This is a genomic window from Thiocystis minor, assembly GCF_016653465.1.
GTDB classification, from domain to species: Bacteria; Pseudomonadota; Gammaproteobacteria; order Chromatiales; family Chromatiaceae; genus Chromatium; species Chromatium minus.
This window is the reverse complement of sequence record NZ_NHSQ01000142.1, coordinates 1-57,671: the sequence shown is the minus strand read 5'-3', so window position 1 is coordinate 57,671 and position 57,671 is coordinate 1. Positions and strand designations below refer to the sequence as shown.

Here is a 57,671-nt window from a genome sequence, read left to right as displayed (position 1 = left end):
GAAAATATCGTAGAGATCCTTAGTCGAGACCTTCTGCTTTTTCGCGAAGATCCGAATCGGCGGCACCACGCCATCTTCCTCATACATGGCGCGTGCCTCGCGAATGAAGGCCATAACCTGTTCGGTTATCTCGAAGTCGTCGGTTCGCGCCAGTTCGGCGGCGATCTCCTCGCTCCAGTCGTCGCGGTTAAGCAGAAATCCTTCGTTGTCGAGCGGAACGCTGACGGTGGCGGTCATGATGGAATCCTCATTGAACGTTGATCGGGATAATTGATATTTTTGGTCAGTTTTTACAACGTGGAGACGAGGAATCGCGAATCAACCGGGGTTTAACCCGCCCGAATCGCCTCCAGCACGCCGTCCCAGAAGCGGATCCGCGCGCAGAGCGCCTCCTGCGCGGCCGTTTCGGCCTCCGCGATGCGCTCGGGATCCTCGCCGCAGAGGGTTTCGAGCAGCTTGAACGACAGCGGCCCATGAAAGTCCTCGTCCAGATGAATGTGCCGGTTGAGGTAATAATGGAAGGCGGGCGCCTGGGTCTCGCTGATTTGCATGTGTTCGAGGAATTTGCGGAACATCGCCGGGATCAGATTTTCGCGGCCGATCGCCAGGGCGGCGGCGACTTCGTGCGGCTTGTCCTCGCGGATGAAACAGAAGGTCGTCTCGCTAAAATAACGGGCGGGCAAGGGCACGGTCGGCGAGTAGAGCGCCTGGTCGATGCCCTGTTCCTCGACCAGCTTGAGGAAGCGCCAGGGCATCTCGCCGTCCGCGCCGATCTCGCTCATGGCCTGGCAGTAGGACTCGAAATGGCTGGCATAGCCGAGTTGGCCGCCGTCGAGCGGGATGGTGTCCGATTCTTCCTCCAGCACCAGTTGGTTGATGAAATAGCGCAGGCTGGGATCGCCTTTCGGGATCCAGGGCACCTGGACCGGGGCGATGGCGCGTTGCAGATACTTGATCAGCGACATGAAGTCCCAGACCGAGAAGACATGGTGATGCATGAAGATCCGCAGATCCTCGACGCGCGCGATGGCGCCGTAGATCGCATGTCCGTCGAGTTGCTCGCGCAGGGGTCGCAGATGGTCCAGGTTCAGAGATGCCATGGTTTTCGTCCTCGTGATTCAGTCTTTCAGCGAATGCTGAACCAATGATATACCCAACGAAGGTTCAGGGGATTGCGGGTTATTTCAGATCGAAACGGATCGGCACCCGCAGCGGCCAGGATTGGCGACCGAGCGAGGTTGGAATCGGCTTGAAACGACCGAGTCGGCGCAGGGCGTCCAGCGCGGCGCGGTCGAGTGCGGGCTGCCCGGAGCCTTGGGCGAGTTGGACCCGGTCGATGCGTCCATCCGCTCGGATCACGAAGGCGACCGTCGCGATACCGGTTTGCTCACGGCGCCGGGACTCCACCGGATAATTCTGATGGCGCGCGATGGCCTGTCGCAGGGCGGTCAGATAGTCCTGTTCCGACCGATCCCTGGCCGCCGTGGCGCTTTTCCCTCCCGATCCGGACGGTTGCACCGACTTTCCCGCGCCGGCGGCCGCTCCCGAGTCGGAACGCGGATTGCGAGTCGCGCCCGATCGCGTGGCGGCGGCGGTCATCGGCTCTGATTTTTTGGCCATTACTGGCGGTTTCACGGTCGGTTTCGGTTTCGGTTTCGGTTTCGATTTGGCGACCGGTTTAGGCTTGGACTTAACGGAGGCTTGGGGGCGTGACGGAGCCTTCGGCTTTGGTTCGAGCCTGGCTGTTGTTTCGACTGCCTGCACGCCTGACGCAAGAGGATCGCGCGATGCTCGGACAGCAAGGGGCGGAGTTGGCTCAGGCTCCACCCTCTCGTCCGGCGCCAGATCGGGCAGCGGGCGCTCGTCCTGGCTGACGTCCGGTTCCAGCGCTGGCTCGAAAGGTTGTTCCTGGATGGGAGCTGGATCGGATGGCGCAATCCCCGTTTCAGGCGTTTCTCGCGCGGCCGGCGCTGCCATCGGCTCGGCTGGATCGCCCTCTTTGCCGTCGCCAAACAGCGCGAGATCGAGAGTCACGACGCGCTCCGCCAACGCGGTCGATGCAGGCGCATCGACCCGCAGCAGGGCAGTGGCGATGGCCGCATGAATGCAGGCCGAGAACAGCAACCCGAGCCAGACGCAGCGCCGACAGCCCTTCATGATTTACGCGTGAGGATCGTGAGTCGATCGAGTTGGCGCGCCTTGAGCTGATCGACGACGGCAACAAAGCGGTCGAAACGCGTCGCGGCATCGACCCGGAGAATGATCGGGGTGGCGCGGTCCAGGGTCGCGAGTCGGGCGCCCATCGCCTCGATCGGGAGTGGGGCGGCATCGATAAAGAGCCCGCCCTCCGCATCGATAGCGATTTCGACGGCGGTCGGAACCTGCGCCCCGGTCTGGCTCGCGGACTCCGGCAGACGGATCTCCAGGCGCCCCTCGCGAATGAAGGTTGCCGTGGTCAGGACGATCGCGAGCAGCACCAGCATGATGTCGATGAACGGGATCACATTGATCTGATCCATGCGTTTCATGCGCGCCGCTCCTTACGCCAGCGGGCCTTGAGCACGTCCGTGCGCCGTAACAGCGCGTTATAGAAGACCAGCGAGGGGATGGCGACCACCAGCCCCAGCGCGGTGGCTTTGAGCGCCAGGGCCAGTCCGATCATCATGGTGCCGGTCTCGATGACGCCTGCCTGCCCGATGTCATGGAAGGCGAGCAGGATCCCGAGCACGGTTCCGAGCAGGCCCACATAGGGTGCATTGGCGCCAATGGTGGCGATCACGGTCAGATGACGGGTCAACATCAGGTCAAGGTCGTCCGGGTCATCGAAGGCGCGCAGATCCACGCGGGCGAAATAGAGATAGCGTTCGATGACAAACGTCATCATCACAAAGCTCATGAATCCAAGCAGACCCATGACACCGAGATCCAGATTGGTCCTCAAAAATTCCACGTTCGCAACTCCTGGACGGGCAGCCTATTCGTCAAATTGAGTGGCCCGGCATGCCCATCCGGGTAGAAAACCCGGTCAAGGCCATCGCGAGCCACGGGGCTTCAGGTTCCGCAGAAGGTCTGCTGCACGACCTCGTGCGGTGCAGGCGGCCGCGTATAAGATGCCATCTCTGGCCGTTCGTCCCAGGGGCTGGCAAGCACATCCAACAGCGCTTCCAGCGGCTCCAGGTCGCCCTCGACCGCGGCGTCGAGCGCCTCCTCGACGCGGTGATTTCTCGGAATGACCGCCGGGTTGACGTTCCGCATCCGGGCCGCCCGCGCGACCGGGCTGACCTCTTCGCGAGCGAGGCGCGCGCGCCAGCGCCGGAGCCAGACATCCGGGAGAGCGACTGCCCCGGGCCGAGCTCGAACAGGCACGTCCGTTCCCGCGACAGCGTCGCACAAGGCGCGAAAGGTATTGGTGAAGTCGGCGCCAGACTCGGCCATCGCCTGCAACAACGAACCGAGCAGATCCGCATCGTCCTCATGCGTCTCCATGCAGCCCAGTTTGGCCCGAAAGCACTCGCGATAGGCGCGTTCAAAGCGCTGGCCGAACGCATCGATCGCCGCTTGGGCTTCCTCGCGGGCGCTTTCCGCGTCCTCGGCGATCAGCGGCAACAGCGCCTGGGCGAGTTGGGCGAGATTCCACTGGGCAATGCCGGGCTGGTTGCCATAGGCATAGCGCCCCCGATAGTCGATCGAACTGTAGACCGTGGCTGGATGGTACGCGTCCATGAAGGCACAGGGGCCATAGTCGATCGTTTCGCCAACGATCGACATATTATCAGTATTCATCACACCGTGAATGAAGCCGACGCCAAGCCATTTCGCGACGAGATCCGCCTGACGCACGACCACCGCGTCGAGCAGCGCGCGGTATGGCCGCTCCGACTCCCGCGCCTCGGGGTAATGCCGCGCGATGACATAGTCGGCGAGGCACTTGAGCGCCTCGGTGTCCTGGCGCGCGGCGAAATATTCGAAGGTTCCCACCCGCACATGACTACGCGCCACGCGAGTCAGTACCGCCCCCGGCAGCGCGCTCTCGCGGTAGACCGGCTCGCCCGTCGTCACCGCCGCGAGCGAACGCGTCGTCGGGATACCGAATGCCTGCATGGCCTCGCTGACGATGTACTCCCGCAGGACGGGGCCAAGCCACGCCCGCCCATCGCCCGCGCGCGAAAAAGGCGTGCGCCCGGAACCCTTGAGCTGGATATCGAAGCGCTCGCCCGCCGGATCGACAATCTCACCCAGCAGGATCGCCCGACCGTCGCCGAGTTGCGGGACAAAATTCCCGAACTGGTGCCCGGCATAGGCCATGGCCAGCGGCTCAGCGCCCTCCGGGATCCGGTTGCCGGCGAGCACGGACAGACCCTCGGGCGATTGCAGCGCCTGCGGATTGAGCCCGAGCCGGGAGGCCAGCGAGAGGTTGAGCTTGACCATGTCCGGTCGCGCGACGGGAATCGGCGCAAGCCGGGCATAGAAGCGGTCCGGCAACCGTGCGTAGGTGTTATCAAAGGCGAATGTCATCGATGGGTAACCTGTCTGATCCCGCGCCGCGCCCAAGGGTTTCAACTCGAATCTGGTGACGAATGGAACGCAGTCCAAGAATCGCGGCGGAAATGTCGCGTCCGAACTCGCGTGTCTCGATTTCGCCCCCAGACACGGGAGATGTCTCAGCGGCGAATCAGCGCCAATCGGGAGCATGTCGGAAACGCCCGTCGAGACAGGGCATGCCCTGTCTCGACAACGCCATCCGCGCCCCGCCGCGTCAATGTCCCGTTCGCCCCGCTTCAACCCGCCAGCCGGTAATGCTCGCCCCCCGCGCGCTCGACCATGCCCAGTTCCTCCAGCGCGGCCAGGACTTCGACGATCAGGGGCGTGGTTTTGGCGGGGTTCGTGAAGCGGGCGGACAGGGCGTCGAGCGTCAGGGACTGGTCGCCGAGGGTGTGGCGCACGGCGGCGATCTGTTCACGCATGACGGTCGGCCAGGCGAGTTTGCGCGCTTTCGCGGCGGGTCGCGCGGCGGTGTCCGTGGCGGGGGGCAGGTCGACGGCGGTCTGTTCCGGCGCGCTCCGGGCGCTGGGGTTCTGGTAGGCGGGGCGCAGCCAGCGGATGTGGCCGCGCGCCTCCTCGGCGGCGCGCGCGGCGTTGAGTTCGACCAAACGGCGCAGCAGTTCCTCCTCGGCCTCGTTCTGGGCGTCCGGTTTGTCGGGCAGCGGCGTGGTCGCGCCAGGGCGGTCGACCAGCCGCTCGGCCAGAGCGTCCCAGCCGTAAGCGGCAAACACGGCACGATCAAGGTTGTCATGTAACTCGCGCAGCAGCGACACCAGCCCTTGGGCGTGGATGGTCTTGTCCTTCTCGGTCAGCGTCGCGCTGGCGCGCAGTTTCTCCAGCACGTTGTACATCCCGGTCAGGGTCAGCTCGGGATGGGCGGCCTGCTGGCGCTTGCGGTGGGCGTCGAGTTGTTCGGCCAAGTCGCGGATGGTTGCCTGTTGCTCGGGCGTGGGGTCGGGGAAGGGGAAGGTCTCGAAGCAGGTGGTTTTGACATAGACCGGATCGTTGCCGACACCGAGGCGGCTACCCGCTGCAAGCGCCCAGGCGATGTGCAGGCGGCTCGACAGGATGCCGAACACACAGGCGTCGTCAATCGCGATATTGACGAGCTTGTTATCGGGTGCGATAGCCGCGTCGAGAAACTGAAAGGTCCGGTGCTTGGCGGTCTCGACGGTCGCGATGTAGCGGCGCAAACCTTTGGAATACTCTCGCCACTCGGGACGTGGGCGACCATGAAGCCACCAGTTTTCACGAATAGCTTTGTCGCGGTTCTGATCGCGCTCCGGTTTGACCCGCTCCAGTACCCATTGATAGACCGCCGGGAAATGATTGCGCACTTCGTCGGCAGTCAATCCGAACAGATCGATGACCATCACACCACGGGGCGACTGGGCCAGATCTCGGCCATTGCGATAGGCGCGAATATGCCTTTCCAAACCAGTAACCGAGCCAAGACCGATTAGTTGAGCTTCTTGCTGCGAGACGATAAACCCCGCGCCAAAAAGCATAATGCCGCGACTGGTTAATTGAGAGTTGGCTTGTAAACTATCTGCCCCTGTAACGTTTGCGCCAATGCTCAAATCGGCAAACATCCGCCCCTGCCGTTCCTGCAATCTGACCTCGATTTCATCCTGATCGCCGCCAATCTCGTCGCGCACCTGAAGCAAACGCCCTTCCCGCTCGCCCGCCGCTCCCACTGTCATCGCAATTCGCACCTGCGCGCCATCCGCCGCGTCCACCCAGGGATGATCGGGAATAGCAAACACCAGCGACAGCGGATTGTTGGCCGCCAAATGTGGCTCGATCACCCGCCGATTGAAGGTCTGCCGGATCGAGTTGGTGGTGATGAAGCCAAAGCGTCTCACCTCGCCGGCGCGCACCCGCTCGGCGGCGATGTGCCACCAGTGCATGACAAAATCCGCCGACTCCGGCACCTCCGGCCAGGTGCGGCGGACCGCATCGACATAGCCATCGCCGAGCGCGCGGCGCATGGTGGACGCCCCGATAAACGGCGGATTCCCCACGATGTAATCGGCTTGCGGCCACGCGGCCTTGCGCGGATTGAGATAACGCACCTGCGCGACCTGGGCGGTCTCGTCCGGGATCTTCTCGCCCGTGATCGGGCTGGTCCTGTACGTGACGCCATCCCAGCGCGTCACCGGCTGGCCGCCGGCATCCGTGACCGCTTCCACCGCGTCATAGTCAATCAGGGCGTCGCGGCATTCGATGTTGTGGAAATCGCGCAAGACCGGCTCGGGCGGATTGACCTGGCCGTAGGTGCGGAAATGCCATTGCAGATAGCCGATCCAGAGCACCATCTCGGCGATGCGGGCGGCGCGCGGGTTGATCTCCAGGCCGAGAAACTGATGCGGCGCGACGGTCAGCCCTTCCAGATCGAAGGAGGCGGTTTTCATCAGACTGCCGAGCACTTCCAGCACCTCGCCTTCGAGACGCTTCATGTGTTCGAGGGTGACATAGAGAAAGTTGCCGCTCCCGCAGGCGGGGTCGAGCACGCGGATTTGGCATAACTGGTCGCGGAACTGGCGGATCTCGGCCACCGCTTCCTTGATCTTGCGCTGCTGCCGATAGGTCAGCGCGGCGGCCTGGACCTCGGCCCATTCGGCGCGCAGCGGCTCGATGACGGTGGGCAGAACCAGCCGCTCGACATAGGCGCGCGGGGTGTAGTGGGCGCCGAGCTTATGGCGCTCGCGGGGGTTGAGGGCGCGTTCCAGAAGGGTGCCGAAGATGGCCGGTTCGACAAAGCGCCAGTCGGCGCGGGCGGCCTGGAGCAGCAATTCGATCTGCGACGCGGTCAGCGCGATGACGTGGGCGTCGGCGAAGAGTCCGCCGTTGAAGCGCGGAACCTCGGTGTCGAGCGCGGGCGCGAAGCCGCCGGCGTTCATGGTCTGCCACAGGCTGTGCAGTTGGCGGCAAAACGAGTCGGGCTTGGTTTGCAGGCGTTCCAGCAGTTCGGTAAAGCTGCGCTCGGGCAGGAGTCCGACATCCTCGGCGAACATGGTGAAGAGACAGCGCATGAGAAACCCGGCGACCGCGTCGGGTGCCTGGCCGTCCGTTTCGAGCGATTTGGCCAGGGTGGCGAGCCGGTCGGCGATGGCGCGGGTGATCCTGCCGGCGTGGCGGGTGGGGTCGAGGCTGAGCGGATCGAGCCAGAGGGCACGCAACAGCTCGCGGGTCTCGGGTTCGCGCAGTTGTTCCAGGCGAATGGTGTGGCGGCGCGCGTCGGGGAAGGCGACATAGCGCCCGCCCGAACGACTGAACTCGGCGTAGAGCGTGAAGGATTTTCCAACATCGACGACGAGAATGAAGGGCGGACGGCCTTCTTCGGGCGGCAGGTCGCGCGCATAGTTCTCGGCCTGCTGACGCGCTTTGGCAATGGCGGTGTCCCAACCGCCGCTGCCGGTTTGCTTGCCGGTGTCCTTGCCTTCCAGGAGAAAACAGGCGCGCCGGTAACAGTCGACCGCGCGCGGTGTCTGGCCCCCATCGGCCAGGCGTTCGATCAGCTTGCGCTCGAAGACATAGGCGTTATCGCCGACTTGCGCGCCGGACGGGTCGGGCTGGGGCAAATCGAGCAGGGTGCAGAGTTCGGTCACGAACATCTGGAGATTGGCGCGCTCGTTGCCGCCGCGGCTGATGCCGCCTCCCCAACGTGCAATGAAGGCTTCGACGGCTTGCTCGGTCATGTTCGTTCTTCCTGAAACTTGCAAAGCGGGCGATGATCGTCGCGGTCGGTCGATGGCGGCGACGGAGAGAGCGGCGGCGGCATGGTTGAGTCTCGGCGGGCTATACTGATGACATCGATTGACGCGGCACGAGGGCCGAACGATGGAAACGATTTTTGACTACGATCCAACGCCGGAAGAGTTGCGGTCTCTGGCGGGGCCGTTTGGAAAGGAGCGATATCTGGAGAGAGTGACACCAGACGACGCGCTGGCGGGATTGAGTATGTTGTTCGCGATGCGCCGGGATGGCGCGCGCGCGGATGCCTACGCGCGCCGGATCGAGGACGACGATCTGCGCTTTGAGTTCTGTCACAATGATTTGATATCGTCCAGTAAAGCCGTGAATGCGGCATCATCGCGCACCGATAGGGCGTCCAGGGCGGCATGAATCATGGCCTTGCCAATCCCTGACCGCTTGGCAAGCTGTTTCGCCATCAGGTCGGTGGCTGACAAAAGATTTCCTTGCGCATTGATCGCCGCGAAATCACCCGCCACGCCGACTGGATCAAGCCCGCAGCGGCGAACAATTGCCCATAAGCGGCGCACGGTTCTCGAATAGGAATACCCGTTCTCAAGCACCCAAGCCTGATGACTGGCTGTTCCTCCAAGTCGCTCGAGGAAACGCGGATAGGTTAGCCGGGCGACGGCTTGATTCAGCGTTTCCGCAAATCGCCGAGTTGGATGTTGCGGCTCAAGCGTCTTGATGCCTGCGTTACCCGTCTGCCGGTTATGCCAGATTTCATGCCAGAGGGATTCCAGCGCGTATTCCTCTTCGCGCGTCATGCCGCGAGTTCCGCGCACGCCGCCAGACCGCCGAACAGATCGCGTCGCGAGTTGAACCTTGGTGCTCGACCTCGCGAAACCAAAAACCGCCCTTGCCATCGGTCGCCATGTAGAAGTCGTCATCCGGCCCACCCTCGCGCACAAAGGTAACGCCGCGCGGAAGATCGCCGGGTAGACGATGGGCATATTCGCGTAGCAGCACCTCCAGCGTCGACAGATCCTTGGCGGGGAAGCGTCGCGCCAGGCCACAAATCGGCCAAGCGCCAAGGGCGTCGTCGGCGTTGGTCTCGAAGGCCGTCATCAGGCGAGTCTCGACTCAGCGTTAAGAATCGACATCCCGCGCCCAGAGACGCAGCGCGACCAGCACGCCCGCAAACAGCGCCAGTCCGCCGCCGACCCAGAGACTCGACACCAGCGGGGCGCGCTCAAAGATCGCCGCCTGATAGAAGATGGTCGCGGTCAGAAAGGCGACCCCGGTGGTCCAGAAGCCGACGAAGACCGCCCAGGCCGTGCCCGCCTCGCGCACGATGGCCCCGATGGTCGCGACACAGGGAAAATACAGCAGCACGAACAGCAGATAGGCGAAGGCTCCCGCCTGGCCGTCGAAGCGCGCGGCCATGGCGCCGAAGGTACCGCTCTGCACGCCCTGTTGCGCGGCGGCGGTGTCGGCATCGCTCAGATCCCCGACATCGAGCCCGAGCGGATCGAGCAGACGCGCGCCAAGCGCCGATAGATTCTCGCCCACCGAGGCGCCCGCCCGGCCCAGATCGCGCCAGAGATCGAAGGGTTCGGGTTGCGGCGGCGCCTGTCCAGGGAGCAGTCGCGCGGTCGCGTCCTCGGTGGCCAGCCGGCCATAAAGCGAATCCAGCGTGCCGACGATGACCTCCTTGGCCAGCACGCCGGAGAAGACGCCCAGCACTGCCGGCCAGTTGTCCTCGCGGATGCCCATGGGCGCGAACAGCGGGGTGGCGGCACGGCTCGCGGCGGCCAGGATGGAGCGGTCGCTGTCCTGGTTGCCCAGACTCAGGTCGCTGCCGACAGTGTCGAGCACGTTGAGCACCAGCACCATCAGCACGATCACCTTGCCGGCCTCGCGCAGAAAGAGCTTCACCCTGTCCCAGGTGCGCAGCAGCACGCCCTTGACCGTGGGCAGATGATAGGGCGGAAGCTCCATCAGCAGACCCGCGCTCTCGCCTTTCAAAAGGGTATGCTTCATCGCCAGACCGGAGAGCAGGGCCACGGCGATGCCGGTCAGATAGAGCGCGAACACCAGATTCTGACCCGAGTGCGGGAAGAAGGCGGCGGCGAAGAGCGCATAGACCGGCAGGCGCGCGCCGCAGGACATGAAGGGATTCATCAGGATGGTCAGCTTGCGCTCGCGCTCGTTCTCCAGCGTGCGGGTCGCCATCACCGCCGGGACGTTGCAGCCGAAGCCCACGATCAACGGCACGAACGCCTTGCCCGGCAGCCCGATGGAGCGCATGAAGCGGTCCATCACAAAGGCCGCGCGCGCCATGTAGCCGCTGTCCTCCAGGATCGAGAGGACGATGTAGAGACTCGCGATGATCGGGACGAAGGTGCCCACGACCTGAAGACCGCCGCCGATGCCATCGGCCAGCACCAGGATCAGCCAGTCCGGCGCGTTCAGGTTCCCGAGCAGGGTGCCGAAACCATCCACGAACAACGCCTGGCCGGCGAGATCGAAGACATCGATGAAGGCCCCGCCGATGTTCATGGTGAACATAAACATGAGATAGATCATCAGCAGAAACAGCGGGATGCCGAAGCTTCGGCTCAAGACCACATGATCGATGCGGTCGGAGAGCGTGCGCCCGACCCGATGGCTCTGACGCGCCACCCGCTGGCACAGCATGTGGGCGTGACCGAAACGGGTATCGGCGATATGCAGGTCCGCGTCCTCGCCGGTGCGTTCGGCGATCTGATGGCGGCAGTCGGCCGCGCGCGCCAGCGCCTCGGCCCCGACCGCCTGCTCGGCGATCGGATCGGACTCCAGCAGCTTCAGGGCCAGCCAGCGCGCATTGGCCCGGTCGGAGACATCGGTCAGCAAGGGCAGCAGAGCGGTGACCGCCTCCTCGACACAGTCACCGTGCGCCAGCGCCAGACCCGCCGGCTCGCGTCCCTCGGCCACCGCCAGCAGACGCGCCTGCAACTCGGTCAACCCCTCCTTGGTGACCGCCACCACCGGCACCACCGGACATCCGAGCGCGGCGGACAACTGGCCGGCATCGATCCGCGTGCCGCGCTTGCGGGCCACGTCCATCATGTTGAGCGCCACCACGATCGGTACGCCCATCTCCAGCAACTGCACGCTCAGATAGAGATTGCGCTCCAGGTTGCCCGCATCCACGACATTGACAATGAGATCGGCCTCGCGACTGAGCAGATAATCGCGCGTGACCACCTCGTCGAGCGAGTTGGCATCCAGGGAATAGATCCCCGGCAGATCGATCACCCGCACCCGTCGGCCATCCAGTTCCAGCGCGCCTTCCTTGCGCTCCACCGTCACGCCCGGCCAGTTGCCCGTGGTCTGGCGGATGCCAGTGAGCGCATTGAAGAGCGCGGACTTGCCGCAGTTGGGATTGCCGCCCAGCGCCACGGTGAGCGGGCGCGGGGTCACCGACGAATCGGGGCGCTTGGAGACGATGCTCATCGTGTGGTTACTGTCCCGGTTGCGGGTCGATACGGTTCAGATCCGCCGCGCCATCGAGGGGAGCGGACAACGTCGTCGGATCGCCCTCCGGCTTGGTGGCGCCAAGCGCCACCCAGAGCTTGTCGGCGATCCCGGTGCCCACGGCAATCCGCGCCTCGCCGCTCGCCAGCACCAAACCCTGGCTGCGGTGCTGCACAATATGAAGCAGACTGCCCTGCCGCAATCCCAACGCCATCAGACGACGGGTCAGATGACGCCCACCGCGGATCTCGGCCAGACGCGCCGGGGTGTCATGAGGAAGTTCGGAGAGACGGATCAGGTCGGCGGGCTGCGGCATGGCTGAGTACGGGGACGATGGGCGATCGGGCGCCATTGACGAAAGTGGGGAGCATAACCCGAACCGGGCAGAGGATCTGTAGCCAATCGATTGCCTTTTGCCCGCAACCCGCGACAATAGCGCCGAACATCCTTGTCCCATCGCCCGGGAGTCCGCCCCATGAATCCAGAGAAGGTCGTCTTCGGCTTTTTCATCGTGCTTGCCCTGACCCTGAATTTCGGGTTTTTCGTCGGCGAGATCGACAACCCAGACCACCACCATGCCTGGGAGCTGTTCGCCGTCGTAGTGGTCAACCTGATCGCGACCATCCTCAAGTTCGGCGATCGTACCCAGATTGGCGCCGTGCTGATCGCCACCAGCCTGGTCGCCATGCTGCAACTGCTGGCCGCGACCCTGGTCTGGACCATCGCGGTCCATGTCACGGAAGCGGGCATGACTCCCTCGGTCATGGCCAGCATCGTCTCGCTCGCCGGCGGGGCCATGATCGCCAATGTGGTCTCCGTCATCCTGCTGATGATCGAGACCCTGATGCTGCGCCGCTGAACCGCGTCCGGCATGGATACGATCATCTTTCTCATCCTGCGGCGCATGCGCGCGCCGCTGCTGACCCTGATCGTCGTCTATGCGCTGGCGATGGCGGTGCTGGCGCTGATTCCGGCCCAGGACGCCGCTGGCCGCCCGACGACGACAAGCCTGTTTCATGCCTTCTATTTCGTCAGCTACATGTCGACGACGATCGGCTTCGGCGAACTGCCGAATGCCTTCACCGACGCCCAGCGCCTGTGGGTCTCCGTCTCGGTTTTTTTCACCGTCGCGGTGTGGATCTACGCCATCGGGACGCTGATCGCGCTGTTGCAGGACAGCGCCTTCCAGCGCGCCATCCTGGAGCGGCGTTTTCGCAATCGCGTGCGGCGCATGCACGCCCCCTTCTACCTGGTCTGCGGCTATGGCCAGACCGGCGGCGCGCTGGTGCGCGCCTTCACCGATCGTCATCGTCATGCAGTGGTCGTCGACATCGATCCTGATCGGATCAATCTGCTCCAGCTCGACAATCATCGCGAATATGTGCCCGCACTCTGCGCGGACGCGCGCAGCCCCAGTACGCTGGAGGCCGCTGGCCTGAAGCACCCGATGTGTCAGGGCGTGGTGGCGCTCACCAATGTCAACGAGGCGAATCTCAAGATCGCCATCGCGGCGAAACTGCTGCGGCCCAAGGTCAAGGTCATCTGCCGCGCCGATTCGCACGAGATCGAGGCCAACATGGCCTCCTTCGGCACCGATCATATCTATGACCCCTTCGACATCTTCGCGCTCTATATTGCCGTGGCCATCCAGGCGCCCTGCCTGACGCTCCTCCTCAACTGGCTGTCCGGGGCCGGGGACGAGGCGCTGACCGAGCCCTTGTATCCGCCGAACACGGGACACTGGATCATCTGCGGATACGGCCGTTTCGGTAAGGCGATGTACAAGTATCTCAAGGAGCAGGGATTGACGATCGCGGTCATCGAGGCCGCGCCGCACAAGACCGGCATTCCGGCGGAGGGCGTCGTCCATGGACGCGGCACCGAGGCGGTGACCCTGGAACAGGCGGAGATCGAACGGGCGGTGGGACTGGTGGCCGGGACCGATCACGACGCCGACAATCTCTCCATCGTCATGACCGCGCTGACCCTGAAACCCGACCTCTTCGTGATCGCCCGCGAAAATCATCTGGATAATCAGGAATTGTTCGATCGGGTCGGCGCACATGCGATCATGCACCCCAGCGCCATCATCGCGAACCGCATCCGGGTTCGGCTGGTCAATCCGTTGCTGGCGGATTTCTCCAACCTGGCGCGGTTTCAGGAGGAGACCTGGGCCTGCGAGCTGGTGAGCCGAATCGTTGCGCTGGCCGACGAGCGCATGCCCTATGTCTGGGAGTTCGGCATCAATGCAAAACAGACGCCGGCACTCTGCGAAGCCGAGGATCGCGGCTTGAGCGTCACCCTGGACACCCTGCTGCGCGACCCCCGCGAGCGCGCGAACCGACTGCCGGCGCTGCCCCTGCTATTGGTCCGCAACGAGGTATTTATTCTGCTGCCGGGACCGGAGGAACGGCTGGGCGAAGGCGACCGACTGCTCTTCTGCGGTCGCGAGGAGGCGCGCTGGCGCATGGACTGGCTGTTGCGGAACATCCATGCGCTGCGTTACGTTGCCACCGGCCAGAGCCAGCGCGAAGGGGGCGTCTGGCGCTGGATCGCCGCTTGGAAACGGTCGCGATGATGGCATATCCAACTATTGGCACTTGCCCTTCTGAGGAAAAGGCCCATGCATGCGTTGATGCAACGACTTACGCAAGACCACGCCCGGCAGACACAGCTTCTCGCGCTGTTCGATGGTCTGCTCGATCGCTTCCATGAAGGCGCCGAGCCCGATTACGACCTGATGAACGAGATGCTCGAATATCTCGACAGCTATGCCGACATCGTCCATCACCCGACCGAGGATCTGGTGTTTCAGCGTGCCCTCGACAAAGGCGTGACGCAGCCCGAACTGTTCGAACTGCTGATGCGCCAGCATCCCGGATTGAGCCAGGTCTGCAAGCGTTTTCGCCAGTCGCTCAACGGCATCCTCAACGAGGAAGTCCTGCTGCGCGAAGATGTCGAGGCGGATGGCCGCGAGCTGGTCGCCAGCCTGCGCACGCACATGATGATGGAGGATAGCGACGCCTATCCGCTTGCCCTGCAAAGGCTCGACGACGGGGATTGGGAGTCGCTCGCCGCGCAGGCTCCGACCGTTGAAGACCCGCTGTTCGGCACCCCGGACCCGGTGCGCTTCCGGGCGCTCTATCGTTACCTGTCCGAACAGGCCGAATCCGAGACCACTGGATGACCTTCGTCAACACACCCGATTACCGCCACGACACCCCGGAATGCCTGGGGGTTCTCCTGACCAATCTCGGTACTCCGGACACGCCCGACGTGCCCGACGTGCGCCGCTATCTGGCCGAATTCCTCTGGGATGCGCGCGTGGTGGAGATGGCACGGCTGCCCTGGTGGCTGATCCTGCATGGCGTCATCCTGCGCACCCGTCCGGCGCGCTCCGCCAAAGCCTATCAATCCGTCTGGACCGCCGACGGCTCGCCGCTGCTCGCCATCGCTCGACGCCAGGCTAGCGCGCTTCAGGGTCTGCTGACCGAGCGTTTTCCGGGACCGGTCAAGGTCGCCCTGGGGATGCGCTATGGCAACCCATCCATCCCCTCGGCCCTGGCCGAGTTGCGACAGGCCAATGCCCGTCGCGTCCTGGTGTTTCCGCTCTATCCGCAGTATTCCGGCTCCACCACGGGGTCGGCCTTCGATGGCGTCACGCGCGAACTCTCCCGCTGGCGCTGGCTGCCGGAACTGCGCTTCATCAACCAGTATCACGACGAGCCCGGTTATCTCGACGCGCTGGCGGCCAGTATCCGCGTACACTGGGCCGAGCACGGCGAACCGGAGCGACTGCTGTTTTCCTTCCATGGCATCCCCAAGGACTATTTCGAGCAGGGCGATCCCTATCATTGTCAGTGCCAAAAGACCGCGCGACTGGTCGCCGAGCGGCTTGAGCTGGCGCGCGAGCGTTGGTTTCTCTCGTTTCAGTCGCGCCTGGGGAAACAGGAGTGGCTCAAGCCCTATACGGACACGACCCTCAAGGACTGGGGCGCGGCGGGCGTGAAATCGGTACAGGTGCTCTCGCCGGGGTTCTCGGCGGACTGTCTGGAGACCATCGAGGAGATCGACGAAGAGAACCGGCATCTCTTTCTCGACGCGGGCGGCCAGGACTACAGCTACATCCCCTGTCTGAACGACAACCCCGATCATCTGGAGATGCTGGCCGATCTGATCGCGCGCCACAGTTGCGGTTGGCCAGAGTTGACCGGCCCGGCGGTCGGGACGGACGAACTCGCCCAGCGGGTCGAGCGGGCGCGGGGCATGGGCGCGGCGGACTGAACGATCTACCCGGCTGATGCCGCCTGATCAGGCAGTACGGATGGCGTTGTCGGCGACGGTGTAGAGACAAGGCAATGCCTTGTCTCTACGAGACCAACCAACCCGCCCGCCTTGACGATCGCGCCCCTTGGCCGGGGATGACCGCCGTCTTGCAGTCGGCCCTGGGGAGTCCCACTTGTAGTCTGACAAATACTCACGGTTTGCGATAAAACCCGCTCATGGACCAACATCCACTCCCCACCGAGATCAATCTGCACCAGCAATCCGGGGTGCTGGAGCTTGCCTTCAACGATGGCGCCCGGTTCCGTCTGCCATGCGAATACCTGCGGGTCTATTCGCCATCGGCGGAGGTGCGCGGCCACTCGCCCGCGACGGCCAAGCTCCAGGTCGGCAAGGAGCGGGTAAAAATCACGGATATCCAGCCGGTCGGCCAGTACGCGATCAAGCTCTTTTTTGACGACGGGCACAACTCCGGCCTCTATGACTGGCAGTATCTCTACAAGCTCGGGCGTGCCTGGCAGCCGTTGTGGTTCGAGTATCTGACCAAGCTCAGGGATGTCGGCTATGTCCGACGCGAACCAGATCCCTTCGACGAACTCAAGGCGCGGGGCGAGGCGCCTTCCGAGTTGCCCGCCGGCACCACGGCGGTTTGATCGTCCCGGATCGTGACGCGACACGAGGAGTCAATCCATGAAACCACCCGCACTGGAAGGGCGATCTCTTCAGCGGTTCGCTCAAATTTGGCCAGATCCGCCGCATCGATCTCGATGGAGAACACGTGATCGGCGAGGAGAAGCTGACCATCGGCACAGCCGGGTGCGCGACGTGCGCCAGGGGCCGGACGGCTATCTCCAATGTTCTAACCGACCGGACCGATGGGGCTCTCTTGCGGATTCGACGTTGCAAAGCGGGTTGCATGTTGGAGGCTGAAGGTATCCAATCACAGCGGTCGGGATTTCCCGACCGCTATCCGATACGACGATAACCTCTCGCTTGCAGGAGTCAATGATGAACCGCTTCATTCTCTTTCCCGCCCTTGCTCTCACCTTGACGTTCGTCGTCGCGCCCGCTAACGCTGTCGTGTACTGCAAAACCGCGGGTGTACCGAAGGGCTGCGTGGTGCGCCCCGGCGTACCCGTCGCGCCGGTGGTCGTGGCCCCCGTAGCCCGCGCAGTGGTCGCTCCAAAGCCCGGCAATTGGAATGGCGGCGTGAACCGCATCGGCGTCCGCCGCTAAATCACGTCAGCGCCGCGGGCTGGGTTGAGTCAGCGCGCAACTCAGCAGCGACGCCGCGATTCGCTGGGTTTCACGCTGTTTATCCCGGTCTTGTATGAATTCCGGAGCGTGACGGGGTATTCACCCCGTCACGCACGTTTCAACATCCTGTCAATCTTGCGAAATCCTGTTCATCCTGTCTATGACCGGGCGGATCACGGGGACAAGGTTTCCTGGAAATCACCTAAATACCTTGACTTTGTCCCGACCGCTCGCCTTGGCGGCGTACATGGCACTGTCGGCATGCGTGGTCAATGCGAGTTGGTCCTGGCCGTGCTCCGGATAGACCGCGATGCCAATACTCGACGAAATGAAGAGCGTGGTCTCGGCGACGGTCAACGGCTGCTTCAGCGCCTGGCGAATCTTGTTGGCGACGATGGTCGCATGATCCGCGCTGCCGATATGGGGCAACAACACCACGAACTCATCCCCGCCGATCCGACCGACCGTGTCCGATTCCCGCACACTACCGGACAGGCGCTTGGCGGTTTCCAGCAAGACCAGATCTCCAACGGCATGGCCGTGGGTGTCATTGATCGGCTTGAATTTGTCGAGGTCGATCAACAGCAGGGCGAACTTGGTCCGGTTCCGCTTGGCCAGCGTCAGCGTTTGCGCGACGCGCTCAAAGAACAGGATGCGGTTGGGCAGATGGGTCATCGCATCGTGGTGCGCCAGATAATCCAATTGCTGGTGGGCGTGTTTGCGCTCGGTAATGTCGAGCTTCACCGCGACGTAGTGGGTGGTTTGACCCGTGCGGTCTTTGATCGGGGCGACATGGGCTTCTTCCCAGTAGACCTCTCCCGATTTGCGACGATTGATCAGTTCGCCGCTCCACGGCTCGCCGCCTTGCAGATGGCTCCACATCTCCCGAAACGTCGCCGGCTCGGTTAACCCCGATTTCAGAATCCTGGGGGTTTGGCCGATCGCTTCGGCGACCGAATAGCCGGTGATCTTCACGAATGCCGGATTGACATACTGGATGACGGTGTTCGGTCCGGTAATCACGACAGAGGCTGGGCTTTGTTCGATGGCCGTCGATAACACCGCCAGGCGGCCGTTGGCCTGTTGGAGGTCGCTCAGGCTGCGGCGCAACCGCCGGTTGACGCGGCCAATAGAGAGCGTCACGCCACCAACGACACCCGCGAACCCCAGGGCCGTCGCAAGAATCAGGTAGAGCCCGGTGAGATCCGCCTCGGGGTGGGGGTCATAAAGAAACCCCGTGAGAGAGACCGTGGCAGGTAACAAGCCGATCTCGGCGTAGGTCTCGGCCATGTGCGCCCAACGCCCTGGGTGCATGTAACCGATTTCGATCAGGTCCGCGCGAATCAGCGGACGCAGTTGCACGGCCTCGAAGGCGTAGTGCTCGCGCGTGTCGCGCCCGGCGTATTTCGTCAGAATCAGCTCGATGATGTCCTCGGGATGCGCCAGCGCATACTCCCAGCCCCGCAGACTCGCCGCGCGAAACGCGCGGACCCGCTCGGGATGGGCCTGGAGTTCCCGCTCCGAGGTGAACAGATTGTCGGCGTAGAAATCGATCCCGACCGAGCGTGGCGTATACATTTGATAGGGGACGTGCAGACGGTCGAGCAGTTCGGGCTCGTTCGACAGATAGGCGGTCAGGGCGTCGATCCGACCGTCGATCAGATCCTGGATCTCAAAGCTGTGATCGAGCTGAATCAAACGCTCGGGAGGAATGCCCTCGCGCTTGAGATAGGCCAGGATTTCATCGGCGTCGGGCTCGATCATCACGCGTTTGCCGACGAGATCGTGAATGCTTTGCGCCGCCTGCCGTTGGCGAGCGATCAGCACGAGCGGCGAATGCTGCAAAATCACCGCGAGCGCCACCACGGGTTTTCCGGCGGCGCGGGCGAGCAGCAGGCTACTGGTGCCAACGCCATAGTCCGCCTGGCCCGACACTACCCGTCCGACCACATCGACCCCTGGCAGACCTTCCTCGAACCGCACATCGAGTCCGGCTTCGCGGTAATACCCCTGTTCCTGCGCGGCGTAATAACCGGCGAACTGAAAGCAATGGGTCCACTTCAGTTGCAGGGTCACGGCCTCGCGCGCACGCGCCGGCAATGACGACAGAATCAAGGCGCCGGTCGCGAGCAACACCAACAGACCGAGACGCCAGTGCATCGCTGCCGGCCTGCGCCAATGATGAGACATCAGGCTTTCCCGTCGGCAATGGACATGGCTCGATACTTACTCGAATCCTTTGGGAGCCGCCTGATGCCAATGCGTCACATGCTGGAAGCGATGCGCGACATTGAGCAACCGCGCCTCCTCGAAATAATTGCCGATAATCTGTAGCCCGACCGGCAAGCCGTCCACGGGTTCAACCGGAATCGACATCCCCGGCAAGCCAGCCAGATTGGTCGCGATCGTATAGATGTCGTTCAGGTACATGGCGACCGGATCGTCCATTTTGGCGCCGACGGGAAAGGCAGTCGTGGGGCTGGTGGGACCCATGATGACGTCGACCTGCGCGAAGGCGCGTTTGAAATCGTCGGCAATCAGGTGACGAATCTTCTGCGCCTTGAGATAATAGGCATCGTAATAGCCGGCGGACAGCACGTAAGTGCCGATCATGATGCGCCGCTGGACCTCGGCCCCGAAGCCTTCGGCGCGGCTGCGCTTGTAAAGGTCTTCCAGATCCCTCGGGTTCTCGCAGCGATGGCCGTAGCGCACGCCATCGAATCGCGCGAGGTTGGATGAGCACTCGGCGGGTGCGACCACGTAGTAGACGGGTACCGACAGCGGGCTGTTGGGCAGGCTGATCTCGCGGATCTCGGCGCCCAGGCGCTCATATTCCTGGATGGCGTCCTGGATGGAGGCGGCGATGCGGCTGTCGAGTCCGGCTCCGAAGTATTCTTTGGGCAGACCGATGCGCAGTCCCTTGAGGTCGTTATCCAGTGCGTCGACATAATCCGGCACCGGAACCTCGGCGCTGGTCGAATCGCGCGGGTCGAAGCCGGCCATCTCGTCGAGGATAAAGGCCGCATCGGCGGCGGAGCGAGCCATGACGCCAGCCTGGTCGAGCGAGGACGCGAAGGCGATCATGCCCCAGCGCGAACAGCGCCCGTAGGTGGGTTTGATGCCGGTGATGCCGCACAGTGCGGCGGGCTGGCGGATGGAGCCGCCGGTGTCGGTGCCGGTGGCCGCGGCGCACAGATGGGCCGCGACCGCCGCCGCCGAGCCGCCCGAGGATCCGCCGGGCACCCTGTTCTCGTCCCAGGGATTGCGAACCGGACCGTAAAAGCTGGTCTCGTTGCTCGACCCCATGGCGAATTCGTCCATGTTGGTCTTGCCGAGCACCACCGCGCCGGCGGCGGCCAGTTTCTCGACCACGGTGGCATCGTAGGGCGCGATGAAGTTGTCGAGCATCTGCGAGCCGCAACTGGTCTTGATCCCGGCGGTGCAGAAGATATCCTTATGGGCGATGGGGATACCGGTCAGCGGGCCGGAATCGCCGGCTTTGAGCGCGCGGTCGGCCCGTTCGGCGGCGGCGAGCGCGGACTCGGCCGCGACCGTGACGAAGCTGTTCAGACGCGGGTCGAACCGCTCGATCCGGTCCAGATAATGCCGCGTCAGTTCGACGCTGGAATAGGTACGTAACCGCAGATCGGCGGCAAGTTGGGCGATCGTCTTGTTCTGCATTATTCGATGACCTTCGGAACCAGATAGAGCCCGCCCTCGGTCAGCGGGGCGATGGCCTGAAACAGGGCGCGCCGGTCGGGCTCGGTGGCGTCGTCCGGCCGCAGCCGCTGTGTCATGTGGAGCGGGTGCGCCATGGGTTCGACGCCCTCGGTGTCGGCGGCGTCCATCCGGGCGACCAGATCGAGAATGTTGGAGAGATCGGCGGCGTAGCGCTCGGTCTGTTCGGGGGCGATGGCGAGCCGCGCCAGATGCGCGATCTTTTCGATGTCGGAACGATCCAGTGACATGGCGATCCTAGCGTTGGCTGAAAGTCCCGCAAAATAGCATAGGGGCGTGGGTGGTGGAACTCGCCTCGGCGGATCCGGGATGCCTGTCATTGGGAACGGTCTCCCCCAATACCTTGCCGATCCTCGCCTGCATTGCTAGATTAGCCGCCCAATTACCCTTTGGATTTGATTCCTGAAATCCTGACCGACTCATCGTTGAGGATGCCCGAACGAAGGTTGGCGTTCCTCACCCCTTGCAAGGTAACTACCTGATGTTTTTCAGAAGCATTCGCGGGATGTTCTCGAACGATCTGTCGATCGATCTTGGCACCGCCAACACACTGATCTTCGCCCGCGGGCAGGGAATCGTGCTCAATGAACCCTCGGTGGTCGCCATTCGTCACGAGCGCACGGGAGGCGGCAAATCGGTGGTCGCAATCGGCGAGGAAGCCAAGCAGATGCTCGGGCGTACCCCGCAGAGCATTACCGCGATCCGGCCCCTGAAGGATGGCGTCATCGCCGACTTCACGGTCACCGAAAAGATGCTGCAATACTTCATTCACAAAGTGCATGAGTCGCGCATGTTCCAGCCCAGTCCGCGGGTGCTCATCTGCGTCCCCTGCGGCTCGACCCAGGTGGAACGGCGCGCGATCAAGGAATCCGCCGCCGGCGCGGGCGCGCGCGAGGTTTATCTCATCGAGGAGCCCATGTCGGCCGCCATCGGCGCCGGATTGTTGGTGCACGAGCCGCGCGGTTGCATGGTGATCGATGTTGGCGGCGGCACCTCCGAGGTGGCGGTGATCTCGCTCAACGGTATCGTTTATTCGGAGTCGGTCCGGGTCGGTGGCGATACCTTCGACGATTCCATCATCAATTATGTGCGTCGCAACTACGGGACCCAGATCGGCGAGGTGACGGCCGAGCGCATCAAGCACACCATCGGAACCGCCTTCCCCGGCAATGAGGTACTGGAGATCGAAGTCAGGGGCCGCAGTCTCGCCGAGGGAGTGCCGCGCAGCTTTACGCTCAACAGCAACGAGATCCTGGAGGCGCTGCAGGAACCGCTCTCGATGATCGTCCACGCGATCAAGATGGCCCTGGAGCAGACCCCGCCGGAGCTTGGCTCCGACGTGGCCGAGCGCGGTATCGTGCTCACGGGCGGCGGCTCGCTGCTGCGCGATTTCGATCGGCTGATCGAAGAAGAGACCGGACTGCCGGTCGTGCTGGCCGAGGATCCCCTGACCTGCGTCGCGCGCGGCGGCGGCAAGGCATTGGAAATGCTCGACGCACAGGAAAGCGGCCTCTTTGCGAGCGAATAGCTGCGCGCGCGATGAATCTTGCCGCCGAAACCGCTTTGCGTCGGCCTGGCAATCTGTCCAGCACCAAGAGATCGATGCCATCCGGGATCTTGCCGAGGAACGCCACCATCAAACCACTGTTTGTCCATGGACCCTCGCCAACCTTCCGGGTGATCCTGGCGGAGATTCTGGCGATCGGGCTGATTGTCGCCGACCATCGCTACCATTACCTGGACACGGTGCGCTCAGTGATCGAGGTGGCGATCTATCCTTTGCAGTTCGCGGCCAATCTGCCGGCACAACTGGCACGCGAGGCGCAGGAACGGCTCGTCGGCGAGGCGCAACTCAGGCTTTCGAACGAAAACCTGCAACATGAAAATCTGGTTCTTAAGGGGCGCCTGCAACAATTCGAATCGCTGCGGGCGGAAAATATGCGTCTGCGCGACCTGCTTGGCTCCTCCTTCGAGGTCGGCGAACGCGTCCTGATCGCGGAGATTCTGGCCGTGGATCTTGCCCCTTCCAGCCAGCAGGTGATGATCAACAAGGGCACCAATTCCGGCGTCTTTGCCGGCCAGCCGGTCCTAGATGCCGAGGCCGTGATGGGTCAGGTGATCCGCGCCAATCCCTTTTCGTCCACAGTGCTGCTGATCACCGACGCCAATCACTCGCTGCCGGTGGAGGTCAACCGCAATGGTCTGCGCACCATCGCCGCCGGGAAGGGGCCGAGCCAGGAACTCGAATTGCTCTATATTCCGAAAAACGCGGATATTCGCGTGGGCGACCTGCTGGTGACTTCCGGAATGGACGAGCGGTTTCCGTCGGGCTATCCGGTCGCGCGGGTCAAGACGGTGCGTCAGGATCCTGACAACCCTTTCACGACGGTCATCGCGGAACCGACTGCGCGACTTGACCGCAGCCGAGAGGTTCTATTGGTTTGGTCCATGGGCGCGAAACCGGACCACGCCACGCTGGCCGCCGACGCGCTCAAGCCTTTGTATCGCCATGAGCGAGACTGAGCGCCGGGGTCTGTGGATGGTTCTGTCGAGCCTGGCGCTCGCCATGTTCCTGACGATTGTGCCAATGCCCGCCGGATTGGAGGACTTCCGCCCGCAATGGGTTACCCTGACCCTCCTCTTCTGGTGCCTGACCCTGCCCGAGCGGGTGGGCGTGTTCTGGGGGTTCGGAACCGGATTGATGCTCGACGTACTGACCGCCTCCGTCCTTGGTCAACAGGCATTAGGGCTGTCTCTGGTGGCCTATGTGGCGGTGAAACTGCATGCGCGGATCCGTCTTTTCCCGCTCTGGCAGCAGAGTTTCTTCGTGTGGGTGCTGCTGCTGGCCGAACGTCTGCTCACCCTTTGGATCCTCGGCGCCACCGGTCAACCCATGCCGACCCTGAGCTATTGGGTTCCGACCTTCATTGGCCTGCTGATCTGGCCCTGGCTCTCTGCCGCCCTGACCCAGGTCGAGCGACGCATGGGGACGGACTGAACGGATGCGCCCGCGCTGGAATCAACGCCGATGCGTCTGACGAGTTTCGAGGACCGCCGGCGCGAGCAACGGCTCGTCGCCACGCGCGCGCTGGTGGCGGGGGTATTGGTGCTCATCGGCCTGTGCCTGCTCGCGTTGCGTCTGCTCCACCTGCAAGTGGATCGTCATGATCACTTCTCGGTCCTCTCCAAGGACAACCGGGTGAAAGTCCAGCCCGTCCCGCCGTCGCGCGGTCTGATCTACGATGCCAGTGGCGTGGTGCTGGCCGACAATCATCCGACCTTTTCGCTGGAGATCACGATCGAAAAGGTCGCGGATCTGGCGGGGACCATCGACGAACTGGCGCGGCTGGTGCCGATCGATGCCAACGACCGCGCCCGCTTCGAGCGTCTCAAGCGTCAGCGGATGCGTTTTCAGGGGGTGCCAATTCGGCTCAACATGACCCCCGAGGAGGTCGCGCGCTTCGCGGTGGACGGTCATCGTTTTCCCGCCGTCGATGTTCGCGCCGAACTGATCCGAACCTATCCGCTCGGCGAATCCACCGCGCATGTGCTGGGGTATGTGGGCCGGATCAACGAGCGCGAAATGACCTTGATCGACACCAGCAATTACGCCGGCACCCATTTCATCGGCAAGGGCGGTCTGGAGAAGGCCCATGAGGATGTGCTGCATGGACGGGTCGGCTATCAACAGGTCGAGGTCAACGCACGCGGACGCATCCTACGCACGCTGGAGAGCACCCCTCCCACGCCGGGCCAGGATCTGTCGCTGTATCTCGACATGGCCCTGCAGCAGGAGGCGATCAACGCCTTGGGCGAGCGGCGCGGCGCCGTCGTCGCCATCGACCCGCGCGATGGCGGCGTGCTGGCGATGGTCAGCAAGCCGAGCTATAACCCGAATCTGTTCGTCGAGGGGATCAGTCAGACGGATTACAACGCCCTGCTGCACTCCATCGACAAACCGCTGTTCGATCGCGCCGCGCGTGGCCAGTACCCACCGGGTTCCACCGTCAAACCCTTCATCGCCCTGGGCGGACTGGCGACCGGCTTCACCACCGCCCGCAAAACCACGCACTGCTCCGGCGCCTTTTCACTGCCCGGCCAAAGCCACCGCTTTCGCTGCTGGCGCAAGGGCGGGCACGGCACGGTGAATCTGGAGCGGGCCATCGTGGAGTCCTGCGATGTCTATTTTTATTCGCTGGCCAACCAGATGGGCATCGACCGGCTGCATGGATTCCTGAGTCAATTCGGCTTTGGCGCGCGCACCGGGGTCGATGTCGCCGGCGAACTCCCCGGATTGCTGCCCTCGCGCGAGTGGAAACAACGGGTGCGCAAACAGCCCTGGTATCCGGGCGAGACCCTGATCGTCGGCATCGGTCAGGGCTCCTTCCTCGCGACCCCGCTGCAACTGGCGGCGGCCACGGCGACCATGGCGAATCGGGGGCATTTCATCCAACCCCGGCTGGCACGCGCCAGCCGCTTCCCAGGCGCGGACACGGAGAGCGAGTTCCCGCGGGTGTCGCGTGACGTGGAGGTCGGCGATGCGCGCTATTGGGACAACGTGATCGACGCCATGAGTCAGGTCGTGGAAAGCCCGCGCGGCACGGCCAAGCGGATCCGTAGCCCGGACTACCGCATCGCCGGCAAGACCGGCACCTCCCAGGTCTTCACCATCGGGCAGAAGCAGACCTATAACGCCGCGAAAATCCCCGAGCGCATGCGCGATCACGCGCTCTTCGTCGCCTTCGCCCCGGTGGAGGATCCGCGCATCGCCGTGGCCGTGCTGGTCGAGAATGGCGGTCATGGCGGCTCGGACGCCGCGCCGGTCGCGCGCCGCGTCATGGATGTCTATCTGGGCGGATCCACGCTCCTCCCTACGGACGCGACCGGCGATGGCGGCAGCGATGGCGACTAAGACGATCTCCGCGAGACTCGATCAGGACGCGGAAACCGCGAAGCTCGGTCTGTTGCAACGGATCCACCTCGATGCCCCGCTCTTGCTCGCGCTCCTGGCCCTGTGCGGTTTTGGCCTGCTGGTGGTCTACAGCGCCGGCGATCGGAACCCGCTCATCGTCGAGCGCCAACTCGCGCGGATGGGGATCGCCTTCGTGCTGATGTTTGCCATCGCCCAGGTGCCGCCGCTGATCCTGCGCCGCTGGTCCTTCGCGCTCTATCTGCTCGGAGTCGCCATGTTGGTCGCCGTGCTCCTGTTCGGCGACATCGGCAAGGGCGCCCAACGCTGGCTCGACCTTGGCGTGGTGCGGTTTCAGCCCTCGGAACTGCTGAAACTCGCCGTCCCCATGGCCGCCGCCTGGCTGCTGTCCATCCGCCCGCTGCCACCGCGGCCAGGGTGGATCCTGCTGGCGATCATCCTGACCCTGATCCCCGTGCTGCTGATCGCCAAGCAGCCGGATCTGGGAACCTCGCTCCTGGTCGCCAGCGCCGGGGCACTGGTGCTCTTCGTCGCGGGATTGAGCTGGTGGATGATCCTGGCGCTGGCGAGCGTGGTGGCCGCCATCGCCCCGGTCGTCTGGCTCTTCATGCACGACTATCAACGCGCGCGGGTGTTGACCTTTCTCGATCCCGAATCGGATCCGCTTGGCACCGGCTATCACATCATCCAATCGCAGATCGCGATCGGCTCGGGCGGCATCTCCGGTAAGGGCTGGCTCAACGGCACCCAGTCCCATCTCGAATTCCTACCTGAGCGTCATACCGACTTCATCTTCGCGGTGATCGGCGAGGAATTCGGCTTCGCCGGCATCCTGGCGCTGCTGGCGCTTTATCTCTTCATCATCCTGCGCGGACTCGTGATCGTGGCCCGCGCGCGCGATAACTATGGCCGTCTGCTGGCGGGCGGGTTGATCCTCGTGTTCTTCGTCTATGTCTTCGTGAACACCGGCATGGTGACGGGTTTGCTGCCGGTGGTAGGGGTTCCGCTGCCGCTGATCAGTTACGGCGGCACCTCGATGGTGACCCTGATGATCGGATTCGGCATGATCATGGCGGTCGAGACGCATAAAAAGCCCGTGCGTCCTTAAGGCGATTTTGGGAATGACGAATTCCCAGTGTTCGGAAAACCTTGCGACGGGGTGAATACCCCGTCGCGCTTTCGTCGTTCTTGCTTTCGTTGTCGTTGTCGTTGTCGTTGTCGAATCGAATAACGACAACGACAACGACAACGACAACGATCATCGCGGATGCCCCGTTCCAAACCGTCGTGCATTGGTTTGATTCGCGCTCCCATTACGCTGGTCGTGATTGGAAGGCATTGACTATAAGTTGGCAGTTGGCAGTTGGCAGTTGGCAGTTGGCAGTTGGCAGTTGGCAGTTGGCAGTTGGCAGTTGGCAGTTGGCAGAAACAAGACGGGCTGATGTCCTGGAAAGTTGCTGCCGATTTTCCGTCTGCTCCAGGTTCCAAGTTTGCCAAAAGGCCGCCGGTTGGAAATACCAAACCGCTTTTCGTTTAGGCTGTTATGGCCTATACTGAATGTCATTTATCGCATTTATGGCCGATGGCTGCGCCCTATGCCCGTCGCTCGCCTCCTTGCCGCGCTTGCCGTGGCCCTTTTCTTGAGTCCAGTCGCAGCGGCGCCGGACGAGGATCGCGCGGGCGTCCAGCGGTTCATCGCCGGGATGACCGAACGTCATGGCTTCGACCCTGTCGCGCTCCAGACCCTGCTGGAGACCGCGCGCTACCGGCAAACAATCGTCGACGCCATGAATCGTCCCTACGAGGACAAATCCTGGCGCGATTACCGAGCACTCTTCCACACCCCGGAGCGGATCGACGCCGGTGTCGCCTTCTGGCGCGACCATGCCGAGACCCTGACGCGCGCCGAGACCCTCTTCGGTGTCCCGCCCGAGATCGTCGTCGCCATCCTCGGAGTCGAAACCAGCTACGGACGTCACCTGGGCGCCCATCGGGTGCTGGATGCGCTGACGACCCTGGGCTTCTCCTATCCCAAGCGGGCGGATTTCTTTCGCGGCGAGTTGGAATCCTTCCTGCTCCTGAGCCGCGAGGAAGGGCTCGACCCCGGCAAAATCCTGGGCTCCTATGCCGGGGCGCTCGGAAAACCCCAATTCATTTCCTCCAGTTACCGCGCTTACGCGGTGGATTTCGACGGCGACGGACGGCGTGACCTCTGGCACAGCGACCCGGATGTCATCGGCAGTGTTGCCAACTATTTCAAACTCCACGGCTGGCGGCCCGGCGAGCCGGTCGCCTTCCCGGCCGAACTCACGGCCAGCCTTCCCGACGGCCTCGACATCGCCGAGAACACGCCGCTCAAGCCCAACCGCACGGCGGGCGACTGGCGCGACGCCGGCATCGACTGGCGCGCGTCCATCGCTCCATCAACCCCGGCGAGCTTGATCCGGCTCGCTGGACCGACCGACGAATACTGGATCGGTCTCGACAATTTCTATGTCATCACGCGCTACAACCACAGCAACCTCTACGCCATGGCGGTCCTTCAGTTGAGCGAGGAGATCCGGGCGCGCCATGTCGGCGAGCGGTGATTGAGCGCGCGATCGTTTGGAGACACTGCAATATGCGAACAGACAAGCGCCTCTCGACCACGCGGATGGCCGACATTCGGCCCGCCGCATCAGCAGGCGCAACGGTCGTCTGGATGGGGATCCTGCTGCTTCTCGCGCTGCTCTCCGGTTGTGCCAGCCAGGTCGACCGACCGGACGGTGACGACATTCCCCCGCGCATCGCCCGCATTCCGGACGCGGTGCCGCGTGTCGAACCCCTGTCCAAGTCCGGAAATCCCGAGTCCTACGTGGTCTTCGGCAAGCGTTACCGCACCCAGCGGAGCAGCCGCGGCTATGTGGAGCGCGGACTGGCATCCTGGTACGGCAAGCCATTCCATGGGCGCAAGACCAGCTCGGGCGAGATCTACGACATGCACGCCATGAGCGCGGCGCACAAGACCCTGCCGCTGCCGACCTATGCGCGGGTGACCAACATCGAAAATGGGCGCAGCATCGTGATCAGGATCAATGACCGCGGCCCCTTTCATGGTCCGCGTCTCATCGATCTGTCCCATACCGCGGCCGTCAAGCTGGGCGTCGTCAAGACGGGAACGGCAATGGTTGAGGTGCGCGCCATCGATCCGAAGCGTCCGAAATCGGACCCCGGCCCATTTCTCGCGTCCTCGGGCAAGGCCAACGCCAGGATTGCCCGCGCTGTCGCTCCATCCGGTCCGCCCGCGCATCCCGAGCGCGCGCCCACGCGGATGGCGAGAGGCAACTCGACATCCCCGCCGGCGCCCGCCCTCGGGGACGCACCGCGACCCGTCGCGACAGTCGCATCCCGCGAGCAACCCCCCGGCCATGGCGAAACGCTGTATCTCCAGATCGGCGCCTTCGGCGATCCGCGCAACGCCGAGCGACTGCGCGAACGTTTGAATGGCCAGTTAGGGCACGATCCCATCCGAATCCTGACTCCGGAGACCGGCGGCGCAGCGCTCTACAAGGTCAGAATCGGTCCGCTAGCCTCCGAACAGGACGCCGACCGACTGACGCGGCAGCTCGTAGCGCTTGGCGTGGACCGTCCGCAACGGGTGACGAACTGATCCGGGGTGCCAAATCCGGGGATGGGGGGTTAGAATAGACTTCGCTCCAACCCCGCCATCCCCCAAGCCCCGGACCCCTCATGAAGTCAGCCTCCCCGATCTTGTTCCTGTGGTTTTTTCTGTGTGCCTTGCCGCTCTCGTCGGCGACCGCGCAGCCGCCGATTCCGGCTCCTCCCGAACTTGCGGCCAAGGGCTATCTGCTGATCGATTTCAACAGCGGCAAGACCCTGATCGAGCAAAATGCCGACGAGCGTCTGGAACCGGCAAGTCTGACCAAGATCATGACCGCCTATGTGGTGTTTCGCGAACTCGCCGGCGGCAAGATCAAGCTGACCGACCAGGTCATGATCAGCGAGAAAGCTTGGCGGACGGGCGGCTCGAAGATGTTCATCGAGGTCGGCAAACAGGTCGCCCTGGAGGATCTGCTCAAGGGCATGATCATCCAGTCCGGCAACGATGCCGCGGTAGCGCTGGCCGAGCATGCCGCCGGCAGTGTCGACGCCTTCGCCAACCTGATGAACGATCATGCCAGGCGGCTGGGCATGGCCGACAGTCATTTCACCAATCCCAACGGACTCCCCGATCCGGAACTCTACACCACCGCCCGCGACATGGCGCGTGTCACGCTGGCCCTGATCAGAGAGTTCCCCGAGTATTACGCCTGGTACAGCAATCGGGAATTCGTCTACAACAACATCACGCAGCAGAACCGCAACCCGCTGCTTGCGCGCGACGCCAGCGCCGACGGCGTCAAGACCGGCTATACCAAGGCCGCCGGTTACTGTCTGGTGGGATCGGCCAAGCGCGAGGACATGCGCCTGATTTCGGTGGTCATGGGATCGGCGACGCCCAAGGCGCGCGCCGAGGCAAGTCTGGCCCTGCTGAACTACGGATTCCGGTTTTACGAGAGTCATCGTCTCTATCCGGCCAATCAGCCGATCGAGTCGATTCGCGCCTGGTACGGCAATCTTGAAAACCTGCCGGTCGGTCCCGCCACGGATGTCTTCGCGACCATTCCGCGCGGCGCCTACGACAAGCTCGACGCACGGCTGGAAAAGACCTCCGATTTCATCGCCCCGATCGCCCAGGGCGCGCAAGTGGGCGACATCGTGGTCGCACAGGGCGATACGGAGATCGCACGGGTTCCTCTGGTCGCGCTCCAGGAAGTCGCCGAGGGCAACCTGTGGCGCAAATTCGTCGACAGCATTCTGAAGCTGGTCGACAGTCTTCTTCATTGACGCAATCGAACGATCCCCGCGCATCGGCCATGTCCGACCCTCAGGAAACCTTGTTCTCGTTCCCTTGCAGCTTCCCGATCAAGGCGATGGGCCCGGCCGACCGCGGCCTGGAGTCCGCGGTGATCGAGATCGTCCGCCGGCACGCGCCCGGTTTCGACGAAACGGCCGTCTCGATCCGACCCAGCCGGGGCGGCAAATGGATCAGCGTGACCGTCACCATCGAGGCGCACGGAAAACCTCAGCTCGACGCCATCTATCGAGAGTTGACCGCGCATGAACTAGTGGTCTGGGCGCTGTGAGCGACGACCGCCCTACCCTGCGCGAGCCTCCCTTTCGGGTCCGCCGCCTGCCCGGTCTTCAGGATTACCCGGCCACGCTCGCCGCGATGCGCGACTGGACCGATGCCCGCCGCGAGGACACCCGCGACGAGGTCTGGCTGCTCGAACATCCGCCTGTCTTCACCCTGGGTCAGGCCGGCCGCCTGGAGCACATCCTGGCGCCGGGCGCGATTCCGGTCGTCCAGTCGGATCGGGGCGGACAAGTGACCTATCACGGCCCCGGACAGTTGATCGTCTATCCGCTGCTCGATCTGCGGCGGACCGGTCTCGGCGTCAAGCGGTTGGTAAACCTGCTGGAGCAAGGCGTCATCGATCTGCTCGACGCCTATGGGGTCGCCGCGGCGCGCCGCCCCAATGCGCCCGGCGTTTATGTGGCGAATGCCAAGATCGCCTCGCTTGGCCTGCGGATCCGCCACGGATGCAGCTATCACGGGCTGGCCCTGAATGTCGCGATGGATCTCGAACCCTTCCGACGCATCAACCCCTGCGGTTACGCCGGGCTCGCCATCGCGCAGGTCTCGGATCTGGTTCCAGGGATCACGGTCGCCGACGCGGGCCGGGCGCTGACAGAAATCCTCGGATGCCTCCTAGCCCCTCCTGGGATCGCCGAGTTGCACTCGGCTCTTCGGCCTTCAGGGCAACGCGAACAGGCCGAGTACGACCCGCCGGACGCGCGTTAACAGCACTCCTCCTCGACTCGCTCCAGCAAGTCCAGTGCCTCCTCGCGTCCATACTGCTCGAACAACTCGCGGATCGCGTTGACCTGACTTCCCACGAAATACAGCTCGTCATGACCCCTTCGTTCCGACTCGATCAATTTGGTCTCGAAATAGGACTGCCAAGGCGACGGCCGGGCGGCATCGCCAATGCACTCCCGGATCGAGAGGACGATGCGCCGGGCATGCTCGTCACAGGCGATGCCATCGAAACTGATGTAGCGGTCGGTTTTTTCCACGGGACACGACACCTTTGATACCTCATGGCATGTGGTTCTGTCGGACAGTCGACAATTGCCGCAATGCGGCGTGAAGATCAATCGGCGGACGTTCGTCGCGATGATCAGCTTCTATATAGAGATCAATCGGATAGATGGCCCCGGCATCACGTTGACGGGGCACTTGATGGAATAAAGGCACAATACGCGCCAGTTTTTGCGGTCGACTGCGCTTTCCAGGTTCAGGGACTCAGCGCACCCCGGCGACCGGTCGCATTTCCTTGTCGCAGACCCCGCCGACTTCCACCGTGTTCGTCGTGCCTTCGTCCCGGCAGGATTCGCCCCGATTGGAGAGCCTGCAGGTCATGCCCAGTGGCTTGCCGTCGCTCAGCCAGTTCGGGGTTTTGCGATAACGCCCGACCGCCCCCGAGCGGCAGCCGCTCGGGATGCCGTAGGCCGGGCAGGATCCCGGCGCGCGCAGCGAGACCTTGCGGGCATCGACCCGGAAACCGGGGTAGTTGTTCTCGATCCGCACGAGATCCCGGTCCGGCGCCTCCTCGAAGCGAAACTCCTCGAAGGCATAGCCGTCCGCGGATTTGGTGCCAACCTGGATACGGGTATTGGCGATCAGCGCGAAATCGTCGCCCTTGCGGGCCACCGCGCCGGACATGTATTCCACCCGGTCATGGTTCGGGAAACATTTGCCCATGGCCGGCGCGTGATAGTAGTGACGCATGGACGTGAGGTCGGTCAGCGAATTGTTCGGGAACACCGCTCGCAAATCGGCATCGTCGCCAAACAGAATCCGCTCGACATCGGGCAGACTCTGGGCGTACATCGCCTGGAGCTTGGCGTAGCGGTCATCGCTGGCCAGATCCGGGCGGAGAAAACAGGAGGTCAGACCCGAGATCTGGGTCAGGTATTCGTCCCAGATGTTGTACTGCGAAACCGACGACGCGGCACCCTGAAAATCGCCCGGAAAGCCGCAGCCCTGATTCTTCCGGCACTGCCCGACGGCGCGGTTACGGATGGAGAGTGCGATGATGTTGCGTTCGCAGGCGCCATAGGCATTGCAGCCGCGCCCCAGGTGGCCCTCGTAGATCGCCGTGCGCATGACATAATCCAGATGCTTGGCGCGGGCGAGCGTGGTCGGCGAGCCCAAATCCTGATGATCGCGGATGAAGTCGTCCCAGGCGCGCTTTAAAGCGGGACGCCGACCCGTCAGTTTGACATTCGCCCCCTCGCAGTCGCTGGAGGCATGGAAGGCGCGCACGATGCGGTCCAGTTCGCTGACGCCCGACTCCGCGCGTCCACCGCCCGCGCGGGGCGGATCGAAGGACGGTGCCTTCTCCAGTGCGTAGAGATCGCGAATGCCGATGACATGCCGAGCGCCCGCCGGACAGTGGTGGTTCTTGACCTTGAGCGCCTTGCGCTCGGCAACCGTGCGCTTGAAGACCTCGGTCGACGCGCGGGACGCCTGGCGCGGATCCACCACGGTCTCGAAGCCGACATAGGGCGTTCCGCTTTGATCCGTCAGTGGCTTGCCATCGCGGATCGGCAGACAGGGGATCAGCGAGGTGCCCTGGGTCAGGGTTCCCGCGCGGGACAGATCGCCGGCATTGAAATACGGCACCTCCAGTGGGCCATTGAATTCGTAGACCGTCATCACGGGCGTGGCGGGGATTGCGGCCTGGACAGTACCGGTGGCGAGGAGCGCAAGCGCGCCCAGGAGTTTACGCATGGTTGGATTTCCTGTGTGGCTGGAAGATCTGTGATAGGTCGCTCGTGCTTCGCTGCTCAAGTTCCGAGACCGGAGCCTCCTCGTTGTCGTTGTCGTTGTCGATTATTCGCCATGTCGAGACCACGACCACGACAACGACAACGACAACGACAACGACAACGACAACGACAACGATCTGAGACGGTCTTGGACTTTCGCACAGTTGCACTAGGCTAGGCCATGTCCGGGATCGAATCCAGCCGCGCGCTGGCGACCCACGCATTGTCAGCCCCGCCAACGGGTCATAGACTGCCCGGTTTTTGGACGGATTGATCAGACATGCCGGACCCTGTCCCGCGAGTGGTTTCTGCTCGCTTCAAGCGGGCCGTCCCGCCGCCGATCGCCATGACCCGGAGAGTGCCATGAACCCTCGTCAACCTATCGGCGTTTTCGATTCCGGCGTCGGGGGGCTCTCGGTGCTGCGCGAGATCCGTCGCGAATTGCCCCACGAGGATCTGTTCTACGTGGCGGATTGCGGCCATGCGCCCTATGGCGACAAGCCGCTGGCGGCCATCGAGTCGCGCGCGGTGACCATTACCGAGTTCCTGCTTGATCAAGGCGCCAAGACGGTCGTGGTGGCCTGTAACACGGCGACCGGCGCCGCGGCCAAAGTGCTGCGCAGCCGCTATCCGATCCCCATCGTGGCCATGGAGCCGGCGGTCAAGCCGGCGGTGGAGCGCACGCGCTCCGGTGTGGTGGGCGTCCTGGCCACCCGCCAGACGCTTGCCAGCCAAACCTTCGCGGAGTTGCTGGGCCGGATCGACCTGAGCACCCGAATCCTGCCGCAACCCTGTCCCGGTCTGGTGGAGCGGGTGGAGTCCGGCGACCTCGACGGCGAGCCGACCCGGACCCTGCTCACCGGGTTTCTCCTGCCGCTGCTGGCGCGCGGAGCCGACACCCTGGTACTGGGCTGTACCCACTATCCGCATTTGACGCCCTTGATCGAGGAACTGGCCGGTCCGGACGTCGCGGTGCTGGATTCGGGGGCGGCGGTCGCCCGTCAGGTGCGGCGACGCCTGACCGAGGCCGGCTTGCTGGCGCCCGCGGATCGGATCGGCCGCGAGCGCTTCTGGACCAGCGGGGATCCAATGGCGACCCAGGGGCTGATCGCCCGACTCTGGCGGACGGATATCGTGCTGGAGCCGTTCGATACCGGCGCCCGGAAGAACGTGATGGGTTATTCTCTCTAGAGATCACCACGCGAGGCGCGACGTCATGGCTGGAACATCGGGTGCGCGGGGCGCTGCGGTTGCGCTGACGATCGGGTTGCTCCTGCTCGCCGGGCCCGCCCTGGCGGACGACCCATGCCTCAAGCTGGTGTTCGACCGTTACTGTCTGGGCGGCGATGTCACCCCTCTGCTGCAAACCGCGCCAGCCCCCGCGGTCTATCGGAACGTGGCGGACAGTCTGGCTCTGGTGTTTCCCGACGGCGACAATCAGCTCTATGTGCTGGCCTTTGCCAAGCGCATTTACAAGGTGGTGCGCGCCTACGGGGTCTCGACCCAGCTTCGCTTTGACGACACCTATCGCCTGCTGCGCGAGAAATATGGCCCGGGCGAAGACCAGAGTCAGTTCCCAGAGTATGCCGAGACCCCGGCCGCGCGCCTTGCCTCGATTCGCCGCGGCGACGGACGCGCGGTGCACCAGTGGCAACCCTCCCCGGCCTGGCGTATCGAACTCTCCTGGACCCGTGAGCTGGGGATTTCGCTGAACTATATCGCGACCGAGTTGGACCGTGCGCGCGAGGCGCGGATCGAGAGCGGACTCTAACGACAAGAGCATGGATTGCGTCATTTCAAGCGGTCGACCCGGCTGGCCCGCGCGTATGACCGTCGGAGCGAACGCGGTTTACTCCGGGCGGCGGACTGGCTGACCCACCATGGCATCGCCGCTTGCGGCAAGACCGGTCAGGGTGACATCGATCAGTCGATTGCCTGTCACTCCGGGGGCGTCCGCCACGACATGCACCGGCAGATAGTTGGGCGTATAGCCGAAACGGCTTTCGCGCCGCTCACCATCGTCCGGCCCTTCGCAGAGCACTCGTGCCCGTTTGCCGATCTGTGCGCGCAGAATCTCCCCTTTCATCCGGACCGCGAGCGCCTGCAAGTCCTGACAGCGCTGTCGTTTCGTCCCCGCATCCACCTGATCCGGCAGCGTGGCCGCCAGGGTTCCCGCCCGTGGCGAGTAGCTGAAGACATGGATATGTCCGAACCGCATCACCTCGGCGAACGCCAGGGTGCGCCGCCAGTCGTCCACATCCTCGCCCGGAAAGCCGACGATGATGTCGGTCGTGATGTTGAGATCCGGGATCAGGGCGCGGCCCCGTGCAACCAGCCGGGCGAATTCGTCAGTCTTGCAGCGGCGGGCCATGCGCCGCAGCACATGATCGGAGCCGCTTTGCAGCGGCAAATGCAGATGGGGCATGAGCCGCGCATCGGCGAACAGCCCCCAGAAGTCATCTGGCAGATCCCAGGGTTCCAGCGATCCCAGACGCAGACGCGGAATCTCGGTCTCGGCGAGGATCCTGCTCACCAGCGCGGCCAGATCGCCGTCCGTGTCGCTCCCGTAACCGCCCAGATGCACGCCGGTCAGCACGACTTCCTGGAGACCAGCACGGTGCAGACGAGTGATCGCCGCGACCGCCTCGCTGACGGGACGACTACGCTCCTCGCCGCGCGCCTGTGTCGTAATGCAGAATGTGCAGCGATAGCGGCAGCCATCCTGAACCTTGACGAAGGCGCGCTGACGACCGCGAGTGAACAGCGGACTGGCGTCATTGGTGATCGCCAGTTCCGGCATGGACGGGATGGCGAGTGCGTCGAGCGCAATCTCGACCAGTCGATCCTTGTCCTGGTTGCCAACCACCAGATCGACGCCCTCCCCCGCTAGCGACTCCGCCTCCAGCGCGGCCAGGCAGCCGCTGACGATCAGCCGCGCCCCTGGATTGACGCGATGGCTGCGGCGCAGGATTTGGCGCGATTTGCGCACCGCCTGTTGGGTGACGGCGCAGGTATTGATCACGATCAGGTCGGCCGGATCCTCGTCGCCGACGACCTGACATCCCTGCGCTTGAAAGCGGTCGGCCCAGTCTTCCGATTCCGCCTCGTTGAGACGACAGCCCAGCGACAGGAGCTTGACGCGCATTCAGCCGCGCCCGACTCAGGCAAGCGCCGTGCGCTGGCTGGACGCCGCGCCCGACGGCGGGAGCGGCGCCGGCGAGTTCTGGTGCAGCAGGAGACGCCAGCCATCGGGGCCGAGACGGAATACATTGGTTCCGTAGATGGCCGGCAGCGGTGATCCGTCGTGCTGGGCGCCGGTGCGTTCCTCGATCAGATGAATCGCGAGGTCGCCGTTTTCGATCCAGAGATGGTGTCGCACCTCGATCTCGAACCGGGCGCCCTGCTCGAAGACGGCGCGCCATAAACGCCGGACCTCCGGCCCGGTAGCCAGCGGGGTCATGGGCAACAGACAGGCGATCTTGTCGGACGCCTCCCAGACCTCGTCCATGGCCACCGCGTCGCCCGCCTCGAGCGCGTCGTAATAAGCGTCCTCGGCATCCTGTGGGGTTTCATAGTGCATGCGTTGGGATTCCTCGACGCTGATTTCGTGGGATGACTCTGGACGCGGCGGCGTCCGACTTAGCGGATGGGTGACGGCCAGCGCCCACCCAGCGCGCGCGGGATCCGCAGCCGGATGCGGTTATCGCTAACCTCGCGGGACAGGTTGGCCAGATCGGCATCCGGTGGCAGTGCAATGCGGCGACTCGCCGAACCACGCGAAACCTGGTAACTCCGCCGGAATCCCTCGCCACGGGGCAGGGTTTCTTCCTCGCTGGTCTGCATCTGGGTGCTGTAGGAAATCGCCAGACCCCGGCCCGCCGGCCGGATCTCAACCCGCTCGGGATCGATGTTCTCCAGCGCGATGTCGATCAGATAGGCGTCATTGGTCGACTGACGCGCGATCCGCATCCGGCTGGTGGGCGGAACCTGACGGCTCTCTCTGTCCCTGGGCGCCAGGGCGCCGAATGGGCTAGGGGGCATGACGGGCCAAGCGCCCGGATCGCCGGGGGCCATCGGACCGAAGGGCGCCCCGAGCGGCCGGCCATTGGGAACCGGGTAGCCAGGATAGGACGTCCAGGCGAAGGACAGGGTAGGCAGGATGGCGATCAGGGCGACGGTTGTCAGTGAAATCTTGCGCATGGAGAACTCCCGCGAGTGTCGTGACAGAATGAGGCCGACCCACGAAGTATAGTGCGCGAGACATCAAGGACGCACCCGCCAGGTCGGGCAATTGTCTGGGTCGATCAACCCCTCTCCGAGCAGCCAGTCGCGCGCGTCCGCGGCATCCCGCTCGAACCAGGCCAGCGCCGATCCCAGCCGGAAGCTATAACCCCATGCATCCATATCCGCGCACAGACGCTCGTGCCCGACACCGGGGATGGCGTCGGCCAGCAGCAGTTGCAGATAACAGACCGCGTTCTCCTCGGCATCGTCGCCCCCCGCATCCGTCTGCAGTGTGTCGCGACGGCGTTGATCCATGCAGATCCAGTGACAGGCTTCATGCAGGATCGAATGCAGCGGCGTCGTGGGGAGCGCATAGAGCCGATCGCCAACCAGCCCGGCCTCGGGATCGCCCCAATAGGAGCCGGGGATAGGACTCCCGGCATCGATCATTCGATAGCTCAGCCCAAAACGGCCCAAAAGTTCGACGATCACGCCTTCCTCGGCGAGAATGTACATGCACCCTCTCCTCACTGATCCGACATCCGCCACCATGCCAACCGACCCGCTCTCCCAACTGCTGGATACTCTGGATTTCGCCTGGCGGCGCGCGCCGGCGACGCGGCACGCGCTCACCAACATCCAGTGGCGCGCGGACGCCTGCGATGCCGGCTCGATCCTCTTTTTCCAGCGCTTCGACGATGGACGCAGCGATGACGAACTCTACCGCCGCTATCTGGCCGATGGTGCCTTTTCGGTGCTGGTCACCAACCGCCCGCTCGATTGCTTCAAGCGCCTGCCGGACACCGCCATCTATGTGACCCGACCCGACGACTGGCCCCGTGTGGTCGGGCAGTTCTGCGACCTCTGCTATCCGTTGGAGACACACCGACTGCGGTTCATCGGGGTCACCGGAACCAACGGCAAGACCACCACCGTCAAATATCTGGAGTCGATCCTCGCGGCCCACGGCCAGCGGGTGCTCTCCATCGGAACCCTGGGGCTTTTTCGCAACGGCGAACGGCTGGTGGAGACCGGATTCACCTCGCCGCCCCAGATCGAACTGCGTCGCCTGCTGCACGCCCAACAAGACCGCTGCGATGTCGTGGTCATGGAGATCAGCAGTCACGCACTGGACCAGGGACGCGCCGACGGCATCCCGCTTCAGAACGCCGGGTGGACCAACTTCACCCAGGACCATCTCGACTATCACCACGACGAGTCGTCCTATTTTAACGCCAAGACGCGCATTCTCGACCTGATCCAGGACGGCGGGCGACTCTATTGCAGCAGTCCGGCCGTGGCCCGCCAGCTTCGGGACGCGGGGCTGTCGCGCGTGCAGATCGAGGTTCTGGCGCCAGCGAACCTGGAGCCGGACGCCATCGCGGCCAAGCCGTTTCTCGCGCTCGAACACAACCGTCGGAATTATGCGCTCGCCACCGCCCTGGCGGACGGCGTGCTCGGCCTCGGCGAGCGTACCGACTGGCGACACCTGAGCCCCGTGGACGGGCGCTTCGAGTGCCGGACCATCGGCAACCGGACCATCGTCATCGACTTCGCCCATACCCCGGATGCGCTGGACACCATCCTGACCGCCATCCGCGACGGCTTCCCGCAGGCCCGCATCCTGACCCTGTTCGGCTGCGGCGGCGACCGCGATCGCAGTAAACGCCCGCTGATGGGCGCCGCCGTCGCGCGCCAGTCCGACCACTGCATCGTGACCTCGGACAACCCGCGCACCGAGGCCCCCGAACGCATCATCGCGGACATTCTAACCGGCATGCCGACGGACGGCGTGGAGGTCATCGTCGAGCGACCACAAGCGGTCGCGCATCTGTTCGACTGGCTGGCGGAACGCCCGACGGACGAAGCCTGGGTGGCCCTGATCGCGGGCAAGGGACACGAACGGTATCTCGACCGCGACGGACACAAGTCGTATTACAGCGATCAGGACGAGGTGGAGCGCAATCTGAAACGGCTCGGTTGGGCTGCATAAGCGATGCGGTTCAATGCCGTGAAATCCGCTCCAGCGTCGCGTCCAAGGCCAGCAAATGCGGCTGTTTGAGACTGGACCGGGCGGCTTTCATTGCCGCCCGGACGGACTGCCGGCGATCCGCCGCGCTCCCGGCCCGCAATTGTTTCCTGCTTCGACCTCAACTGGCGCTCGCTGTCGGCGTCCGACGCCTCGATGTCGTTCGCGAACCTTGGAGGCAAACTCGCCGTCCTCGCCGCCATCGCTTCGGACCCTCGCAGCGACGTCAAGTCCCGGCCTCTGACCACCACAGACAGGTGCCGGTCGCGTCATCCTCGATGAAACCGTAAAACCGGCCCATCCAGTACGCCAGCAGATAATCGATTCCGGGATACATCTGGTTCGGTGTCCCCGGATCGTAGAGCTTCCAGGGGTTGCGCTCCCATACGAAAGTCGCGGGAACCCGTTCGTCCACATTCACGGCAACGGCCGAAATCCCTGGACATTGGGTGCTTTCCGGATAGATCCCCCGCAAATCCCGCGGCAACGCCCAGTTGGGCGCGGTCGGAAACAGCGCCAGTTGCGCCACATGCTCATCGAGCACCGCCGGCACATCGTCTTCCAGCGGCGCCTGCGAACCATAGATCAGCGCAAAAAACACATTCTTGTGCTCCGCCACCTCGGCCCACAGCGCATCGCGCAAAACCTCCTGCCGCAAGCGCTCCTGACGCACCGGATCGGTTTCCAGCCGAACCCAGTTGAACAGCGGCATAAAGCCGATATTGAGCCCAAAATAGCCTTCGTCGCAGCGGTTCGTATTCCGCCAGCCCGTGGCGATCTCCAGCCATGCGCCGACCTTGCGCTCGTAATGCTCGGCGATCGCCTGGCGCCGGCTGGCGTAGGCCGGAACGTCGTCGGTCACCTGGAGCGCGACCCGGAAGATCGCGGCCAGTTGGATCGCCTGTGTCGGTTGCGGGAGACTGGGGAAGGGGCTGAAACCAAAGATTTGATTCAGCAGATCGGTGGCGTTGGGCGCGAAAAAGAGCACCCCTTCTCCGGCGGCGGAGAAGGGGTCGGTCTGGAACGTCAGCGACGGAATGCCGTCGGGTGCGTCGGCCGTGCTGAACACCGCATAAGGAATGCTGACTTCCCGCGTCGTTGCACGGCCGTTAACGCTGATCCGCACCGGCCTGCGCTCGCCGCTCATCAGTTGTTCGACGAACTCCACCACATCCTGACGAATGGTCTCGCGAACCTCGGGGTTACTGGTGGCCTGATAGGCCAGCGAGTAGCCGAGCAGCACGCCCTGATACTGATCGCGGCTGATATTGCCGCGCCAATGCCAGAGCGCATCCTCGAACGGAACCTCCCGATGGACTTCCGGATCGTCCGCGCTCAAGATCGCCTGCACCGGCGCCGGGCTATCTGCGGGCGCGGCATAGCGGGCGAGATAACCAGGGTCTCCCGGAATCCTCCACCAACGGTGCAGGGTCGCGACCGTCTCGTCGATGGAACGCGCGGCATCCGGGGCGCCCGTGGACAGAAACCGCAGCGCCTCGGAGGCCAGATAGGCGCCGGTCCAGATGGCCGAATCGCGTCGGCCGCCATAGTCCGCGACCTCGGTCAGCGACGCATCGGTGAACCGAGTACTCATCACGCCCCCGGCGGGCAGCATCCACCGATGCAGAACCGTGGCGTAATGGCGCGCCCGATTGTGCAGCTCGCCCGGACCGTCCGTGGGGTTCCTGACCCAATCGCCGACGGCGGCGTCCCAGAGCGTGCAGTTAGCCCCGTTGCTGGTCGCGCCGTAGAGACAGACATCGGTGCAGGTTGCGGCAAGGTAGGTACTCTGGGCTGGCGCCTGAGTTGCCGTCAGCATCGTCAAAAGCACAAGGGTTAAGCGTTGGGTCATCGGCTTTCCAAACAGCTACTTATGCGCGCACACCAGAGACATGATCGACTTTTCGGCGATTCAGCTCCGCATGATAGGCCGCGGCCACGTCTTCCACAGAACCCACCAGGCGCGTGACCCCTTCTTCGATCCAGATTGCCCGATCACATAGCTCCCGAATGGTCCCCGCGTTGTGCGAAACCAAAACAATGGTCTTGTCCGAGCGAATACGCTCGCGCATTGCATTCGCGGACTTGACTTTGAATTCTTCGTCTCCGACGCCGAGCGTCTCGTCGATCAGCAGAATGTCAGGGTCGAGCTGATAAGCCACGGAAAATCCCAATCTGGCCCGCATCCCTGAGGAATAGGTGGTCAAGGGCTGATCGATAAAGCCACCCAGTTCAGAGAACTCAATGATATGTTCCATTCGGGATTCGATCTCACGACGCCGCAAACCCAACAGCAAACCGCTGAGAATGGCATTCTGACGTCCAGTCAAATGCGGCACGAATCCAGTTTGTAATGACAGCAAGACCGCCGTGTAACCGTGATTCGTCAAGACGCCGCGATCATGCGTGATAATGCCCGCCAACAACCGAAGCAAGGTACTCTTGCCAGCCGCGTTGCGACCGATGACGCCCAGCGTCTCGCCGTGGCGGAGATCGAAACTGACGTCTTTCAGAACCCAGAAGGGGGTGGCGCGACCGAAGCCGAGGCGACCCTGGCCAAAGGCCAGGCCGACCCGGTCCAGCGATAAGAGCGGGATGATCTCTGTCGCGGTCATCTCAGCGGACCACTCGGGGGTAGTCGCGGTCATGCCTCTGAATCAGCTTCACGACCAGGGTCAGCAAGGCGAGCGACAGCAGGGCGATAAACGACAAGCGCCCCCAGGCCGGCCACTCGTTGTGGAGCAGAATGTTGCGGTAATCGTGAATCAGACTCGCCATGGGGTTGAGATAGAACCAGAACTGGTAGCGTTCGGAAATGTCGTCCGTCGAGAAGAAGACACCCGAGGCAAAGAATTGCAGTTGCAGCAGATTCTCCACCAGGAATTTGAGGTCGGGGAGATAGGGCACCACGGCGGCGAGGAGAAAGGCCAGCGCCACGCTGAAGAGCAATTGCACCGCCAGGACGAGGGGCAAGGCGAGATAGGCGCGACCAATCCCATCGCCTGACAGCCAGAGAAAGATCAGCAACAGGACAAACACAAAGCCAAATTTGGTGAGATCCGTGAGCAGGGTCACTGTCGGAAACACCAGTTTTGGCACATGCACCTGATTCATCAGACCTTTGCCAGCGAGGATCGAGTTGCCGGCATGCGAGAGCGTCTGCTTATACCAATTCCAGATCACCAAACCGACGAGCAGAAAGGGGACGAAGCCCTCGCCACCACGCTGGAAGATCAGGCCAAATACCAGATAGAACACCAGCATGGAGAGGATAGGGTCGATCACCCACCAGAGGTAATTGATATAGGTCTTGGCGGCCTCGGCGCGCAGGTCGGCATAGGTCTTGTAGAGGATGAGATCGATCATGCGGGGATCGATGAGATGCCACTTCGTCTGTCCGTCCGGTCGAGCGGTAGCGGTCACGCAATCGTTCATCTCTTAGTGGAATACCTGAACACGCGGCGACTATTGGCCGCTTAAAAATTTTGCGGATGGTAGCATGACATCGTCGGGGCAGGAATCGTTTAGAGCTGCCGGGTCAGTGGCAGTGGCGGATACCGCCTGATGGTTGGTAGAATGCCGGGAGGCGCCGCTTCGTTTACGACCCCACTGGATCGATTCGCCTTGATCTGTCGCGGTAAAACGGCTGATGTTGATCTTGATCGCCCTGTCGTTCGTTAGCCATGTTGACAGCCAATTGTCCGCGCCGCAGAGCTGACGGACTCGCCAGATAAGCATTGACCAAACACGTCGCTGACAAAACGCTGGTTTTGTCGGAAGGCGGCGTTTTTACTCAAGTGACTGCGAGGCGGTCATGTCGATCGTCACGACCGACCGCCACCAGGAATTATGACAAGGTAGACTTATGCAGATCATCGTACTCGGCATGCATCGCTCCGGCACTTCCGCCATCACGCGCCTGATTACCATGATGGGTGCCGAGATCGGTCCGGCGCACCTCATCGGTGGACCGGCGACCGACAACGAGAAGGGATTCTGGGAGCGGACGGATGTCTCGCAGCTGAACGACGGTCTGCTGGCGTCTGTTGATTGCACTTGGGACGATGTGGCGGACTTCTCGCCGGTTAAGCTAGAGCGGCAGGCCGAAATCGATGCGCTTCGTACACAGGCGAAGCAGGTCGTTTTTCAGATGGACGCTCGTCGACCCTGGGTACTCAAGGATCCGCGCCTGTGCCTGACGCTACCGGTTTGGCGCCCCCTGCTTGAAGTCCCCGTATGCGTGCTGCCGCATCGTTCGCCGCTGGAGATCGCCCAGTCGTTGCAGGCACGAGATGGCGTATCCCTGATGAGAGGCGTCGCCTTATGGGAGCAATACACGCTTGCCGCCCTGACCGTCTCCCGAGGTTTACCGCGCATCGGGATCTCCTATGCGCGGCTCATCCAGGATCCCATCGCAACGCTGCGAGATCTGTACGAACGCTTGTGCCTGACCGATGTGGTTGGTTTGCGCATGCCGTCGGAGCGCGAGATTGGTGCCTTCGTGGAAAGCCGTTTGCAGCATCAACGCGCGAGTCTTGAGGATGCCGATGGCATCTTGAATCTTTCGCAGCGTCATTTGGCAAATGCCATGGAGGACGGCTCCGCGCTCGACTGGCAGACCATTCCCAAACTGTCGGCGGGAGCAACCGAAGTTCTTCATGACTATCGGCGTCAGCATGAGCATGAGGCCCAGGCGCGCGAGACGTTGAGCCGCGCTCAAGAACATGCGCAGTCCTTGCAGCTTGAGATCGAGACTGGCCGCATGGCGGTTGACGACTTGCGGCAACAGTTGGACGCAGCGCGGGGCGAAGCGGCGGGATTGACCGCAAACCTGGCAACGCGAGAGACCCAGCTCGCCGACCTCACCGCTCAACTGCATGAAACCCGAGCGGCCGAAAATGCCAAGGGTGAGCAGATCGCGGCGCTCACCGCCAAACTCGCCGACCTCACCGCCCAACTGCATGAAACCCGAGCGGCCGAAAATGCCAAGGGTGAGCAGATCGCGGCGCTCACCGCCAAACTCGCCGACCTCACCGCCCAACTGCATGAAACCCGGGTGGCCGAAAATGCTAAGGGTGAGCAGATCGCGGCGCTCACCGCCAAACTCGCCGACCTCACCGCCCAACTGCATGAAACCCGGGTGGCCGAAAATGCCAAGGGCGAGCAGATCGCCGCACTCACCACTGAGATGGAAATCAGCCAGCAGGCGTTTAGCGATACCCAGCAGCGTTTGGAGATGACTCAACACGAGTCCGCGCAAGCGTCTGCTCAACACCAATTGGCGCTAAACATCAAACAGAACGAGATCGAGGCGATCGCGCAGCAAATCACCGCATTGAATGCGCAACTGCGACAACTCTATGCGAATGAAGTCGCCAAAGACGGAGAGATTACATTTCTGTCCGGCGAGTTAAAATTGTTGACAAGCTGGCTGGATGAAATTGACCGCTGCTTTACCGCGACCCTGCGGTCATGGCGTTGGCGCTTAGGTCATCGCTCAGTTTCTTTCGTCGAGAAACTGCTTTGGCGGCGACGCGTAGTGCTCGGTGCAGAGCATATTCAAAACCTGCTTCGCTATTTTCAAGATTGGACCAAGAATGCCCGAACCTGGGACATGCTGCCAAGATCCACCATGTTGCCGGCAACCGAATTCGTTCCCGCTACATCCATCGCAGGGATCGCGGATTCAGACAGATCCAATCTGACATCCTACGATCTGATCTGCTTTGCTAATATCGACTGGGATGCACGTTATCAGCGGCCGCAGCAGCTTGCCGCCCAGTTCGCACGTCATGGGCATCGGGTTTTCTATGTCATCGCTTCACGCGGCCTCGCACCGGATGATGCTCAGGGTTTTCGCGCAACCCTGGTGGCGGAGCGCATCTATGAAGTCGAATTGATGGCCCACAATCTAGCAGATCGTTATTCGACTGTACTCGATACCGCAAATACCGATTTGTTTGCGCAATCTCTCGGTCGCCTGCGTGATGCTTTTGGCATTGTCGATGCGGTCTGCCATGTGCATCTGGCATTCTGGGCGCCACTCGTGCTACGCCTGCGCGAGTCGTGGGATTGGCGCGTGCTGTACGACTGCATGGATGAGTGGGAGGATTTTCCGGGTATTGGCAAGCCGCTGCTCGACGCCGAAATCGAACTCGTGCGAAAAAGCGATATCGTGACGGTGACCGCCGCTCTGCTTGAGGAAAAATGGCGTGTTAATAATCCGCGCTGTGTCCTGGTTCGCAATGGCGTGGATTTTGATTTTTTTCGACAGCACAGCCAACCCAATCGCATCCTTGGCGACCTTGCTCATCCTATCGTCGGCTTCTATGGTGCGCTTGCGGAATGGGTCGATCTGGGTCTGATGGCCGCGGCAGCGAGGGCGCTCCCCGACTGCCATTTCGTTTTAATCGGGGATGTCTTTGTGACAAACCTCGAAGGTTTAGACGACCTGCCAAACGTGCATCTGCTAGGCCGCCGGCCTTATACGGACATGCCGAAGTATTTGTACCACTTTGATGTTTGCCTGGTTCCATTTCGGCTAAGTCAGGTTACCCACGCCGTAGATCCGGTGAAGTTTTATGAATATGTCAGCGCGGGCAAACCAGTCGTCTCTGTTCCTCTCAAAGAATTAGATATTTATAAGGACTATCTGTATTTTGCGGATCGACCCGAAACCTTCGTCGAGCAAATCCGGTGCGCATTGGCGGAGAATAGCCCGGCCTTGCGTCAGCGCCGCATCGAACTCGCCCGCACAAACGATTGGCGACATCGCTACGCATCCACATCGGATGCGATCAACCAGGCATACCCGCGTGTCAGCATCATTATCATCACCTATAAAAATCTGGAATTGAGCCAGCTTTGTCTCGAAAGACTATTGCGCAACACCACTTATCCAAATTACGAAATCATCGTCGTGGATAACGATTCACGAGATGGCACGTCTGGTTATCTGCAATATCTGCAGGAACGTCACGATCATATCAAGGTGATCCTCAACAATCAGAATCGAGGCTTCGCGGCAGCAAACAATCAGGGATTGGCGATCGCGACCGGTGATTACCTTGTGCTGCTCAATAACGATACCGTCACGCCACGCGGCTGGCTTGCACCGCTGCTTAGACATTTACGAGATAGCAAGATCGGCCTGGTTGGCCCTGTGACCAACTTCGTTGGAAATGAAGCGAAAATTGATGTCCCCTATCTGACGATGGATGAAATGGAACATTTCGCAGTGGACCACATGCGCACGCATGCGGGACAGGCATTCGATATCGGCATGCTCGCGATGTTCTGTGTCGTGATGCGTCGGGATGTCTATGATCAAGTCGGTTTCCTGGACGAGACGTTTGGCATCGGTATGTTTGAAGATGACGATTACAGCAATCGGATCAAGCAGCTTGGGTATCGTGTCGTGTGCGCTAAGGATTCTTTTGTTCACCACTTTGGTCAGGCGGCATTCAAGAAACTGATTGAAACGGGTGAATATCACGATATTTGGAAAACAAACCAAGCTTACTATGAAAAAAAATGGGGGGAATGGACTCCTCATGCACATGAATCATAAAGGATGATTCGCTTTAAATCATAATCTTGCTAGACACTCCGGCTTTCCCGGAGTTTACAACATGATGGGGATTTGAGATGTCGGACGCCTTAGAAAATGCACGCCCACTGTTTATTCTTGGTGTTCCGCGTAGCGGAACGACGATGCTTGCCCGGCTTTTAAACACCCATACAGGTATCGTGCAAACTTATGAAACAGCAGCTTTTCTTTTATTTGACCACATCATCAAAAACACAAAACACGGAGTAAAATCAGGTATTTATTATGGAAAAGAATATCAGGAACTCTGGTCAGAACAATTAGCGCAGGCAGCTAAAAGCATCATTAATTCTTTCTATCAAAAGATCTGTGAATCAGAAAATCGTCATAATGTACGTTACTGGGGAGACAAGCATCCTCACCATAATGCATGCTTGCCATTTCTTGAAAGACTTTACCCAAACTCATTATATGTATATATCGTGAGAGACCCGCGGGATACCATATGTTCAATCATTAAAATGAACGACTGCGGCATGGACGAAGCGTTTAAGATATGGAGTAAGATTGCTAATGATTACGAAAAATTTTGCGAATCAACCGACCATTCTCGAATCTACACACTTCGCTATGAAGATATCGTTCAAGACTACATGGATAAACTCGAAGCGATTATGGATTGGCTTGATCTAGAAATCGACGATAATTTTCGAGAGCTTATTATAAACAAGCAAGGTTTTGATTTTCATAATCCAAATGACACATCCCAGTTTAATTTCAACGAAAGATCTGTAGCAAGATGGAAGCAGAATTTAACGCCGCAAGAAAATAGCCATGTGCTGAATTCCGCATCAGAATATATGGAGAAATATCACTATATCTGAACAGACTTTTCTCGCCGCATTTGTAACTAAAACGGTTTACATTGACGCTGCGAAAAAGATCATACTCCTGTCGCCAAATGGCATTGACTCATCCTGGCTGTCTCTACTGTTGCAAATTTAAGAATCACACATGAAAAAGAAGATTCTCTGCATCGTCGGCACCCGCCCGGAAGCCATCAAGATGGCCCCGGTCATCCTGGCATTGAAGGCAGCGTCATGGGTGAATGTGCGCGTACTGGCCACGGCCCAGCATCGACAGATGCTGGATCAGGTATTGTCGCTCTTTGATATCGTGCCCGACATCGATCTCGATGTCATGCGCCCCAATCAAACCCTACCGGCGCTGACCGCGCGCCTGATGACGGCCCTCGACGCCTGTTTCGAGGACGAAGCGCCGGATGCCGTTCTCGCTCAAGGCGACACGACGACGGTGATGGTCGCCGCGCTGGCGGCCTTCTACCGTCGCATCCCCTTCGGTCATGTGGAGGCCGGGTTGCGTACCGGCGATCTGTTCAATCCCTTTCCGGAGGAAATGAACCGAATCGTGGCCGGCAATCTCGCCCGCTGGCATTTTGCGCCGACCGAGTCGGCGCGACGCAATCTGTTAGCCGAGACACTGCCGGAAGACGCGATCTTCGTGACCGGCAACACGGTGATCGACGCATTGCTCGATATTGCCGAACGCTGCGACGACGTCGCCCCCGCGATCCCGTCGGGACAGCGTTTGGTGCTGGTGACGGCGCATCGACGCGAGAATTTCGGCGAGCCGTTCGCACAGATCTGCCGCGCCATCCGTCATCTGGCTGACCGTCGCGAGGATGTGACCTTTCTCTATCCGGTGCATCCCAATCCGAACGTGAAAGAAATCGCCTGCGCTCTGCTTGGCGGTCATCCGCGCATCCAGCTCTGCGAGCCGCTGGATTATCTGCCGTTTGTCGCGGCGATGAAGCGGGCGCACTTCATTTTGAGCGATTCCGGCGGCGTGCAGGAAGAGGCGCCGGCCTTGGGTAAACCCGTGCTGGTGCTCCGGCGCGAGACCGAGCGGCCGGAAGCGGTAACGGAAGGCGTGGTCAAACTCGTCGGGCCTGACTTTGACGCCATCGTGCGGGAGTCACTGCGGTTACTCGATGATGCCGATGCCTACCGCGCCATGGCGCGCGGCGTGTCGCCCTATGGTGACGGCAAGGCCGCCGCGCGGATTTGCGAAATTTTACGCACCTCGTTTGTTTGACTACTACTTCTCGTCCAATTTTGTTGATACCGCGATGAATTCAAGTTGTGAATTAAATCATGATTATAAAAAAAGACTGCTCACCAAAGTCGATGGTAGCCACATTGACAGCCAAAGCGTCAAGGACAATCAAGTCAATGCAAAAATGGGAGGGGATAAACTTTATACAATTCAGATTCTGCGCGGGGTCGCGGCGATTTTAGTTGTTCTGTTCCACGCCACTATGCTGTGTTCTTCCAAATTTAATTTGGCTCCTTTTAACCGATTTTTTTTATTCGGTTTTTCCGGAGTTCATATTTTTTTTGTGTTGAGTGGATTTATTATTGTGACCATTCATTATCATGACATTGGCCGTCCATCCAAGTTAATTTCTTATTTAAAGAAGCGTTTTTCACGCATCTATCCGAATTATTGGCTAGTGCTTACTTTAATTTCGCTCTGGTATCTTTTCGTTATCAATATAATGCCGATACACATAACGCCGACGCTCATCTATCAGAACCTTAACTTATTTTTTCCGCCACCGAAATTTATTAATCCCGTCAGCTGGACCCTTTCCATGGAAGTTTTTTTTTACTTTATTTTTTCTATCCTTATATTGAACCGAAAGCTAGGCGTCCTCGCATTATCCTTATGGCTAATAGGCGTCTTATTGACCCAGTTTTTTTCGATTAAAATACCCGTTATCCCGCGTTATGTTTTCAGTAAATATGTCATTCTTTTCTGGATTGGCATGCTTACCGCTTATATGCTCATTCATATGCGAAATATTGAGACTGTCAGGCGAGAGTGGTTTGCTTGGAGTCTTGGGACATTGGGACTTATCCTGTTTTCCGCAACGGCATTAGCGGTGTGGGGCGGCGGAATTATAAATTTTACTCATTGGATTCCGCTTTTTGGTTTTGGTCTCGCTGGCGCACTGTTGATTTTTTTTACGCTATCGAATAGGGCTGAATCATTTATTCAGAACAGAAAAATTCTCACCTCACTTGGCGATGCATCATATTCTATTTATCTAATTCATTACCCCCTGCTGCTTGGCCTGATATTCATATTGAGGAAGCATGTAACAGTTGATAACGGGTTTTCAATAGCGATTTTCTTTGTCGTCATAAGCGTCATTGCCGTTATTAGTGGCTGGCTTTTTCATTTATTCCTTGAACGTCCTCTATTGAAATTTGTTCGCGGGGTCTTGTTTTTACGTGCGCGTTAGATGCTGCCTAAACCTCAAAACGAATCTGCCCACGCTTTCGGAAAACAATTTTGGATAATCTTTAGATGATTTTCAGCTCCCCAGAATTCATTCTTATTTTTCTTCCAATCTCTTTTTTTGGTTACTTTTTGCTTAACCATTATCGCATGGTGCCTGCGGCTAAAATATGGTTAGTCGCCATGAGTTTTTTCTTTTATGGGTACTGGAATATCGCTTATTTGCCGCTGCTAATAGGTTCTATCTTATTTAATTTTGGAGTCGGTACAGTGTTGGCGACGGATCCCTCTATGGCTCATAAGGGTATTTCAACGCTACAGCCAAAATTATCACGAACTACACTGCTAACTTTTGGCATCGCGGCAAATCTTGGATTACTAGGGTATTATAAATATGCCAATTTTTTTCTGGATAACCTGAGCACAGCTTTTGCTTTAAACGTGCAATTGCAAAATATTATTTTGCCGTTAGGTGTGAGTTTTTTTACATTCACACAAATCGCTTATTTAGTAGACAGCTATCAAGGAAAAGTAAAAGAATATAACTTAACAAATTACATGCTTTTTGTTACTTTTTTCCCTCATTTAATTGCGGGGCCTATTCTTCATCACAAAGAGATGATGTCTCAATTTGAATCAAAGTGGACGTTGGCTATCCGTTATCGACATCTTTTTGCTGGTTTTTTTATTTTCAGTATCGGTTTTTTTAAAAAAGTAGTTATCGCTGATACCTTTGCGGTTTGGGCTAATTTAGGTTTCGATAGTAATAGTAATCTAGATTTTTTTAGTGCTTGGGCAACGAGTTTATCTTATACCTTTCAACTTTACTTCGACTTCAGCGGCTATTGCGACATGGCCATCGGCTCCGCATTACTATTCAATATCTGGCTACCGCTGAATTTTAATTCGCCATATAAAGCTTTGGATATCCAAGACTTTTGGCACCGCTGGCATATGACCTTAAGCCGCTATCTTAAAGATTATTTATATATACCATTGGGCGGAAACCGCCGTTCTACTGGGCGAGTTTATGTCAATCTTTTTGTTACCTTCGTGTTAGGTGGACTTTGGCACGGGGCTAGCTGGATGTTTGTCATCTGGGGGTCGCTGCATGGATTTGCGTTGATTATACATAGGATATGGAGAAAAATGGGAGGACGGTTGCCGAACTGGCTGGCCTGGTTAGTTACTTTTCTTTTTATTAATACTACTTGGATTTTTTTTCGCGCGGAATCGATGACCGATGCTTTACGAGTGCTAACTGGCATGCTAGACCTGCATTCCATCCTACACTTTCCAGTAAATATTATTCCTACAGAGCGATTGGCTTGGGGTGGGATATTGATAGACAAGCTAACTTTTTTGTTGCCAAGCGGAATAGCCGCTAATTTGCCAAGCTACGTCGCTATTACAATAGCATTTATTATAATTTCACAGATGAATTCTCAGGAATTTATGAGAATGCCTAGTCGTCGAACAGCTAAGCTAATAGCTTGCTCGTTGCTTTTTAGTGCCGCCTTTTATGTAATGATGATTTCCACTAGCACCGTTTTTCTTTATTTTAATTTTTGAGTTTGGCGCATGAAAAGATCTGTTATTGCTTTCTTTTTTATTACTGGCTTTGCGATCATGGTCGTGCCAGCATTAAATTTTTCATTGGCGACTTTAAACGTCGTCAAATACAGCAAAAAGGAGACAAGCGCAACGCTTAAAGAGAGCAAGATGTGGCAAGGAAAGGGTTTTTATAATATTGATTTTTTAATGCCATGGCTAGGTAAAATAGGTTATTATTTTGGGATCTCAATCAGCCCAAAGCAGTTTGTTATTGGCCGAGAGGGCTGGCTTTTTCTCGGTGACGCTTATGCCAAATCAATAACAGTTAAAAGAATATCGGCAACGAAAGATAATCTTGTCAAAATTAACCGCATTGCAGTTAACACCACTAGTTGGTGGCTCTGGCTCAAAAAAAACGGGGTAAAATTGTATCGCATCCAATTGGCTTCTGACAAAAGCACCATCTATCCTGAATATCTCCCCCAATGGGCAAAGCCAGTGGCAGATCATGCAACAAACAAGCTTCGTGAACGGGTTAATCCAGCGATTTATATCGATAATAAAGCTGCTTTATTGGAGGCAAAATCACAATATGGCAAGTCGCTTTACTATCGAACCGATTCGCATTGGAATAGCTTTGGAGCATGGATAGCCTATCTTGATTTGGCGGAAACGATCAGAAAATCGGGGTTTTTAGGAATTCAGTGGTTGACGCCAAATCATGTGCGATTTATGGATAGACGCGATATCCCTGGTGGGGATATCGCTGGTTTTCTTTGGATGAAGGACATTTTAAGCGATATTGAGGTGCCAATGAAAATAGATATTGGCCGGCCTTTATTTGTCGAACATATAAACTTTCAGACAAAAAAGAGCATGGCGCGGACTAACAACTTAATATTAAAGGAATCACCCAAACCTATATTAGTTAAATCACCGAATGCACTTAATAAGGCACGCCTACTTTGGTTACGTGATTCATTTGGAACAAAAATATCTCCTTTGATGGCTGCTACTTTCAGCGAAATACTTCAATTGCATTACAATAAGGCAACCTCAGAAATATTTTCACAGATGGTGCTCACATTCAAGCCAGATTATATTATTATTACTTCTGTTGAGCGGAATTCTTTGTCAGACTGGTTCCAGCAGCCGCCTCCTGAGTAAAAGATAATGATCTTTTGCTCGCCACAGGTGACCACGCTTTTCTGCTGGCTTTTGTAATAAAATTGTTTAATTTCCTCATGCGAGTCCTGCTCTTTGCCTATGAATTCCCGCCCATCCTCGCCGCACAGTCCTTGCGTTGGTATTACCTCGCCAACGAACTGGCCAGACTGGGCGTCGAGATCGATGTCCTGACCCCCTCTTTCCGTAACCTCTGGGGGTATGATCCAACCTTCGAAAAACACGTCTGCATCCACCGCTGTTTTCCAGGCCCCTTCATTGGCTTTTCAGGCTGGCTCGCGGCCCGTTTACGGGCAGGCGCCGCAGTGGACGAGAACAGGCAAGTCGAGCCAGCGCCGATGTTACCCCTCTCCGAGCGCCTCTACCGAACGGCAAGACGTCTGCTCGATCAGATCTTGATTCCCGATGTCCGCACCGAATGGCTGCCCTTCGCGTGGCGCGCCGCACGCCGGTTGCACGCCGAGCGTCACTACGATCTGGTCATCAGCTCGCACGAGCCTGGAGTCGATTTGCTGCTGGGTTTGCGCGCCCAGCGACACTGGGGCATTCCCTGGATCGCCGATCTGGCCGATCCGCTGGTCGCGCCCTATACGCCGCGCTGGCGCGTTGCCCTGGACCGAGCGCTGGAGCGTCGCGTCTGCAAGCGTGCCGACGCCCTGCTGGTGACCAACGAGCCCATCGCCTGGCGCCTGACGGAGCGACATGGTGTGCCGCCCGAGAAATTGCTCCTGATTCGCCAGGGCTTCGATCATCGCGATCGGCTGACCGAGACGGAACCCGCGCCCGCGTGGCCGGCTGACCGTTTCGTGCTCTTGTATACGGGCACGTTTTACCAAGGCTTTCGCGAACCAGGGCCGCTGATCGAGGCGCTGGCTCGACTGGAAAACGTGCAGACGATCTTTGTGGGCGACATGGGGCCTTTCGTTGCCGCCCTGAGTCAGCTCGGCGAGCGGGTGACGCTGCTCGGCAAACGTCCGCACGCGGTCTGTCTGGCATTGCAACGGCGTGCCAACCTCTTGCTGAATGTCGGCAACCGTCAGGACGATCAGGTGCCCGGCAAGGTCTACGAATATCTCGGCGCGGGCCGTCCGATCCTGCACATCGCGGGCAGTCCGACCGATCCGGTGCCCGGCTTTCTGGAAAGCACGCGCCATGGGCGAGGCGTCGCGGCGGACCCCTCGGCCATCGCCGCCAGCATTCGCGAACTCCAGATGCGCTGGCGTAACGGCACACTCGATCCGTCGTTCGATTTATCGCCGCTGTCGGTGCAGGAGTATTCCTGGGCCGCAGGGGCCGCGCGTCTGCATGAGCTGATGACTGGCGTCTCGCACTGACCGGAAGCGGCGCGATGCCAAGCGGCCGGAACGATCATCCGAAATCCGGCATTTTGAACCGCAAAGGCGCCATCGGCACCCGTCATGCCAGCGCCGATTTTTGACAGGATGAACAAGATTAAAAACAACTCATTAAAAACCCTGTCCATTCTGAAAAATCCTGTCGATCGAAGGCGCGCCCAGGCATGAGTTTTTCGGGAAACGGCTTGAAAGTACTGACCGTCTCGGAGTATGGCGACCCGCAGGTCGGCGGCGCCGAGCGCTATTTACATGAAACCGCCTCGCGTCTGCGTCAGCGCGGCTTGGAGCTGACCTTTCTCCATGCCGATGCTGGAGATCCCAGCGTCCTGCATCCGCCGTGGCGTCTCTTCAGCGGCGGCTATCATCCCGCCTGGCCGCGCCAGATCGACCGCCTGCTGCATACGCAGCGCCCCGATGTCATCTATGCCCACTTCACCGTGCCCGGTCTGGTCGATGTCGCGGTGCGCCGCGCCGCACGGCTGAAAATTCCGGTCTGTCTGGTCTACCACAGCGACGTGACCGGCGCGGCATGGCTCAAGCGCCGGCTTGGCGAGCTGTATTACCGCCTCATCGGACGCGGTACCATCGCCCGCGCCAGTGCGCTGCTGATCAGCAGCCCCGCCTATCGCGCGGCCTCGCCCTGGCTGGCCGAATGGGAGCGCCTCCCCGTCTTTTACGCCCCGCCTGGGGTCGATGCGGCCATCGCGCGGGGACAGCGCCGCGCGGACGCGCCGCCTTATCTGTTATTCGTGGGCAAGGCCGACGCGCCCGGCAAGGGTTTTGACGTGCTGTATCGCGCCTGGCGTCGGCTGCGCGCCGCGCAGCCGGATCTGGAGCTGATCGCGGTGGGCGCCATCCCGCGCCGCGCCTATCCCGGCGCGCGCTTTCCGGGCACGATCCAGGATCGGCGCAAACTGGGCGATGAGTACGCCTCCGCCCTCGCCACCGTGCTGCCGAGCCTCACGAGCGCGGAATCCTTTGGCATGGTGCTGGCTGAGGCACTCGCCGCCGGCTGTCCGGTGGTGGGCTCGCAGGTGGGCGGAATCCCCGCCCTCATTACCCCGGACGAGAACGGCTATCTGGCGCCACCCGGCGATGTCACCGCCCTGACCGACGCCCTCGCCCAGGTGATCCGGCATCAGGGTCGCTTGCGTGCAAACATCGCGCGCCCGCAGACGCTCCAGCGATTCAGTTGGGAGACCACGACCGAGCAGGTCTGGGCGGCGCTACAAACGCTGATTCCACCGCGCTGAACCGCCCTTGAACGCCAGTTCAAGCTGGCCATGACCAACGACCCCGTCCCGCCGGCGAGGCGCCCCCCCCCCGCTCAGCGCAGGTGCCCGGACGCCACCGCCTGATACAACTCAACGTCCCGGCGATGGAAGGCCTCGATGCGACGGCGCAGCGGCCCCTCCTGGAGATAGCGTGTCCCGATCGCTGCGCGCCCGACGTTGACCTGCGGTAAAGCAAGCCGCCCCGCCTCCCCCAGAAAGCGCCGCTCGAATACCGCGAAGTCCGCCTCCATCCGCTCGACCAGCCCGATAAACGCGAATCGGCGCACCGGAAAGCCAAACAAAAATTGATGATAGAGATCACGCAGTTCCCGACTCAGACAAAATCGCTCCAGGCTCCACTGCTGCTCGACCACCCGCCGCTGCAAAGCCGGCAGAGCACGGGGATCGGTCGCCGTCATCCAGTAGTGATAATGCGAGATCAGCCGCTCCACGGGATCCCGCAGCCAGGTCGCAAAGACCGGCGCCGAATCCAGCCAGCGATACTTCAGCGGCAAAAAATGCCCATGGACGCAGCGCACCGGTGGCGGCAGCCCAGTGCGCTGGAGATGCCACGCGGCCCGCAGCGCCTGCCACTCGCGATGCGGGCGAGGCGTAATGAGCGGACGATCCGCATAGTCGGCAAGCAGACCCGTCTGGAATCGCTGCTCCAGCACATGGCGCAGACTGGTCCCGGCGGTTTTGGGTAGATGCAATGAAATCAACAGCATGAGTTTTTCTGTCCAGTCTGTCGGGCGATCCGCCCGGAGGATATGGCGTGGCCCTGGCTGACGGCTGGTCGTGGTCGCGCGTTCACGCACCGGTCTGGCGTCTCAAAGCGTGCGCCGGTTCAAAGTTTGGCTGTGATGTTTTTGGTACGTTGAAGCCAGTTTGGCTGTGGTTTTTTTGGTACATTCAGGTCCGTTTGGCTGTTGTTTTTTGGTACGTTTAGGTAAGTTTAGTGTGATCTTTGCGGTACAAGACGGTTGAATCCCGCGCCAATCCTTGCTAGGCTTCACACCGTCAAGTCCATTGACTGGGGCAAAGCACAAGATGTCTAGGCAGCGCACGGAGTCAATTTACCCTGAGTCAAGATTATGAAGCGTGTCTTAGTCTTGAATCCAGCCTGGATGGCCAGGGCGAGCGCGCTTAAACATTCCGTTTTTCGGGTAGTTGACGGATGATCGCGAGAAACGACTATCGGAGTTTCTCATGTCAGCCAGCCTTCTTGAGCATTTTGCGTCCCTGGAAGATCCCCGGATCGAACGTAACAAGC

Annotated in this window: 52 protein-coding genes (1 of these 52 running past the window's edge); 28 read left to right on the top strand and 24 right to left on the bottom strand. The window is 60.8% G+C overall.

The window, feature by feature from the left end:
* From CCR95_RS19360 to CCR95_RS19310, 11 genes are all read right to left on the bottom strand, one after another.
* Positions 1-237, bottom strand: partial view of a TusE/DsrC/DsvC family sulfur relay protein gene (locus tag CCR95_RS19360; protein ID WP_201097535.1) — the 5' portion only. Its footprint begins 66 nt before the window's first position; the window shows 237 of its 303 coding nt (coding positions 1-237); it begins with the start codon at positions 235-237; its stop codon lies off the left edge, out of view.
* 92 nt (positions 238-329) lie between these two features.
* Positions 330-1,100 carry a DUF3050 domain-containing protein gene (locus tag CCR95_RS19355; protein ID WP_201097533.1) on the bottom strand — a complete coding sequence of 257 codons (771 nt, stop codon included), beginning with the start codon at positions 1,098-1,100 and terminating at the stop codon, positions 330-332.
* Between the two features lie 79 nt (positions 1,101-1,179).
* The gene (locus tag CCR95_RS19350) at positions 1,180-2,157 is read right to left on the bottom strand and encodes an energy transducer TonB (protein ID WP_201097531.1); all 978 of its coding nucleotides are present in this window, start codon (positions 2,155-2,157) and stop codon (positions 1,180-1,182) included.
* The gene (locus CCR95_RS19345) at positions 2,154-2,528 is read right to left on the bottom strand and encodes a biopolymer transporter ExbD (protein WP_201097529.1); all 375 of its coding nucleotides are present in this window, start codon (positions 2,526-2,528) and stop codon (positions 2,154-2,156) included. Before CCR95_RS19345 ends, CCR95_RS19350 begins: the two co-directional genes overlap by 4 nt.
* Complete coding sequence (exbB, locus tag CCR95_RS19340; protein ID WP_201097527.1) at positions 2,525-2,950, bottom strand: TonB-system energizer ExbB; 426 nt, start codon at positions 2,948-2,950, stop codon at positions 2,525-2,527. Before exbB ends, CCR95_RS19345 begins: the two co-directional genes overlap by 4 nt.
* 101 nt (positions 2,951-3,051) lie before the next feature.
* A complete protein-coding gene (locus tag CCR95_RS19335; RefSeq protein WP_201097525.1) occupies positions 3,052-4,515 on the bottom strand; it encodes a protein adenylyltransferase SelO in 1,464 nt (487 codons plus the stop codon).
* A gap of 263 nt (positions 4,516-4,778) precedes the next feature.
* Positions 4,779-8,243, bottom strand: a complete 3,465-nt coding sequence (locus CCR95_RS19330; RefSeq protein ID WP_201097524.1) for a class I SAM-dependent DNA methyltransferase — start codon at positions 8,241-8,243, stop codon at positions 4,779-4,781.
* Positions 8,244-8,591: 348 nt separating this feature from the next.
* Positions 8,592-9,065 carry a hypothetical protein gene (locus CCR95_RS19325; protein ID WP_201097522.1) on the bottom strand — a complete coding sequence of 158 codons (474 nt, stop codon included), beginning with the start codon at positions 9,063-9,065 and terminating at the stop codon, positions 8,592-8,594.
* Entirely contained in the window at positions 9,022-9,366 is a 345-nt protein-coding gene (locus CCR95_RS19320; protein WP_201097520.1) for a hypothetical protein, read from the bottom strand. The genes CCR95_RS19325 and CCR95_RS19320 overlap by 44 nt, the downstream gene beginning before the upstream one ends.
* A gap of 21 nt (positions 9,367-9,387) precedes the next feature.
* Positions 9,388-11,736, bottom strand: coding sequence for a Fe(2+) transporter permease subunit FeoB (gene feoB, locus CCR95_RS19315; protein ID WP_201097518.1), 2,349 nt, complete (start codon positions 11,734-11,736; stop codon positions 9,388-9,390).
* A 7-nt stretch (positions 11,737-11,743) separates the two neighbouring features.
* The gene (locus CCR95_RS19310; RefSeq protein WP_201097516.1) at positions 11,744-12,073 is read right to left on the bottom strand and encodes a FeoA family protein; all 330 of its coding nucleotides are present in this window, start codon (positions 12,071-12,073) and stop codon (positions 11,744-11,746) included.
* A 159-nt stretch (positions 12,074-12,232) separates the two neighbouring features.
* Here CCR95_RS19310 and CCR95_RS19305 point away from each other — a divergent pair, with 159 nt between their 5' ends.
* The 6 genes from CCR95_RS19305 to CCR95_RS19280 all read left to right on the top strand — a co-directional run bounded on the left by CCR95_RS19305 (position 12,233) and on the right by CCR95_RS19280 (position 17,277).
* Positions 12,233-12,616: a DUF6394 family protein gene (locus CCR95_RS19305; protein WP_201097514.1), complete on the top strand. Its 384-nt coding sequence runs from the start codon at positions 12,233-12,235 to the stop codon at positions 12,614-12,616.
* Positions 12,617-12,628: 12 nt separating this feature from the next.
* Entirely contained in the window at positions 12,629-14,335 is a 1,707-nt protein-coding gene (locus CCR95_RS19300; RefSeq protein ID WP_201097512.1) for a potassium channel family protein, read from the top strand.
* 57 nt (positions 14,336-14,392) lie between these two features.
* Positions 14,393-14,944, top strand: a complete 552-nt coding sequence (locus CCR95_RS19295) for a hemerythrin domain-containing protein (RefSeq protein WP_338115444.1) — start codon at positions 14,393-14,395, stop codon at positions 14,942-14,944.
* Positions 14,941-16,041, top strand: a complete 1,101-nt coding sequence (hemH, locus tag CCR95_RS19290; protein ID WP_201097508.1) for a ferrochelatase — start codon at positions 14,941-14,943, stop codon at positions 16,039-16,041. Before CCR95_RS19295 ends, hemH begins: the two co-directional genes overlap by 4 nt.
* 218 nt (positions 16,042-16,259) lie before the next feature.
* On the top strand, positions 16,260-16,694 hold the full coding sequence (locus CCR95_RS19285; protein ID WP_201097506.1) for a gamma-butyrobetaine hydroxylase family protein: 435 nt from the start codon (positions 16,260-16,262) through the stop codon (positions 16,692-16,694).
* Between the two features lie 355 nt (positions 16,695-17,049).
* Complete coding sequence (locus CCR95_RS19280) at positions 17,050-17,277, top strand: hypothetical protein (protein WP_201097505.1); 228 nt, start codon at positions 17,050-17,052, stop codon at positions 17,275-17,277.
* A 219-nt stretch (positions 17,278-17,496) separates the two neighbouring features.
* Here CCR95_RS19280 and CCR95_RS19275 read toward each other — a convergent pair whose 3' ends face one another.
* The 3 genes from CCR95_RS19275 to gatC form a co-directional block, all read right to left on the bottom strand.
* Positions 17,497-19,458 carry a GGDEF domain-containing protein gene (locus CCR95_RS19275; RefSeq protein WP_201097504.1) on the bottom strand — a complete coding sequence of 654 codons (1,962 nt, stop codon included), beginning with the start codon at positions 19,456-19,458 and terminating at the stop codon, positions 17,497-17,499.
* Positions 19,459-19,524: 66 nt separating this feature from the next.
* Positions 19,525-20,979 carry an Asp-tRNA(Asn)/Glu-tRNA(Gln) amidotransferase subunit GatA gene (gatA, locus tag CCR95_RS19270; protein WP_201097500.1) on the bottom strand — a complete coding sequence of 485 codons (1,455 nt, stop codon included), beginning with the start codon at positions 20,977-20,979 and terminating at the stop codon, positions 19,525-19,527.
* Positions 20,979-21,266, bottom strand: a complete 288-nt coding sequence (gene gatC, locus CCR95_RS19265) for an Asp-tRNA(Asn)/Glu-tRNA(Gln) amidotransferase subunit GatC (protein ID WP_201097498.1) — start codon at positions 21,264-21,266, stop codon at positions 20,979-20,981. The genes gatA and gatC overlap by 1 nt, the downstream gene beginning before the upstream one ends.
* 251 nt (positions 21,267-21,517) lie before the next feature.
* On the opposite strand from gatC, the gene CCR95_RS19260 reads away from it, so the two are divergent.
* The 10 genes from CCR95_RS19260 (at position 21,518) to lipB (ending at position 31,871) form a co-directional block, all read left to right on the top strand.
* The gene (locus CCR95_RS19260) at positions 21,518-22,564 is read left to right on the top strand and encodes a rod shape-determining protein (RefSeq protein ID WP_201097496.1); all 1,047 of its coding nucleotides are present in this window, start codon (positions 21,518-21,520) and stop codon (positions 22,562-22,564) included.
* Positions 22,565-22,638: 74 nt separating this feature from the next.
* Complete coding sequence (mreC, locus tag CCR95_RS19255; protein ID WP_201097494.1) at positions 22,639-23,559, top strand: rod shape-determining protein MreC; 921 nt, start codon at positions 22,639-22,641, stop codon at positions 23,557-23,559.
* Positions 23,546-24,034 carry a rod shape-determining protein MreD gene (mreD, locus tag CCR95_RS19250; RefSeq protein ID WP_201097492.1) on the top strand — a complete coding sequence of 163 codons (489 nt, stop codon included), beginning with the start codon at positions 23,546-23,548 and terminating at the stop codon, positions 24,032-24,034. The genes mreC and mreD overlap by 14 nt, the downstream gene beginning before the upstream one ends.
* A gap of 30 nt (positions 24,035-24,064) precedes the next feature.
* Positions 24,065-25,948 carry a penicillin-binding protein 2 gene (gene mrdA / locus CCR95_RS19245; protein ID WP_201097490.1) on the top strand — a complete coding sequence of 628 codons (1,884 nt, stop codon included), beginning with the start codon at positions 24,065-24,067 and terminating at the stop codon, positions 25,946-25,948.
* Positions 25,938-27,074 (top strand): rod shape-determining protein RodA, encoded by a 1,137-nt coding sequence (gene rodA / locus CCR95_RS19240; RefSeq protein WP_201097488.1) that lies wholly within the window; start codon positions 25,938-25,940, stop codon positions 27,072-27,074. The genes mrdA and rodA overlap by 11 nt, the downstream gene beginning before the upstream one ends.
* Positions 27,075-27,606: 532 nt before the next feature.
* Positions 27,607-28,554: a lytic murein transglycosylase B gene (gene mltB, locus CCR95_RS19235; protein ID WP_242523355.1), complete on the top strand. Its 948-nt coding sequence runs from the start codon at positions 27,607-27,609 to the stop codon at positions 28,552-28,554.
* Positions 28,555-28,586: 32 nt separating this feature from the next.
* Positions 28,587-29,615 carry a septal ring lytic transglycosylase RlpA family protein gene (locus tag CCR95_RS19230; protein ID WP_201097484.1) on the top strand — a complete coding sequence of 343 codons (1,029 nt, stop codon included), beginning with the start codon at positions 28,587-28,589 and terminating at the stop codon, positions 29,613-29,615.
* Between the two features lie 80 nt (positions 29,616-29,695).
* Complete coding sequence (locus CCR95_RS19225) at positions 29,696-30,853, top strand: D-alanyl-D-alanine carboxypeptidase family protein (RefSeq protein WP_201097482.1); 1,158 nt, start codon at positions 29,696-29,698, stop codon at positions 30,851-30,853.
* Between the two features lie 86 nt (positions 30,854-30,939).
* Positions 30,940-31,152, top strand: a complete 213-nt coding sequence (locus CCR95_RS19220) for a YbeD family protein (RefSeq protein ID WP_420825673.1) — start codon at positions 30,940-30,942, stop codon at positions 31,150-31,152.
* Positions 31,149-31,871 carry a lipoyl(octanoyl) transferase LipB gene (gene lipB, locus CCR95_RS19215; RefSeq protein ID WP_338115443.1) on the top strand — a complete coding sequence of 241 codons (723 nt, stop codon included), beginning with the start codon at positions 31,149-31,151 and terminating at the stop codon, positions 31,869-31,871. The genes CCR95_RS19220 and lipB overlap by 4 nt, the downstream gene beginning before the upstream one ends.
* Here lipB and cowN read toward each other — a convergent pair.
* Positions 31,868-32,146, bottom strand: a complete 279-nt coding sequence (gene cowN, locus CCR95_RS19210) for a N(2)-fixation sustaining protein CowN (RefSeq protein ID WP_338115442.1) — start codon at positions 32,144-32,146, stop codon at positions 31,868-31,870. The two genes, lipB and cowN, sit on opposite strands and share 4 nt — an antisense overlap.
* Positions 32,147-32,375: 229 nt before the next feature.
* Positions 32,376-33,866, bottom strand: a complete 1,491-nt coding sequence (locus CCR95_RS19205; RefSeq protein WP_201097476.1) for a hypothetical protein — start codon at positions 33,864-33,866, stop codon at positions 32,376-32,378.
* A 401-nt stretch (positions 33,867-34,267) separates the two neighbouring features.
* Between CCR95_RS19205 and murI the strand changes: the two genes are divergently transcribed.
* Both murI and CCR95_RS19195 read left to right on the top strand, forming a co-directional pair.
* The gene (murI, locus tag CCR95_RS19200) at positions 34,268-35,095 is read left to right on the top strand and encodes a glutamate racemase (RefSeq protein WP_201097474.1); all 828 of its coding nucleotides are present in this window, start codon (positions 34,268-34,270) and stop codon (positions 35,093-35,095) included.
* Positions 35,096-35,120: 25 nt separating this feature from the next.
* Positions 35,121-35,675, top strand: a complete 555-nt coding sequence (locus tag CCR95_RS19195; RefSeq protein WP_201097472.1) for a hypothetical protein — start codon at positions 35,121-35,123, stop codon at positions 35,673-35,675.
* A 78-nt stretch (positions 35,676-35,753) separates the two neighbouring features.
* Here the strand turns inward: CCR95_RS19195 and mtaB are convergent, their stop codons facing one another.
* From mtaB to CCR95_RS19175, 4 genes are all read right to left on the bottom strand, one after another.
* Positions 35,754-37,049: a tRNA (N(6)-L-threonylcarbamoyladenosine(37)-C(2))-methylthiotransferase MtaB gene (gene mtaB, locus CCR95_RS19190; RefSeq protein WP_201097470.1), complete on the bottom strand. Its 1,296-nt coding sequence runs from the start codon at positions 37,047-37,049 to the stop codon at positions 35,754-35,756.
* Between the two features lie 15 nt (positions 37,050-37,064).
* Positions 37,065-37,484: a YybH family protein gene (locus tag CCR95_RS19185; RefSeq protein ID WP_201097468.1), complete on the bottom strand. Its 420-nt coding sequence runs from the start codon at positions 37,482-37,484 to the stop codon at positions 37,065-37,067.
* Positions 37,485-37,543: 59 nt separating this feature from the next.
* Positions 37,544-38,104, bottom strand: coding sequence for an Hsp20/alpha crystallin family protein (locus CCR95_RS19180; protein ID WP_201097466.1), 561 nt, complete (start codon positions 38,102-38,104; stop codon positions 37,544-37,546).
* 63 nt (positions 38,105-38,167) lie between these two features.
* Positions 38,168-38,644: a hypothetical protein gene (locus CCR95_RS19175; protein ID WP_201097464.1), complete on the bottom strand. Its 477-nt coding sequence runs from the start codon at positions 38,642-38,644 to the stop codon at positions 38,168-38,170.
* On the opposite strand from CCR95_RS19175, the gene CCR95_RS19170 reads away from it, so the two are divergent.
* Positions 38,643-40,121 carry a Mur ligase family protein gene (locus tag CCR95_RS19170; RefSeq protein ID WP_242523354.1) on the top strand — a complete coding sequence of 493 codons (1,479 nt, stop codon included), beginning with the start codon at positions 38,643-38,645 and terminating at the stop codon, positions 40,119-40,121. The two genes, CCR95_RS19175 and CCR95_RS19170, sit on opposite strands and share 2 nt — an antisense overlap.
* 262 nt (positions 40,122-40,383) lie before the next feature.
* Here the strand turns inward: CCR95_RS19170 and CCR95_RS19165 are convergent, their stop codons facing one another.
* Positions 40,384-42,009, bottom strand: a complete 1,626-nt coding sequence (locus CCR95_RS19165; protein WP_201097462.1) for a hypothetical protein — start codon at positions 42,007-42,009, stop codon at positions 40,384-40,386.
* A gap of 19 nt (positions 42,010-42,028) precedes the next feature.
* The gene (locus CCR95_RS19160; RefSeq protein WP_338115445.1) at positions 42,029-42,622 is read right to left on the bottom strand and encodes an ABC transporter ATP-binding protein; all 594 of its coding nucleotides are present in this window, start codon (positions 42,620-42,622) and stop codon (positions 42,029-42,031) included.
* Here CCR95_RS19160 and CCR95_RS25525 point away from each other — a divergent pair.
* Positions 42,560-42,745, top strand: coding sequence for a hypothetical protein (locus tag CCR95_RS25525; protein ID WP_242523359.1), 186 nt, complete (start codon positions 42,560-42,562; stop codon positions 42,743-42,745). The two genes, CCR95_RS19160 and CCR95_RS25525, sit on opposite strands and share 63 nt — an antisense overlap.
* A 28-nt stretch (positions 42,746-42,773) precedes the next feature.
* Here CCR95_RS25525 and CCR95_RS19155 read toward each other — a convergent pair whose 3' ends face one another.
* Entirely contained in the window at positions 42,774-43,523 is a 750-nt protein-coding gene (locus CCR95_RS19155) for an ABC transporter permease (protein WP_201097460.1), read from the bottom strand.
* Positions 43,524-44,022: 499 nt separating this feature from the next.
* Here CCR95_RS19155 and CCR95_RS19150 point away from each other — a divergent pair, with 499 nt between their 5' ends.
* The 8 genes from CCR95_RS19150 (at position 44,023) to CCR95_RS19115 (ending at position 56,377) form a co-directional block, all read left to right on the top strand.
* Positions 44,023-47,727 carry a glycosyltransferase gene (locus tag CCR95_RS19150; RefSeq protein ID WP_201097458.1) on the top strand — a complete coding sequence of 1,235 codons (3,705 nt, stop codon included), beginning with the start codon at positions 44,023-44,025 and terminating at the stop codon, positions 47,725-47,727.
* A 77-nt stretch (positions 47,728-47,804) separates the two neighbouring features.
* Positions 47,805-48,590 carry a sulfotransferase family protein gene (locus tag CCR95_RS19145; protein WP_201097456.1) on the top strand — a complete coding sequence of 262 codons (786 nt, stop codon included), beginning with the start codon at positions 47,805-47,807 and terminating at the stop codon, positions 48,588-48,590.
* Positions 48,591-48,720: 130 nt separating this feature from the next.
* A complete protein-coding gene (gene wecB / locus CCR95_RS19140; protein ID WP_201097454.1) occupies positions 48,721-49,821 on the top strand; it encodes a non-hydrolyzing UDP-N-acetylglucosamine 2-epimerase in 1,101 nt (366 codons plus the stop codon).
* On the top strand, positions 49,727-51,034 hold the full coding sequence (locus CCR95_RS19135) for an acyltransferase family protein (protein WP_201097452.1): 1,308 nt from the start codon (positions 49,727-49,729) through the stop codon (positions 51,032-51,034). Before wecB ends, CCR95_RS19135 begins: the two co-directional genes overlap by 95 nt.
* Positions 51,035-51,099: 65 nt before the next feature.
* A complete protein-coding gene (locus CCR95_RS19130) occupies positions 51,100-52,602 on the top strand; it encodes an MBOAT family O-acyltransferase (RefSeq protein ID WP_201097450.1) in 1,503 nt (500 codons plus the stop codon).
* A 9-nt stretch (positions 52,603-52,611) separates the two neighbouring features.
* The gene (locus tag CCR95_RS19125) at positions 52,612-53,751 is read left to right on the top strand and encodes an alginate O-acetyltransferase AlgX-related protein (RefSeq protein ID WP_201097448.1); all 1,140 of its coding nucleotides are present in this window, start codon (positions 52,612-52,614) and stop codon (positions 53,749-53,751) included.
* A gap of 77 nt (positions 53,752-53,828) precedes the next feature.
* Positions 53,829-55,103 carry a glycosyltransferase gene (locus tag CCR95_RS19120; RefSeq protein WP_201097446.1) on the top strand — a complete coding sequence of 425 codons (1,275 nt, stop codon included), beginning with the start codon at positions 53,829-53,831 and terminating at the stop codon, positions 55,101-55,103.
* A 206-nt stretch (positions 55,104-55,309) separates the two neighbouring features.
* Positions 55,310-56,377 (top strand): glycosyltransferase family 4 protein, encoded by a 1,068-nt coding sequence (locus tag CCR95_RS19115; RefSeq protein WP_201097444.1) that lies wholly within the window; start codon positions 55,310-55,312, stop codon positions 56,375-56,377.
* A 74-nt stretch (positions 56,378-56,451) separates the two neighbouring features.
* On the opposite strand, the gene CCR95_RS19110 is transcribed toward CCR95_RS19115, so the two are convergent.
* A complete protein-coding gene (locus CCR95_RS19110; RefSeq protein WP_201097442.1) occupies positions 56,452-57,126 on the bottom strand; it encodes a sulfotransferase family protein in 675 nt (224 codons plus the stop codon).
* Positions 57,127-57,671 lie beyond the last annotated feature (545 nt).

Excerpts from the sequence above, each read along its gene's own strand:
- CCR95_RS19355 (WP_201097533.1), bottom strand. The coding sequence starts at position 1,100 with ATGGCATCTCTGAACCTGGACCATCTGCGACCCCTGCGCGAGCAACTC.
- CCR95_RS19350 (WP_201097531.1), bottom strand. The coding sequence starts at position 2,157 with ATGAAGGGCTGTCGGCGCTGCGTCTGGCTCGGGTTGCTGTTCTCGGCC.
- CCR95_RS19345 (WP_201097529.1), bottom strand. The coding sequence starts at position 2,528 with ATGAAACGCATGGATCAGATCAATGTGATCCCGTTCATCGACATCATG.
- CCR95_RS19335 (WP_201097525.1), bottom strand. The coding sequence starts at position 4,515 with ATGACATTCGCCTTTGATAACACCTACGCACGGTTGCCGGACCGCTTC.
- CCR95_RS19330 (WP_201097524.1), bottom strand. The coding sequence starts at position 8,243 with ATGACCGAGCAAGCCGTCGAAGCCTTCATTGCACGTTGGGGAGGCGGC.
- CCR95_RS19325 (WP_201097522.1), bottom strand. The coding sequence starts at position 9,065 with ATGACGCGCGAAGAGGAATACGCGCTGGAATCCCTCTGGCATGAAATC.
- CCR95_RS19320 (WP_201097520.1), bottom strand. The coding sequence starts at position 9,366 with ATGACGGCCTTCGAGACCAACGCCGACGACGCCCTTGGCGCTTGGCCG.
- feoB (WP_201097518.1), bottom strand. The coding sequence starts at position 11,736 with ATGAGCATCGTCTCCAAGCGCCCCGATTCGTCGGTGACCCCGCGCCCG.
- CCR95_RS19310 (WP_201097516.1), bottom strand. The coding sequence starts at position 12,073 with ATGCCGCAGCCCGCCGACCTGATCCGTCTCTCCGAACTTCCTCATGAC.
- CCR95_RS19305 (WP_201097514.1), top strand. The coding sequence starts at position 12,233 with ATGAATCCAGAGAAGGTCGTCTTCGGCTTTTTCATCGTGCTTGCCCTG.
- CCR95_RS19300 (WP_201097512.1), top strand. The coding sequence starts at position 12,629 with ATGGATACGATCATCTTTCTCATCCTGCGGCGCATGCGCGCGCCGCTG.
- CCR95_RS19295 (WP_338115444.1), top strand. The coding sequence starts at position 14,393 with ATGCAACGACTTACGCAAGACCACGCCCGGCAGACACAGCTTCTCGCG.
- hemH (WP_201097508.1), top strand. The coding sequence starts at position 14,941 with ATGACCTTCGTCAACACACCCGATTACCGCCACGACACCCCGGAATGC.
- CCR95_RS19285 (WP_201097506.1), top strand. The coding sequence starts at position 16,260 with ATGGACCAACATCCACTCCCCACCGAGATCAATCTGCACCAGCAATCC.
- CCR95_RS19280 (WP_201097505.1), top strand. The coding sequence starts at position 17,050 with ATGAACCGCTTCATTCTCTTTCCCGCCCTTGCTCTCACCTTGACGTTC.
- CCR95_RS19275 (WP_201097504.1), bottom strand. The coding sequence starts at position 19,458 with ATGCACTGGCGTCTCGGTCTGTTGGTGTTGCTCGCGACCGGCGCCTTG.
- gatA (WP_201097500.1), bottom strand. The coding sequence starts at position 20,979 with ATGCAGAACAAGACGATCGCCCAACTTGCCGCCGATCTGCGGTTACGT.
- gatC (WP_201097498.1), bottom strand. The coding sequence starts at position 21,266 with ATGTCACTGGATCGTTCCGACATCGAAAAGATCGCGCATCTGGCGCGG.
- CCR95_RS19260 (WP_201097496.1), top strand. The coding sequence starts at position 21,518 with ATGTTTTTCAGAAGCATTCGCGGGATGTTCTCGAACGATCTGTCGATC.
- mreC (WP_201097494.1), top strand. The coding sequence starts at position 22,639 with ATGCCATCCGGGATCTTGCCGAGGAACGCCACCATCAAACCACTGTTT.
- mreD (WP_201097492.1), top strand. The coding sequence starts at position 23,546 with ATGAGCGAGACTGAGCGCCGGGGTCTGTGGATGGTTCTGTCGAGCCTG.
- mrdA (WP_201097490.1), top strand. The coding sequence starts at position 24,065 with ATGCGTCTGACGAGTTTCGAGGACCGCCGGCGCGAGCAACGGCTCGTC.
- rodA (WP_201097488.1), top strand. The coding sequence starts at position 25,938 with ATGGCGACTAAGACGATCTCCGCGAGACTCGATCAGGACGCGGAAACC.
- CCR95_RS19230 (WP_201097484.1), top strand. The coding sequence starts at position 28,587 with ATGCGAACAGACAAGCGCCTCTCGACCACGCGGATGGCCGACATTCGG.
- CCR95_RS19225 (WP_201097482.1), top strand. The coding sequence starts at position 29,696 with ATGAAGTCAGCCTCCCCGATCTTGTTCCTGTGGTTTTTTCTGTGTGCC.
- CCR95_RS19220 (WP_420825673.1), top strand. The coding sequence starts at position 30,940 with ATGGGCCCGGCCGACCGCGGCCTGGAGTCCGCGGTGATCGAGATCGTC.
- CCR95_RS19205 (WP_201097476.1), bottom strand. The coding sequence starts at position 33,866 with ATGCGTAAACTCCTGGGCGCGCTTGCGCTCCTCGCCACCGGTACTGTC.
- murI (WP_201097474.1), top strand. The coding sequence starts at position 34,268 with ATGAACCCTCGTCAACCTATCGGCGTTTTCGATTCCGGCGTCGGGGGG.
- CCR95_RS19195 (WP_201097472.1), top strand. The coding sequence starts at position 35,121 with ATGGCTGGAACATCGGGTGCGCGGGGCGCTGCGGTTGCGCTGACGATC.
- mtaB (WP_201097470.1), bottom strand. The coding sequence starts at position 37,049 with ATGCGCGTCAAGCTCCTGTCGCTGGGCTGTCGTCTCAACGAGGCGGAA.
- CCR95_RS19185 (WP_201097468.1), bottom strand. The coding sequence starts at position 37,484 with ATGCACTATGAAACCCCACAGGATGCCGAGGACGCTTATTACGACGCG.
- CCR95_RS19180 (WP_201097466.1), bottom strand. The coding sequence starts at position 38,104 with ATGCGCAAGATTTCACTGACAACCGTCGCCCTGATCGCCATCCTGCCT.
- CCR95_RS19170 (WP_242523354.1), top strand. The coding sequence starts at position 38,643 with ATGCACCCTCTCCTCACTGATCCGACATCCGCCACCATGCCAACCGAC.
- CCR95_RS19175 (WP_201097464.1), bottom strand. The coding sequence starts at position 38,644 with ATGTACATTCTCGCCGAGGAAGGCGTGATCGTCGAACTTTTGGGCCGT.
- CCR95_RS19165 (WP_201097462.1), bottom strand. The coding sequence starts at position 42,009 with ATGACCCAACGCTTAACCCTTGTGCTTTTGACGATGCTGACGGCAACT.
- CCR95_RS25525 (WP_242523359.1), top strand. The coding sequence starts at position 42,560 with ATGCGTGATAATGCCCGCCAACAACCGAAGCAAGGTACTCTTGCCAGC.
- CCR95_RS19155 (WP_201097460.1), bottom strand. The coding sequence starts at position 43,523 with ATGATCGATCTCATCCTCTACAAGACCTATGCCGACCTGCGCGCCGAG.
- CCR95_RS19150 (WP_201097458.1), top strand. The coding sequence starts at position 44,023 with ATGCAGATCATCGTACTCGGCATGCATCGCTCCGGCACTTCCGCCATC.
- CCR95_RS19145 (WP_201097456.1), top strand. The coding sequence starts at position 47,805 with ATGTCGGACGCCTTAGAAAATGCACGCCCACTGTTTATTCTTGGTGTT.
- wecB (WP_201097454.1), top strand. The coding sequence starts at position 48,721 with ATGAAAAAGAAGATTCTCTGCATCGTCGGCACCCGCCCGGAAGCCATC.
- CCR95_RS19135 (WP_201097452.1), top strand. The coding sequence starts at position 49,727 with ATGCCTACCGCGCCATGGCGCGCGGCGTGTCGCCCTATGGTGACGGCA.
- CCR95_RS19130 (WP_201097450.1), top strand. The coding sequence starts at position 51,100 with ATGATTTTCAGCTCCCCAGAATTCATTCTTATTTTTCTTCCAATCTCT.
- CCR95_RS19125 (WP_201097448.1), top strand. The coding sequence starts at position 52,612 with ATGAAAAGATCTGTTATTGCTTTCTTTTTTATTACTGGCTTTGCGATC.
- CCR95_RS19120 (WP_201097446.1), top strand. The coding sequence starts at position 53,829 with ATGCGAGTCCTGCTCTTTGCCTATGAATTCCCGCCCATCCTCGCCGCA.
- CCR95_RS19110 (WP_201097442.1), bottom strand. The coding sequence starts at position 57,126 with ATGCTGTTGATTTCATTGCATCTACCCAAAACCGCCGGGACCAGTCTG.